47 protein-coding genes, 19 tRNA genes and 1 rRNA gene (1 of these 67 only partly in view) are annotated in these 53,445 nt (G+C 38.2%); 12 read left to right on the forward strand and 55 right to left on the reverse strand.

From position 1 onward, the window contains the following. The 6 genes from F1560_RS02205 to F1560_RS02230 all read right to left on the reverse strand — a co-directional run. Window positions 1-798, reverse strand: partial view of a phosphopentomutase gene (locus tag F1560_RS02205; protein WP_149473031.1) — the 5' portion only. It extends 411 nt beyond the left edge of the window; only the first 798 of its 1,209 coding nucleotides appear in the window; it begins with the start codon at window positions 796-798; the stop codon falls past the left edge of the window. 12 nt (window positions 799-810) lie between these two features. Next, window positions 811-1,920 (reverse strand): aminotransferase class V-fold PLP-dependent enzyme, encoded by a 1,110-nt coding sequence (locus tag F1560_RS02210; protein WP_187773604.1) that lies wholly within the window; start codon window positions 1,918-1,920, stop codon window positions 811-813. A 10-nt stretch (window positions 1,921-1,930) separates the two neighbouring features. Continuing rightward, entirely contained in the window at window positions 1,931-2,815 is an 885-nt protein-coding gene (locus tag F1560_RS02215) for a phosphotriesterase family protein (protein ID WP_246811899.1), read from the reverse strand. 63 nt (window positions 2,816-2,878) lie between these two features. Beyond that, the gene (gene yhfZ, locus F1560_RS02220) at window positions 2,879-3,805 is read right to left on the reverse strand and encodes a GntR family transcriptional regulator YhfZ (protein WP_149473033.1); all 927 of its coding nucleotides are present in this window, start codon (window positions 3,803-3,805) and stop codon (window positions 2,879-2,881) included. Between the two features lie 99 nt (window positions 3,806-3,904). Next, complete coding sequence (locus F1560_RS02225) at window positions 3,905-5,266, reverse strand: FAD-binding oxidoreductase (RefSeq protein WP_149473034.1); 1,362 nt, start codon at window positions 5,264-5,266, stop codon at window positions 3,905-3,907. Between the two features lie 399 nt (window positions 5,267-5,665). Beyond that, window positions 5,666-6,382 (reverse strand): HAD family hydrolase, encoded by a 717-nt coding sequence (locus F1560_RS02230; RefSeq protein WP_149473035.1) that lies wholly within the window; start codon window positions 6,380-6,382, stop codon window positions 5,666-5,668. A 160-nt stretch (window positions 6,383-6,542) separates the two neighbouring features. Here F1560_RS02230 and F1560_RS02235 point away from each other — a divergent pair, with 160 nt between their 5' ends. Further along, window positions 6,543-6,842 (forward strand): PepSY domain-containing protein, encoded by a 300-nt coding sequence (locus F1560_RS02235; RefSeq protein WP_149473036.1) that lies wholly within the window; start codon window positions 6,543-6,545, stop codon window positions 6,840-6,842. Between the two features lie 444 nt (window positions 6,843-7,286). Here the strand turns inward: F1560_RS02235 and F1560_RS02240 are convergent, their stop codons facing one another. The 9 genes from F1560_RS02240 to F1560_RS02280 all read right to left on the reverse strand — a co-directional run bounded on the left by F1560_RS02240 (window position 7,287) and on the right by F1560_RS02280 (window position 16,164). Then, window positions 7,287-8,336, reverse strand: coding sequence for an Ldh family oxidoreductase (locus tag F1560_RS02240; protein ID WP_149473037.1), 1,050 nt, complete (start codon window positions 8,334-8,336; stop codon window positions 7,287-7,289). Further along, entirely contained in the window at window positions 8,333-9,220 is an 888-nt protein-coding gene (locus F1560_RS02245; protein ID WP_149473038.1) for an NAD(P)-dependent oxidoreductase, read from the reverse strand. The genes F1560_RS02240 and F1560_RS02245 overlap by 4 nt, the downstream gene beginning before the upstream one ends. A 15-nt stretch (window positions 9,221-9,235) precedes the next feature. Further along, window positions 9,236-9,913, reverse strand: a complete 678-nt coding sequence (locus F1560_RS02250; RefSeq protein ID WP_149473039.1) for an RraA family protein — start codon at window positions 9,911-9,913, stop codon at window positions 9,236-9,238. A 12-nt stretch (window positions 9,914-9,925) separates the two neighbouring features. Then, a complete protein-coding gene (locus F1560_RS02255; RefSeq protein WP_149473040.1) occupies window positions 9,926-11,410 on the reverse strand; it encodes a tripartite tricarboxylate transporter permease in 1,485 nt (494 codons plus the stop codon). 37 nt (window positions 11,411-11,447) lie between these two features. Continuing rightward, window positions 11,448-11,888: a tripartite tricarboxylate transporter TctB family protein gene (locus F1560_RS02260; RefSeq protein ID WP_149473041.1), complete on the reverse strand. Its 441-nt coding sequence runs from the start codon at window positions 11,886-11,888 to the stop codon at window positions 11,448-11,450. A 24-nt stretch (window positions 11,889-11,912) separates the two neighbouring features. Further along, the gene (locus F1560_RS02265; RefSeq protein WP_149473042.1) at window positions 11,913-12,911 is read right to left on the reverse strand and encodes a Bug family tripartite tricarboxylate transporter substrate binding protein; all 999 of its coding nucleotides are present in this window, start codon (window positions 12,909-12,911) and stop codon (window positions 11,913-11,915) included. An 87-nt stretch (window positions 12,912-12,998) separates the two neighbouring features. Next, window positions 12,999-13,946 carry a hydroxymethylglutaryl-CoA lyase gene (locus tag F1560_RS02270; protein ID WP_149473043.1) on the reverse strand — a complete coding sequence of 316 codons (948 nt, stop codon included), beginning with the start codon at window positions 13,944-13,946 and terminating at the stop codon, window positions 12,999-13,001. Between the two features lie 3 nt (window positions 13,947-13,949). Further along, window positions 13,950-15,155 (reverse strand): CaiB/BaiF CoA transferase family protein, encoded by a 1,206-nt coding sequence (locus tag F1560_RS02275; RefSeq protein ID WP_149473044.1) that lies wholly within the window; start codon window positions 15,153-15,155, stop codon window positions 13,950-13,952. A gap of 265 nt (window positions 15,156-15,420) precedes the next feature. Then, window positions 15,421-16,164 (reverse strand): IclR family transcriptional regulator, encoded by a 744-nt coding sequence (locus tag F1560_RS02280; protein ID WP_149473045.1) that lies wholly within the window; start codon window positions 16,162-16,164, stop codon window positions 15,421-15,423. A 418-nt stretch (window positions 16,165-16,582) separates the two neighbouring features. On the opposite strand from F1560_RS02280, the gene F1560_RS02285 reads away from it, so the two are divergent. The 4 genes from F1560_RS02285 to F1560_RS02300 are packed head-to-tail and all read left to right on the forward strand — an operon-like array spanning window position 16,583 to window position 19,615. After that, complete coding sequence (locus tag F1560_RS02285; RefSeq protein WP_149473046.1) at window positions 16,583-17,362, forward strand: ABC transporter permease subunit; 780 nt, start codon at window positions 16,583-16,585, stop codon at window positions 17,360-17,362. A 27-nt stretch (window positions 17,363-17,389) separates the two neighbouring features. Then, on the forward strand, window positions 17,390-18,085 hold the full coding sequence (locus F1560_RS02290; protein ID WP_246811900.1) for an ABC transporter ATP-binding protein: 696 nt from the start codon (window positions 17,390-17,392) through the stop codon (window positions 18,083-18,085). Window positions 18,086-18,087: 2 nt separating this feature from the next. Beyond that, window positions 18,088-19,083, forward strand: a complete 996-nt coding sequence (locus F1560_RS02295; protein WP_149473048.1) for an aliphatic sulfonate ABC transporter substrate-binding protein — start codon at window positions 18,088-18,090, stop codon at window positions 19,081-19,083. 16 nt (window positions 19,084-19,099) lie between these two features. Next, window positions 19,100-19,615, forward strand: a complete 516-nt coding sequence (locus tag F1560_RS02300) for a thioredoxin domain-containing protein (RefSeq protein WP_149473049.1) — start codon at window positions 19,100-19,102, stop codon at window positions 19,613-19,615. A 283-nt stretch (window positions 19,616-19,898) separates the two neighbouring features. On the opposite strand, the gene F1560_RS02305 is transcribed toward F1560_RS02300, so the two are convergent. From F1560_RS02305 to F1560_RS02400, 20 genes are all read right to left on the reverse strand, one after another. Beyond that, a complete protein-coding gene (locus F1560_RS02305; RefSeq protein WP_149473050.1) occupies window positions 19,899-21,479 on the reverse strand; it encodes a hydantoinase/oxoprolinase N-terminal domain-containing protein in 1,581 nt (526 codons plus the stop codon). After that, window positions 21,479-22,573 (reverse strand): S-methyl thiohydantoin desulfurase family protein, encoded by a 1,095-nt coding sequence (locus F1560_RS02310; RefSeq protein ID WP_149473051.1) that lies wholly within the window; start codon window positions 22,571-22,573, stop codon window positions 21,479-21,481. Before F1560_RS02310 ends, F1560_RS02305 begins: the two co-directional genes overlap by 1 nt. A gap of 32 nt (window positions 22,574-22,605) precedes the next feature. Beyond that, a complete protein-coding gene (locus F1560_RS02315) occupies window positions 22,606-23,922 on the reverse strand; it encodes a purine-cytosine permease family protein (RefSeq protein ID WP_149473052.1) in 1,317 nt (438 codons plus the stop codon). A 167-nt stretch (window positions 23,923-24,089) separates the two neighbouring features. Beyond that, window positions 24,090-24,707: a TetR/AcrR family transcriptional regulator gene (locus F1560_RS02320; RefSeq protein ID WP_187773605.1), complete on the reverse strand. Its 618-nt coding sequence runs from the start codon at window positions 24,705-24,707 to the stop codon at window positions 24,090-24,092. A gap of 265 nt (window positions 24,708-24,972) precedes the next feature. Beyond that, window positions 24,973-25,974 carry a C-terminal binding protein gene (locus tag F1560_RS02325; RefSeq protein WP_187773606.1) on the reverse strand — a complete coding sequence of 334 codons (1,002 nt, stop codon included), beginning with the start codon at window positions 25,972-25,974 and terminating at the stop codon, window positions 24,973-24,975. Between the two features lie 39 nt (window positions 25,975-26,013). Beyond that, a complete protein-coding gene (gene hisC, locus F1560_RS02330) occupies window positions 26,014-27,123 on the reverse strand; it encodes a histidinol-phosphate transaminase (RefSeq protein WP_245347654.1) in 1,110 nt (369 codons plus the stop codon). Between the two features lie 31 nt (window positions 27,124-27,154). After that, window positions 27,155-28,672: a histidine ammonia-lyase gene (gene hutH / locus F1560_RS02335; RefSeq protein ID WP_149473056.1), complete on the reverse strand. Its 1,518-nt coding sequence runs from the start codon at window positions 28,670-28,672 to the stop codon at window positions 27,155-27,157. A 112-nt stretch (window positions 28,673-28,784) separates the two neighbouring features. Continuing rightward, window positions 28,785-29,222: a histidine utilization transcription antiterminator HutP gene (gene hutP / locus F1560_RS02340; RefSeq protein ID WP_149473057.1), complete on the reverse strand. Its 438-nt coding sequence runs from the start codon at window positions 29,220-29,222 to the stop codon at window positions 28,785-28,787. A 137-nt stretch (window positions 29,223-29,359) separates the two neighbouring features. Next, a complete protein-coding gene (locus tag F1560_RS02345; protein WP_149473058.1) occupies window positions 29,360-30,787 on the reverse strand; it encodes a sodium:solute symporter family protein in 1,428 nt (475 codons plus the stop codon). 114 nt (window positions 30,788-30,901) lie between these two features. After that, the gene (locus F1560_RS02350; RefSeq protein WP_149473059.1) at window positions 30,902-32,041 is read right to left on the reverse strand and encodes an acyl-CoA dehydrogenase family protein; all 1,140 of its coding nucleotides are present in this window, start codon (window positions 32,039-32,041) and stop codon (window positions 30,902-30,904) included. A gap of 15 nt (window positions 32,042-32,056) precedes the next feature. After that, window positions 32,057-33,202, reverse strand: a complete 1,146-nt coding sequence (locus F1560_RS02355) for a CaiB/BaiF CoA transferase family protein (protein ID WP_149473060.1) — start codon at window positions 33,200-33,202, stop codon at window positions 32,057-32,059. A 35-nt stretch (window positions 33,203-33,237) separates the two neighbouring features. Further along, complete coding sequence (locus F1560_RS02360; protein WP_149473061.1) at window positions 33,238-34,224, reverse strand: agmatinase family protein; 987 nt, start codon at window positions 34,222-34,224, stop codon at window positions 33,238-33,240. Further along, entirely contained in the window at window positions 34,187-35,494 is a 1,308-nt protein-coding gene (hutI, locus tag F1560_RS02365; protein WP_149473062.1) for an imidazolonepropionase, read from the reverse strand. The genes F1560_RS02360 and hutI overlap by 38 nt, the downstream gene beginning before the upstream one ends. A gap of 17 nt (window positions 35,495-35,511) precedes the next feature. Then, window positions 35,512-37,176 carry a urocanate hydratase gene (hutU, locus tag F1560_RS02370; protein ID WP_149473063.1) on the reverse strand — a complete coding sequence of 555 codons (1,665 nt, stop codon included), beginning with the start codon at window positions 37,174-37,176 and terminating at the stop codon, window positions 35,512-35,514. A gap of 175 nt (window positions 37,177-37,351) precedes the next feature. Further along, window positions 37,352-38,797 carry a helix-turn-helix domain-containing protein gene (locus tag F1560_RS02375; protein WP_149473064.1) on the reverse strand — a complete coding sequence of 482 codons (1,446 nt, stop codon included), beginning with the start codon at window positions 38,795-38,797 and terminating at the stop codon, window positions 37,352-37,354. 249 nt (window positions 38,798-39,046) lie between these two features. Next, entirely contained in the window at window positions 39,047-39,589 is a 543-nt protein-coding gene (ssuE, locus tag F1560_RS02380; RefSeq protein ID WP_245347653.1) for an NADPH-dependent FMN reductase, read from the reverse strand. 52 nt (window positions 39,590-39,641) lie between these two features. Next, window positions 39,642-39,899 (reverse strand): glutaredoxin family protein, encoded by a 258-nt coding sequence (locus F1560_RS02385; RefSeq protein ID WP_149473065.1) that lies wholly within the window; start codon window positions 39,897-39,899, stop codon window positions 39,642-39,644. 13 nt (window positions 39,900-39,912) lie between these two features. Then, the gene (locus tag F1560_RS02390) at window positions 39,913-41,241 is read right to left on the reverse strand and encodes an LLM class flavin-dependent oxidoreductase (RefSeq protein WP_149473066.1); all 1,329 of its coding nucleotides are present in this window, start codon (window positions 41,239-41,241) and stop codon (window positions 39,913-39,915) included. A 15-nt stretch (window positions 41,242-41,256) separates the two neighbouring features. After that, window positions 41,257-42,039 carry a transporter substrate-binding domain-containing protein gene (locus F1560_RS02395; protein WP_149473067.1) on the reverse strand — a complete coding sequence of 261 codons (783 nt, stop codon included), beginning with the start codon at window positions 42,037-42,039 and terminating at the stop codon, window positions 41,257-41,259. A gap of 148 nt (window positions 42,040-42,187) precedes the next feature. Next, window positions 42,188-43,192 (reverse strand): LLM class flavin-dependent oxidoreductase, encoded by a 1,005-nt coding sequence (locus tag F1560_RS02400; protein ID WP_149473068.1) that lies wholly within the window; start codon window positions 43,190-43,192, stop codon window positions 42,188-42,190. A gap of 838 nt (window positions 43,193-44,030) precedes the next feature. On the opposite strand from F1560_RS02400, the gene F1560_RS02405 reads away from it, so the two are divergent. The 7 genes from F1560_RS02405 (at window position 44,031) to F1560_RS02435 (ending at window position 50,820) form a co-directional block, all read left to right on the forward strand. Further along, window positions 44,031-44,723, forward strand: a complete 693-nt coding sequence (locus F1560_RS02405; RefSeq protein ID WP_149473069.1) for a Crp/Fnr family transcriptional regulator — start codon at window positions 44,031-44,033, stop codon at window positions 44,721-44,723. 26 nt (window positions 44,724-44,749) lie between these two features. Beyond that, the gene (locus F1560_RS02410) at window positions 44,750-45,676 is read left to right on the forward strand and encodes a nucleoside hydrolase (RefSeq protein WP_149473070.1); all 927 of its coding nucleotides are present in this window, start codon (window positions 44,750-44,752) and stop codon (window positions 45,674-45,676) included. Between the two features lie 75 nt (window positions 45,677-45,751). Then, on the forward strand, window positions 45,752-47,041 hold the full coding sequence (locus F1560_RS02415; protein WP_149473071.1) for an extracellular solute-binding protein: 1,290 nt from the start codon (window positions 45,752-45,754) through the stop codon (window positions 47,039-47,041). 91 nt (window positions 47,042-47,132) lie between these two features. Continuing rightward, on the forward strand, window positions 47,133-48,035 hold the full coding sequence (locus tag F1560_RS02420) for a carbohydrate ABC transporter permease (protein WP_149473072.1): 903 nt from the start codon (window positions 47,133-47,135) through the stop codon (window positions 48,033-48,035). Continuing rightward, the gene (locus F1560_RS02425; protein WP_149473073.1) at window positions 48,025-48,849 is read left to right on the forward strand and encodes a carbohydrate ABC transporter permease; all 825 of its coding nucleotides are present in this window, start codon (window positions 48,025-48,027) and stop codon (window positions 48,847-48,849) included. The genes F1560_RS02420 and F1560_RS02425 overlap by 11 nt, the downstream gene beginning before the upstream one ends. Window positions 48,850-48,873: 24 nt before the next feature. Then, window positions 48,874-49,959, forward strand: a complete 1,086-nt coding sequence (locus tag F1560_RS02430) for an ABC transporter ATP-binding protein (RefSeq protein ID WP_149473074.1) — start codon at window positions 48,874-48,876, stop codon at window positions 49,957-49,959. Window positions 49,960-50,013: 54 nt separating this feature from the next. Next, the gene (locus F1560_RS02435) at window positions 50,014-50,820 is read left to right on the forward strand and encodes a sugar phosphate isomerase/epimerase family protein (protein WP_149473075.1); all 807 of its coding nucleotides are present in this window, start codon (window positions 50,014-50,016) and stop codon (window positions 50,818-50,820) included. 355 nt (window positions 50,821-51,175) lie between these two features. On the opposite strand, the gene F1560_RS02440 is transcribed toward F1560_RS02435, so the two are convergent. The 20 genes from F1560_RS02440 to rrf all read right to left on the reverse strand — a co-directional run bounded on the left by F1560_RS02440 (window position 51,176) and on the right by rrf (window position 53,335). Beyond that, window positions 51,176-51,266, reverse strand: a tRNA-Ser gene (locus tag F1560_RS02440). A gap of 3 nt (window positions 51,267-51,269) precedes the next feature. Then, window positions 51,270-51,344, reverse strand: a tRNA-Asn gene (locus tag F1560_RS02445). Between the two features lie 10 nt (window positions 51,345-51,354). Beyond that, a tRNA-Arg gene (locus tag F1560_RS02450) sits at window positions 51,355-51,428 on the reverse strand. Between the two features lie 65 nt (window positions 51,429-51,493). Further along, window positions 51,494-51,567: transfer RNA gene (locus F1560_RS02455), tRNA-Ile, on the reverse strand. 15 nt (window positions 51,568-51,582) lie between these two features. Then, window positions 51,583-51,656 (reverse strand) — tRNA-Gly (locus F1560_RS02460). A gap of 16 nt (window positions 51,657-51,672) precedes the next feature. After that, window positions 51,673-51,758, reverse strand: a tRNA-Tyr gene (locus F1560_RS02465). A gap of 9 nt (window positions 51,759-51,767) precedes the next feature. After that, window positions 51,768-51,843 (reverse strand) — tRNA-Phe (locus F1560_RS02470). A 25-nt stretch (window positions 51,844-51,868) separates the two neighbouring features. Further along, window positions 51,869-51,961: transfer RNA gene (locus F1560_RS02475), tRNA-Ser, on the reverse strand. 22 nt (window positions 51,962-51,983) lie between these two features. Continuing rightward, window positions 51,984-52,057: transfer RNA gene (locus F1560_RS02480), tRNA-Ile, on the reverse strand. A 20-nt stretch (window positions 52,058-52,077) separates the two neighbouring features. After that, a tRNA-His gene (locus F1560_RS02485) sits at window positions 52,078-52,153 on the reverse strand. Window positions 52,154-52,178: 25 nt separating this feature from the next. Then, window positions 52,179-52,255: transfer RNA gene (locus F1560_RS02490), tRNA-Met, on the reverse strand. Window positions 52,256-52,265: 10 nt separating this feature from the next. Further along, window positions 52,266-52,338, reverse strand: a tRNA-Ala gene (locus tag F1560_RS02495). A gap of 82 nt (window positions 52,339-52,420) precedes the next feature. Next, window positions 52,421-52,494, reverse strand: a tRNA-Arg gene (locus tag F1560_RS02500). A 3-nt stretch (window positions 52,495-52,497) separates the two neighbouring features. Continuing rightward, window positions 52,498-52,573 (reverse strand) — tRNA-Lys (locus tag F1560_RS02505). 48 nt (window positions 52,574-52,621) lie between these two features. Then, window positions 52,622-52,697 (reverse strand) — tRNA-Thr (locus F1560_RS02510). 3 nt (window positions 52,698-52,700) lie between these two features. Beyond that, a tRNA-Asp gene (locus F1560_RS02515) sits at window positions 52,701-52,777 on the reverse strand. Between the two features lie 49 nt (window positions 52,778-52,826). Beyond that, window positions 52,827-52,903, reverse strand: a tRNA-Met gene (locus F1560_RS02520). 31 nt (window positions 52,904-52,934) lie between these two features. Beyond that, a tRNA-Val gene (locus F1560_RS02525) sits at window positions 52,935-53,010 on the reverse strand. A 4-nt stretch (window positions 53,011-53,014) separates the two neighbouring features. Continuing rightward, window positions 53,015-53,089 (reverse strand) — tRNA-Glu (locus F1560_RS02530). A 130-nt stretch (window positions 53,090-53,219) separates the two neighbouring features. Beyond that, a 5S ribosomal RNA gene (rrf, locus tag F1560_RS02535) occupies window positions 53,220-53,335 on the reverse strand. Between the last annotated feature and the right edge of the window lie 110 nt (window positions 53,336-53,445).

A 53,445-nucleotide genomic window follows, 5' to 3' on the forward strand; every position in this document is an offset into this window, starting at 1 on the left:
TAGTTTTGTAGCATCCTCACAATAAATGACATCCTGCATCTTCCCAACGAGCGATACATCCAGACCTGCTTTTTTTGCCAGAGTAGGTAACTGATATTCAGGTGATATACCATATCCTAAATGCCGTACCTGATACCCTTGTTTATAGACATTTGATTTTGGAGAGTTTACACCTACTAGGCCATCCTCTCTTCTTTCTACTGATTTTCGTAAATGCTGTGGTGTTACATTTTCTCCACCGAGTGCAATAACACGATTCACTTTCACCTGTTTACGTACACATTGACCAATTCTTAATACCTCTTCAAAGGCTATATAATCAAGCGGGGCTGTTACATTATAAATTTGACCAAAATCCGTTTCGATATTGTCCGCAACAATAACTAAATCATTTACTAGTAAATAGGCTAAATTAGCATCTGGAATTTTCACCTCATATCCTTCTTTTTCCAATGCAAGCTTTACCTCTTCCATATTGTCAATAAAGGGGGCTAAATATGTTTTCTTCGGTTTAGAGCCCATGATTTCATTATGACCTTCGAAGCTATCCGCTCCATTATGCATCAAATTTAGGCACCCATAGCTGGCAAAATGATTATCACTTGTTTTCAAGGCTGGATGATTCACAATCTTGTTAATCCCTAGTTTCTCTAGGGTAGGGATTTGAATGGATGGAACCGCATCCATAATATGATAGAATGTATTTGCTCCTATATCCTGTGGGTGGTAGTATTTGGCATCCTCCATATACCCAACGCCTAAGCTATCTAAGATGATTATCATAACTCTTTTTTTCAAGCTAATTCCTCCCTATTTACTTCGCTGCTTTGCTTGCTCAATGGATAAGGTAAGGATTCTAATAACGGTATCAACCCCGCTTCGTAAAGGATTTATACGAATCATTTTTTTCGCTAACGATGGATCAGAAGCTAAAAACGTACCAGACACCTTATAGAACATTGGTACAAATTCATATTTCGATTCTGCTCCTACGGGATTCGGTGCAGCCCCAAATTCATTAGCATGGAGGAGTACTTGTTCTGCAATTGGTTCATCGAACTCCACCAGTAGTACCTTTGATTGAGCATTCGCGAGAAAGGCGCTTTTCACACCAGACACAGCTCCATGGTTAAGCTGTTTGACTAATCGCTCATTTACTCCAGCTTGAATTGCTAACATGACAGGTGCATAAATAAGACCTCTTAATGCTTCTAATGCTTCATATCCTTGAACTTGACTCCCACCAGAATAGTTAAATGCTTCTATCTTTTCGATCAAATTTGCCTTCCCTGCGATCAGACCTACACCTTCTGGTCCTAATAACTTAAACAGAGAAAAGGTAGATAGATCAGCTCCGATTTGTGCTCCAATCTGATCCACTTTCATCGCAGCATAGTTATCATCCGTAATAATAGTCAGAGATGGTTCAACCGATTGAATGACTTCAATTATTTCGGCAAAATCATAATGATCGTTTATTTGTTGACGCGTATGTTGGATCAGTACTCCTTTTAAATCAGGGTGTGCAGCAATTACTGCTTTAACTTCCTCCTGATTATGAAAATCGACTGCAATTGGAATTATCCCCATTGATTCTATGGTTGTTTTACTAGTTGGATAGATAGGAGCGTCATGCACTAAAATCTTATCATTCGGTTTTAAGAAACTCATAAAACCGTAGCGTAATGCGCCGGTTCCAGCTCCACGAACTAATTTCGCCCGTTCAACACCAAAGAACGCTGCTAGTACTTCCTCTACCTTCTTTGTATAAATCGGTTTATTCAGTCCCTTTACAACACCCAAATCACCAAGTGAAAGAATCTCATCACCTCTAAAGTGCTTTGTAATCACATCGATTAATAAAAATTGTCTTTGCTGCGCTTCCTCTAAGGAAATACTCTTTAGTGGACTTGTTTGCATTAAAATCACCTTAGCCTTTCATAAACGTGATGGGATTTTTCACTAGTAATTTATCAATGGAAGCTCCTGTAATTCCAGAACGCTCCAGCATTGGGATAAACGTATCTATTAAATATGCATAGCCCAGCCCACCTTGATACTCTAAATGTGACTTTCTTGTTATATCCATTGATAAAACGACTTGATCCATGTAGCCTCTTTCTTGTATTTCCTTTAATATATCTGCTCGCACTTGATCTGGCATATAATTTTCTTTGCCGATTGTATCAAATTCAACATATGCCCCTTCTCGCAACATGTGGAGAATATAGTCTTTATCCCCGGTTAAATCAACATGTCCGATAATAACTCTGCTTAAATCAATTCCATTTTCTTTGAAAAATGCTACCTGTTCATGCCCGAGTGTTCCTAAAGTCGTATGCGTTGTAATCGGCTTTCCTGTTTCTTTATGTGCAATAACAACCGCTTCAAATACCTTTTTTTCTGTCTCAGTCCATTTATGATGGCTCGTGCCAATTTCCCCAATGATTTCAGCCTTTACAGACGTTCCTTTTATACCTTCATTTATGTCTTTAATCATTCTTTCCGCAAGCTCTTCCCTTGTTTCCCTGAATACTTGAATCGGATAAAATTTTTCCTGATAAAATCCAGTTGAACAAATAATATTCATACCACTTTCTTCAGCTACTTTTTGGACATAGGGAATATTTCTCCCCATTCCAAAGTTAGTTACATCAATAATATTACGAACACCTTTATCATATAACTTTTTATATTCTCGAACTGTTTCCGAAAATACATCCAGCTGACAATCTTCATTATTCTTAATTTCCGATAAATCAATCGTTGTATGCTCGTGCATATAGGTTATTCCATCTACTAACAACTGTATCACTCTCCCTTAAGTGGGGCAGGAGATAGAATTCCTGATTTCTCTGTTCCTGTATGCTGTATATTGTTAATACCGTGGAATTTTATCCCCTGACTCAACTTGCCTTTGAATTTCTAAAATGCTTTTTATTTCAACAGTCCCCCACTTTTCAGCGATTTCTTGCTCTCTATCACCATCAATTATAATAACTGCTTCTGACGTTTCTTCTGCGATTTTCTTGGCTTCCGGCAGCTGGAAATCAATTGCTTTAAAAGATTTTGTTATTCGTTTGTCATCTATACTCCAGATAGCAGCATCTAATTGCTTGGAATCTAGCATATCTAAAAGTTGCATATAATTAATATGCACATACTCTACGTCCAGCCCCTTGAATTCGCTGAACGTTAATTCTTTTTGGTCAGGTGAATCCATATCGACTCCTACTCGCATTCCATTTCGAATCGAATTTTCCTGTTGATCAGCCAGAAAGATTTTATGTGCTGATACATAGCTATTAATGCCAAATTCCTTCATGATTTTTAAGTTGGGATAATTCGATAAACTATTAACTGCTGTCATCTTCGAAACAATTGAAAAATCACTTCGCTTTGTACGGATAGATTCAATCCGGTTTAAACCTCCACGCATGTAGGATAAATTAATTCTTTTGCCAGATAATTCAAAGGCTTCAACCATGCCAGTGGCGAGTCCTTCATATTTTCTTGAATATGGCAGTGGCATGGAGCCAATCAATGGTGCTATACCAGCAATTTCCTGCAGTAGCTCAATATCTTTATCTACTAAATAGGTTCCTAGATGCCCTCTTGCCTCCAGTCGAATTGCTTTTAATTCTTCTAATAAACCCAGCGCAATTTGTACGGTTCCTCTACCAATGGATAACTTTACACTATAGTCAGTAACTCTAGGAATCTTATTACCAATCTCTACGTCTAATAATTCTTTTGCAATATTTTTGGCTGTTAACCCATTTTTTGAATATAATTTTTCCCACATATCATTACCTCAAATCAATATACTGTTTTTTGTATATTATAAGTATAAGCGTTTACAACAGGTAAATCAATGGGTTTATTGAATCAAAAACTTCCTATATTAAAATAACTTCCCCGGATTTAATCGGGTATCTGGATCAATCGCATTTTTAATTTTACGCATCAAATCCAATTCCACAGGATTACACATTTTTTCTAAATAAGGTTTCTTTATAATACCTATTCCATGTTCAGCTGAGGGTAATCCACCCAATTCATTAACTTTTTTATAAAGATCATCTAATAAAGCTTGTCTTCTTACCTGCCAAGTTGCTTCATCTAAACCTTCCTTCATTAAAACAGTATGGATATTTCCATCCCCCGCATGCCCAAAATTGATTACTTTCAAGCCATGCTTTGTTTGTAATTCTTTTGTGTAATCAATCATCTCACTAAATTTATTAATCGGCACAACTTCATCTAGCATTTCATATTCTGTAAACTGCATAAGCGCAACCAATATATTATCCCGAAGTAACCAAGCCTTTTCCTCTTCTTCTTGGGTAAATAAAGGAATAATTTCTACTGCTTGACCTTTTAAAATACTTTCCACAGTATCAATCTTACGTGTTACTGTCTCCTCTTCATTACTATCGATTGTCATTAAGACATATGCTTCGCCCTTTTGACTTTGTAATAAAACCTTTGTATATTTTTCACTATATTCTATCGTGCCTCTTTCAAATAATTCTAATGCTGTTGGCTCGATGCCATTTTGAAGAATAGCTAATACACCATTGGTCGCATCTTTTAATGTATGAAAAGCCAATAGAACCGATTGTTTATATTTTGGCAGCGGCAACACTTTTAATTTAATTTTCGTTGTTATCCCTAATGTCCCCTCTGAACCTATAAATAGGTTCTTCAAATCGTATCCAGAACTGCTTTTTATGTTTAAACTTCCCAGTGTAACCTTTTCTCCTTCTGGCAAGACGACTTCCAACTCACGAACGTAGTCTCTCGTTGTACCATATTTAACTGCACGCATACCGCCTGCGTTTGTAGCAATATTACCTCCAATAGTAGAGTTTTTTGAACCCGGATCTGGTGGGTAAAAATATCCTTTACTTTCAACAAATACCTGAATTTCATTTAACTTAACCCCTGGTTCTACAGTTAATGTCATCGTCTCTTCATCTAATGCTAGAATGCGATTCATTTGATGAACATCAATAATTAATTCTCCCCCGCTTATTGGAACTTGAGAGCCTGCTACACCCGTACCAGCTCCACGAGCAATTATTGGGATGTTTTCTTTATTAGCAAACTTGACTAAGTCGATTACTTCTTGTGTTGTATTGGGGAGCGCAACCGCATGTACAGTAGCAACTTCTTTATAAGAGAAATCCGTTTTGTATACTTCAGGTACGTCTTTTTCTAGAAAAAGACGTTCTTTATCAGTTATGATATCTCGCAATTGCATTTAAATCCTCCTCTTCAATCTATAGACTTCTAGATTAATTTCTCAGATTACAATATACTAAATTTCGTATATTTATAGTGTAAACGTTTTAATTTTGTTTTGCAAGTGCAAAGGGCTTTAATTACATCCATTAAGAAATGGACAGAGTTATGGTAAATTCCTCAACATATTTTAGTTGAACAATCGGAAAAGGAAATAGCTTAAAACAAACACAGCTGGAACAAAAAACTATTCAGTTAAACTAATAAGCGTGGTCCTTTCACCATAAATTGATGAAAGGACCACGCTTATTTTTGTATTCTCTATTTTAATTATGCTTAACAAAAAAAGGCTCCCTTTTCCACTAGATTTAGAATTAGGAAGCGTTTATAGGATTTAGCATTTCAAAAAAGATTCATGCTATTTAACAACAAGCAATTCATCTGAAAACAAGTCTAATAATTCTTTTGCGCTATATACTACCTTGTCCGGTTGAACACTATTTTCAGGCATGTCTCGCTTTCGATGGTTCATCCACACAGCATGCCAGCCCGCTTGCTTTGCACCAACAATATCATTTGCAAATGAATCCCCAATATAAATCGTTTTACTCTTTTCCAAACCAAGTTTATTCTCAAGAACAGTGAACGCTTCTTTGGATGGCTTCGCATGGCCAATTGCACCTGAGATAAACAAATTATCTTCTGGGAACCATCTATCTAGCTTTAATTGGTTAATTTTCATAGATTGATGCCCCTCTGCCCCATTTGTTAAGACAGCAAGTTGCTTATTATTTGCTACAAGGAGATCCAACAGCTCGATAACTTCATCAAATAAAGCGATCTTTTGCTGTTCAGCAACATAGGCTTCTTGAAAATCTATTGCTTGTTGTTCCGTCATTGCAATACCAATCTCCGTACATGCATCCTTAATACGGCGGATATGCATTTCCTGAACAGTTATTTTCCCTGCTACTTGATCGTCGAATAACGCATCGCTGTGTTTGCGGCTTATGATATAAAAATTATTTAATTCCTCATCGGTAAAAGGTACATCAATCATTTTCTTACATGTATTTTTAAATGATGCTGCTTGATCGTACAATGTATCATCCACATCAAAAATAATCGTATCCATCCTATCACCCTCCTCTTCTATCATACTATACTTTATGAAACAGGAGAAGCACTGGAAAGGTTCTAATATAGGCTTCTTCATTATTTTAATGGGACACTAACACAGAGTCAGGACATATGCATAAAATGTGACTGAATGAATTCAAAAGGGAGAATGATATATGTATCGCAACTGGAATTATCCGAATCCATATAGCCAATCACAACCACAATGGCAAAATCAAGGATGGAACGATCAAGTAAATTACAATCAAGAGCCACAGTATCATCGACAAATCACAATTCAGGAAGCAATAGATATTGCACTTGCACAAGTACCTGGCCAGGCTGTAAAGGCAGAATTAGACACAAAACAAGGCATAAGAGTATACGAGGTGGATATTGTAACAGCACAAGGTGTGAAATATGAAGTAGCAGTAAATATGAACACTGGAGAAATAGTAGATATAGAAATAGATTAATCGGTGGTGAATGAGGAATAGAGGTGTGCTCTTTTCCTCATTTTATAAAACAGCAATGAGTGATCAACTTTTTCTTATAAACACCCAACACAACGTTCTTCTTAAAAATCACTTTGATTTAAACTTCAAGTATTAAATCTTATTGCATTCATATCAAATTACATAAGACAAAAGCCAGGGTATGGAAGTAATTCGTCTATTAGGCGCTATTTTACTGTCAAGGTTAACCCTTTTATTACCCTCTATGAAACACCCACATTTTGTATTAAAAAACTGACTCTATCCAGCAATTACTGTCTAGAGTCAGTTTTAATAAAGTATATTTTACGTTTATAATCTTATGATTCCAATTCTATATTGGACACTAAAGGAATATCTTCAAAAATAACCAGTAATAAATAATACGTTTCATCACTCAAAATCAGCATATAAATCTACTAATCCTTATACGAAACTTGGTATTATCCCGTATAAACTTGCAACCTCTTCAAGTTCGTCTACAACTGCCGCTGAAAGGGGAATGCCTTCCTTTTCTCTTTTCTCCTTCTGTATAAATTCGAGCTCTCCCGGTAAGTAAATACGTTCAATTCCTTCAATGCGAGGATTTGCTTTTACCTCTTCTATCATCTGTGACATTCTTGTTTTGAATGTATCCATGTCTGTAAAAAGATCAGCTTTGAAGACAAGAAAATACTGTCCAACATCTTGCTGCTCATTTAAATATAAACTACCGAGATGCGGACCGAAGCTTGCACCTGTCAGAATGCTAGATAGTACCTCTACAAAAAACGCCAGACCATACCCTTTTGGTCCTCCGACTGGTAAAACAGTTCCACCGTCTAAAGCAACATTTGGGTCATCGGTCGGTTCTCCATCTTTTGACACAGCCCACCCAATTGGGATTTTCATATTATTTTTCTGCGCTAGACGAATTTTCCCTCGAGCAACAACACTTGTTGCCATATCGAAAACAATCGGATATTCTTCGCGAGTAGGAATTCCATATGCAAACGGGTTGGTCCCAAAAAATGCTTCTTTCCCTCCCCAAGGTGCTATACTAGATGGGGAATTTGTTACCGCCAGAGCAACACAATCATGATCCGCAGCATATTTTACATAATCAGCCAGCATACCGCAATGATTTGATTGACGGATACCAACCATACCTATTCCTGTCTTTTCTGCTTTTTCAACAGCAATTCGAATTCCTTCAGTCGCAAGTAGAATTCCCATATGATTTTTACCATCTAGTAGACAACTAGAAGCATACTCATTATGAACGGTATAATGATTACCTACATTAATCATCCCCGTTCGAACCCTGTCCATATATGTTTTCATACGACTAACACCGTGAGAGTCAATTCCTCTTAGATTTGCTAAGACAAGATGATCAGCAAGCGTTTTTGAATCTTCTTCCTCGAACCCTGCATTCAAAAAGATGTTATGAATTAGACGTTGCAGAACGTCATGTTGAACTCGTACAGCAGTCATCTTATCACCCTCTTTTTTTCTTCCATCTTATCAACAACAATTTGCCAGTTTTTTGGACGTTCACTATTAAATGCTTCACGTAGACCAAAATTAGTAATGTAATTCAACTTTTCCTTCGTTACAGTTGCCATTTTTGCATCTAGACCAAGATTTTCTAATAACTGAACAGATCCTTCGATTTCAAATGCACGTCGCTCAGAATGAATGGACGTTCCGGTTACTAATTGATCGACTGTTTTATCAAATGGAGTAGATTCAATCGTTTCTTTTAAAGATTCAATTACTTCGTCTTCTACTCGAAGTGCACGTGCAGCTTCTAATACTTCTACAAGCAATGATGCTGTTCCCTTCATATAAATACTTCTTAATAGTTTAATAGCTGAAGCATCCCCTGCCTGCTCGCCTACCAGTTTAATATTCATGTTCAAAGGATCGTATCCCTCTTTAAAACGATATGCACCACTTCCACTGGCAAGCATAAGCACTTTATGTCCGTGTACCGTTAAAGGTCCTAGCATAGCAGCATCAACAAATTGTCCACCCATTGAGGTAACGATTTCATCTACTTTCTTTTTTATATCTGGACGCGCAGCAGACACATCAATATACAAATGAGCTTCGTTCAAATTACTACGAACACCGTCGCAAACATCCAATGTATATTGGGCAGGTACAGCAACAAAAACTGTATCTACTTTTCGCAAGACTTCACTTGGGGTGTCAACAATTTGCACTTCTGCTTCCTCCGCACGATTCTTAATTTGTTTACTAAGTGTTGAATCATGCAGCATAGGATCAAACGCAACTATTCCACTAACTCCTTCTTCCGTTAAACCTTTGGCTAATTCAAAACCAGCTTCTCCAAATCCAATAAAACCTAACATCTAAAAACCCCTATCTCATAATGCCTTTATTTTTTCAGCTAACCAAGCAGGTTCAATTCCTTTTCCATTATCATTGTCTCCTTCTTTATAAGCAGCAATCTCCTGCAATCGTAATTGCTCATATGCGTGTTTTTCTTCCGCCTTTTCAAATACGGATTCTATTTCATGCCTTGGAACAACTACCACCCCGTCTGCATCGCCAACAACTAGATCCCCAGGCTGAACCGATATACCACCACATGACACTGGAATATTATAATTACCTGGACCATCTTTATATGGGCCATTTGGGACGAACCCCTTAGAATAAATTGGAAAGTCAAGTTTTTCGAGATCAATTCGGTCTCTAACCAATCCATCTATCACAATCCCTTCGAGCCCAATAGCTTTTGCTGCCCCTGCCATTAACTCTCCAAGATAAGCATTTTTCGTATGTCCTTTACCATCAGCAATCAATACGTACCCTGGTTGCCCTTGGTAAATAGCTTGATGTAAATATAAATTATCTCCTGGTTTCATAGATACCGTCACAGCAGTACCTACCATTATTAAGTCCTTGTTTACCGGTTGAATTTCATACGACATCGTATTGGCACCATTCATTGCATCGGCTAACAAGGAACTATTTAATTTCTTTGCACGTTCCGTAATTTCTGTTGACAATAATTGTGGAGTTTCTCTCCATTGAGTCATATCATCCACTCCTTATATTTTTTTCTTAACTCTTCTTAAATTCGGCAGTACAATAGATAGAAGCGATAACAGTAGTAAAGCAAGAACAACTGGATTCCCCAAAAACACCATCCAACTTCCATTGGAAATCGTTAATGCCATACGAAAGTTCTCTTCTAATAAATTTCCTAGGACAAATGCGAGTATAAAAGGTGCCGCTGGGAATCGTAAGCTCTTCATCACATAACCAAGAACACCAAAAAACAGTAATAAATAAAGGTCAAATGTACTGAAACTAATAACGTAAACACCCATCATACATAAAGTTAAAACAAGTGAGATAAGAAGAGGCCGTGGGATCTTCAACACCTTAGCAATATAGGGTATAAGTGGAAGATTTAATATAAGCAACATAATATTCCCTATATACATACTTGCAATAACACCCCAGAATAATGAGGGTTCTTCAGATACAAGCAATGGACCTGGTTGAACCCCTAGCACTAGTAATGCACCTAACAAAACTGCAGTAGTTCCTGATCCTGGAATTCCCAAACTTAACAACGGAACAAAAGAACCTGTAGAGGCTGCATTAGTTGATGTTTCAGGAGCTGCTAACCCTTTTAAAGATCCCTTACCGAACTCCTCGGGATTTTTAGATAAACGTTTCTCTGTTACATAACTCATAAAGGAAGCAATTGTTGCACCAGCACCAGGAAGAATTCCAATGATGAAACCTAGAACGGAATGACGTGACATTGGTCCGCTAATTTCCTTAAAGTCTTTTTTCGAAAGACGAATCGATCCAATATTCGATATTTTTTCAAAAGAACGATCTCTACGGTTTATAATTAAGTACGTTACTTCTGCAAGTGCGAATAATCCAAGAGCAATTACGAGGAAGTCGATCCCCTCTAGAAAATTTACATTGCCAAATGTAAATCTACTTGTTCCTGTTTGGGAATCAATCCCAATTGTAACAGCCATAAAGCCAAGTACCGCCGAAATAAAAGCTCTTATCGATGACCCTTCAGACAAACTTGAAATCGCTGTCATTCCAAGCAACATCAATGCAAAATATTCAGCGGGACCAAATGAAACCGCTAGCCCCGCGAGAATTGGAGCAAAAAGCATGAGGAAAATTGCAGCAACTGTTCCCCCCACAAAAGATGCAATGGCCGCAATAGCTAATGCTTTCCCAGCTTCTCCCCGTTGTGCTAACGGATAGCCATCAAATGTAGTTGCCACAGTACTTGCAGCTCCTGGGGTATTTAATAAAATCGAAGAAGTAGAGCTTCCAAAAATAGAACCATAATAAACCCCCGCCATCATAACCAATGCAAACGTTGCATCCATTCCATATGTGATTGGTATCATAACTGCAATCGCTGTAATTGGACCGAGCCCAGGCATAATCCCAATTACTGTACCAATTAAAACCCCAATAGCAACAAACAGCATACCTTCTAAACTAAAAGCCACTTGAAATCCCTCTATTATTCCATTAAAACTATTCACTTTTTTGCACCTCCATCATCTGTTATTTATGAATTCATTAGAAAGGCAGTACACCTGCTGGTAGAGAAATCATTAGATAGCGTGTAAATAAGAGATAAAAAGTAATCGGAAATAACAATGATACGATACTATTAACTATGTTATTTCGATAACCAAGCAGAAACGAACAAATAAAAATAAACAAAGCAGTTGAAATCACAAATCCCAATGGCTCTAAAAATACAATATATAATAAGATTAGAGCAACAACGATTCCTATAATTTTTAAATCCTCTCTTGCAATAAATACTCGGGCGTCTTCTTCTTCCTTGTTAAAAAATAAAAGTACTGAAAGAACAAGTAAAAAACCACCGAGTATGAGCGGAAACCCATCCGCATCTATTAAAATATAATCGTATTTTGGTAAAAGGATACTTGCGATGATATAAGCAACCGCTAAAAGAAATAATGGGATACTTATCTTTTGATTTATAGTCATACAAATTTCCCCTTTTTTGTTAAATTAATTTAGAAGCCCGAGCTCTTCCATGATTTTACTGTTTGACTCCACTTCCTGACGAATGAACTCTGTATACTCCTCGCTGCCCATAAACATCTCTTCCCAACCGAATTGATCTCGAATTGCTGCAAATTGATCTGATTCACTCACTTGTCGCATTACATCTTCATAATAAGCCACTTGCGCTTCCGTCATTCCTCCCGGTCCATATACACCTCGCCAATTAATAAAAACTGTGTCATATCCTTGCTCGACAGCAGTTGGAAATTGAGAAACAGAATCTGCTTCAAGCCGCTCTTCCGATAGCACTGCGAGAATTTTAATTTCTCCGGCTCGATACTGCTCGACAACTCCACTACCAAGTTTAGAAGATAACACGTCTACTGTTCCATTTAGCAAGATCGGCAACCCACCACTTGATTGATCGGTCACATAACTAATGTCCTCTAGTTGTATCCCAGCTTCCATAGCAAGTGAGATAAACTGCACATGATCAAATCCGCCTGGTGTGTTTCCACCAGCTACCGTGAATTTTTCTGGATTCTCCTTAAAATCGTCCATTAATTCTGTTAAACTATCCCATGGTGCATCTTCTCTTACCGCGATAATTCCATAATCAGCAGCTAAGTTAGCAATCGGAGTCATATCATCCCAACTGTACTGCGAATTTCCAGCTAACATGGAAAAAACCATTGTTGTCGAGGTCGTGAAAATAGTATGAGGATCTTGGATTTTCTGAATATACGCCCATCCAACTGCTCCAGTTCCTCCAGGCTTATTAATAACACCAATACTTTGTTCCATAAACTCCTGTTCCATAATGACATTCGAAATAACTCGAGCAAAGGTATCCCAACCTCCTCCAGCTCTCGCTGGGGCGACCATTTCAATCGGGCGTTTTGGCTTCCATTCCTTATCTTCATTAGATACTGTTGATGCTGTTTGACTACATGCTGTTAACAGAATAAACATTGAAACTATTAATATAAAAATTTTTCTCATAGATTCAATCTCCTATCTCTTCAAATTATTTAAGGAGGAAATTAATAACACACTTTTATAAAACGCTTACACAACAAACGAAATGAGTTATCCTAACTTTTCTTGCCCTTTTGGTTTTTGATGAAGATCCTTATTCTGACCCGCCTTTAGAACAAAACTTCCACCATCATGTCCAATTGTCTCTACGACTCCCCTAGCTACTTTTAGTAATTCATCTACATTGATACCCGTTTTAATATCCATTTCATGTAGTCCATGTACCAAATCTTCTGTTGCAATATTCCCTGCAGCATTTGGCGCATAAGGGCAGCCTCCCAAACCTGCTACTGAACTATCTAATGAAAGTACTCCTTCTGATAACCCCGCAATAGCATTCGCGAACGCCATCCCTCGCGTATTGTGGAGATGCAAAGAGAATTCGAACTTCGGGAAAGCTGCCCTTAAATTCCGGAGAACTTTCGAGACTTGTAATGGATTACCCATTCCTGTCGTATCCGCAAGTGATACTTTGCGAATTCCCATTTCCTGATAACGCTCGATTAAGGCGTTCAGTCGCTCAAGCGAAACCTCTCCCTCATATGGGCAGCCAAATGCAACCGTTAAAGAACCACTGTATTCTACATGATGTTTTTCCGCTAGATCAATAATCGGAAGTAACTTCTCCTGTGCTTCTGCTACAGTACAATTTGAATTATTTAAAGAATGCGAGTCTGTTGAAGAAAGCAGAAGTTTTAAATCTTGAATTCCAGCTTCAATGGCACGTTCTGCACCTTTCACATTCGGAACCAATGCTCGAAACGATACTTCACCTAAATCCATGACTCCCTTTACCACTTTCTCTGCGTCTTTTAATTGAGGTATTGCCTTAGGATGAACAAACGCCGTTGCTTCAATGTGCTTAATACCTGTTTGAGCAAGACCATGAATGATGCGAACCTTTTCTTCAGTAGGAATCCATTTCTTTTCCATTTGGAAACCATCTCGAGGTAAAACCTCCCAAATCGTCACTTGTGCCGGTAAGCTTCGTTCTCCCATAAATTAAATAACTCCTTTCTTTATCAAACGAGTTATTTCCTCATCTGATATACCTAGTTGTTCTCGATAAATATAGTCATTTTGCTCCCCTAAGTCTGGAGCACGATGCCTGATTCTCCCTGGTGTTTTCGAGAATTTCGGTACAACACCTGGGATTTTTATCGAACCCAAGCGGGGATGATCAATATCAACAATGTTCTCTCTTGCGGCATAATGAGCATCATTGAAGATATCCTTGATGCTAAAAATAGGTGAAATAGGTACCCCATATTGATCAAGAAGCTCGACAAGCTCTTCTTTTTCTTTTCCTCTGAAGAACGCCGTTACGATTTCTTGAAGATGATGATCATTTTCCATCCGTTCAACATTTGTTAAAAAACGAGGGTCTTCAATCATTTCCTCGTGGCCTATCGCTTGTGCAAGTCGCTCCCATGTTCTTTGTGTGCTACATACCATCACAACCCAATGATCATCTTTAGTTCGATATGTCCCAGCAGGACTCGAATGTCCATGTAACATTGGAGAACGTTCACGTACCTTTCCAAGTTGATCATATTCAGCAACAAGGAATTCCATCATACGAAAGACTGCTTCATATAATCCCATCTCCACAACTTGCCCTTCTGAATCTTCGTTTGTTGCACGCTCATAGAGTGCACTTACCGTACCAAAAGCCATAAAAATTCCAGAAATATAGTCCATCAAAGAAAAAGAAGGGCTTACTGGATGACGGTCTTCAAACCCCTGAAGATAGGTATATCCAGAGAAAGCGGTTGCAGGAGTGCCGAAACCAGCTTTAGTAGCATATGGACCAGTTTGGCCATATCCGGATTGCCTTGTCATTACCAATCGCGGGTTCACTTCCTTTAAAATTTCATAACTAAGACCCCACTTCTCCATTGTTCCAGGTCTAAAATTTTCAATCAAAATATCTGCATCTTTGACTAGACTTTTAAATATTTCTTGCCCCTCTTGCTGTCGAATATCTAAAGTCACTGATTGCTTGTTCCGTGACATTCCTGGCCATCGCAAAGGTTCTCTCTCTTTATAAGGTCCCAACCCTCGTAACGGGTCCCCTTTTACCGGAAGTTCAACTTTGATAACTTCTGCCCCTAAATCTCCCAACAAGCTAGCTGCAAACGGGGCTGCTAATACCGTAGAAGCATCGATGACTCGAATTCCAGACAATGGTCCGTTTGAATTTTTCATAGAATCCCCCTTTTGTTCCTTTTAGTGGTTTTGAATACCGTTTATCGGAACTTTTTTTCTTATATTAACACAGATATAAAAAGAAATCAAAAAAAAGTGAATCGATTGACGATTCACTTTCCGATGAGATAACAATGTATTATAAATAGCAATATGTATTTTTCCACTCTAAAACGGCAAAATTCCACGTACAGCTAAAATTTCAGGTTCCTCCTATATGGCACTACTTTAAATGATTCCACGCTTATTTTCCGTTCCATTTAATTTATTTTCGAAACCCAATTTCTTCTGATAGTTGTTTTGCATCTTGCCATAATCTTTCTTGCCACGATTCTATCACTTCATTAACAAAACGATTGCTCGGTCCAGATACCCCTAATGAATAACGTACTTCCCCAGACATGTTAAAAACAGCTGAAGATATTGCGTTTACGCCTATATTACGCTCGTCAAAACTGATTGATTGATTCGTTTTTCTTATATTTTCAAGATCTTTTAATAGCTTTTCTTTATTTCCTGTTCCGGCTACAATTTGATCAATGAATGTTGGTTCTTGAAATGCAAGTAAAGCCTTTCCTGTTGCTCCAATCATCAAATCAAGTCTAGTTCCAACACTTACATTATGTGTAACCAGCTGTGGACTAACGAAACGTTTGATGCAAACTCGTTTATTCTGCTCAATTTTATATAACGTAATTGATTCTTGCGTGTCCTCTTGCAACTTTTTCATAATTGGAGTTGCAACCTGAATAATGTCCGTGCCCTGTTCAGCAACCTGTCCAAGTATATAGACATTATGTCCTAACTTATAGTTAAAATTATATTCATTTCGCTCAACCATCCCTGTATTCACAAGTGTTTCTATCAACCTGGCAGTAGTCGATTTTGGAAGGTCACTTTTTCTCATTAATTCCGTTAATGATAGTTCCGGTTCCTCAATAGTAAAACAATTTAACAAGCGTATAGCACGATGAACCGTTTGCAATCCTTTCACGGACTCTTTAGACATCTTACACACCCCATTTTATGTAACAATCTACTCTATAGTATAGCAAAAATAACTTGCATTCACACTTTCAGCCTTGTACCTGAATTGTAGTATTCCATATCGCTTCCTAGCATACAAGTAAAACTTTGACATCATTCATTGCTACAATCACTACTATTCTCTCAATTTTGTTCCAATTAATGTACCTTAGGAGTAACTTTCTAATACGATTGTTGTGGCAATATCATAAATAACAAAATTCCAAGCGCTGTTCTTAACACCTTAATACTGTAAAGAAGAAGTTGGACAAGTCTTGTTTCTATATTATTAATGAAAATAATCTGAAATAATAGTATTCTAATCTTTACAAAACCGATAGGGATTAATATAATTAAATTATCCTAATATAAATTTTTATTTTTTCGAAGTGGGTGACAAGTTGAATAGGAACACAGGGTGGTATAACAATCGGTTCTTTCCGTGGGTGTTACCAATTGTTTTTGTTGTGCTTTGGCAAGTGCTCGGCCAATACAATATTATTACTTCCACATTACTACCTACTCCATTGGAAGTTGTACAAGCAGCAATTCGATTATTTAACACAGAGGAATTACAGGAACATGTTTTCATTAGTACACAACGCGCGTTAATCGGGTTTTTCATCGGGGGAATAATTGGCTTTGTTCTCGGACTTTTTAACGGCACCATTTTATTTTCCGAAAAATTGACGGATACGACCATTCAAATGGTGCGTACGATTCCCCATTTGGCGTTAATTCCTCTCGTAATTTTATGGTTCGGAATTGGCGAAAGTGCAAAAGTATTTCTAGTTGCAGTAGGGGTAATGTTTCCGATTTACATAAATACATTTAATGGTATTAAAAATGTTGATCGCAAGTTAATTGAGATGGGTTCTGTTTATGGTTTGTCAAGATGGAGGTTATTTACGAACATTATCCTTCCGGGATCCTTACCTTCAATTTTGGTCGGTATTCGCTATGCGCTTGGAGTAATGTGGATGTCGCTGATCGTCGCAGAAACAATTGGCGCAGATTCAGGGATTGGTTTTATGGCAACTAGCGCTCGTGAATTCATGCAAATGGACATCGTCGTTCTAACGATTGTACTTTACGCAATCTTAGGTAAGTTATCCGATGTTATTGCGAAGTTGTTTGAACAACGTTTATTAAAATGGAACGCTGCCTTCAACAAAAAGTAGCAATCGGAATTAGATTGAGGTGATATGATGTTTAATATTGAACTAAAGGATGTAGGGAAAAGCTATGGCGATAATGAAGTATTACGTGGCATCGACTTGTCGATTGAACAAGGTAGTTTTACCGCTATCGTCGGGCGCAGTGGTTGTGGAAAAAGTACCCTTTTACGCATTATCGCCAAATTAGAGGAGGTCTCAAAAGGGACGTTATTGTTTACTGGTGAGGAAACGAAAGAGCCAAAAATTCGTATTATGTTCCAAGATGATCGCCTCCTTCCGTGGAAAAATAATTTAAATAATATTGCTCTTGGATCGGTTAATCAAATGTTAGCAAAAGAATCACTTGAAAAAGTAGGACTGATTGATAAGCAAAGTGATTGGCCAGATCAATTATCAGGCGGACAAAAACAACGTATTGCTCTTGCCCGTGCGTTAGCAAGTAATCCCGATATTTTATTATTTGACGAACCGCTCGGTGCACTTGATGCGCTTACGCGTATGGAAATGCAGAAGTTAATAGAAGGACTATGGGAACAGCAGCAATTCACTTCCCTTCTTGTTACCCATGACGTAACGGAAGCAGTACATTTAGCCGATCGTGTCATTGTCATTGACAAAGGGGTTATCCAATTAGATGAAGAAATCGATTTGCCAAGACCCCGTGTTCGTAATGAAAAATTTACCTACTATGAGAAAAAAATACTAAATCAAATTTTAGGGGGATAAATATGAAAAAGTTAATATCACTTCTAGTAACAGCACTATTTGTATTAGCTGCCTGTGGTAGTGGCAGTGACTCAAGTGCTGACGCAACAAATAGCGATACAAGTGAAAATGAAGTCATTACAATCGGCTATCAAAAAGGTAACACAATAAATATTTTAAAAGAGCATGGTAATTTAGATGAAGCATTAAATGAAGCTGGTTATACGATTGAATGGAAAGTATTTACTACTGGTACCGTTTTATTAGAAGCCTTAAACACAAATAATATTGACTTTGGTCATGCATCAGATGGTAACGCAGTATTCATGCAATCTGGCGGTCATCAGTTAAACTATCTCGCTTCTGAAGCACCTTATCCAGAAGGTGTTGCATTGGTTACTAAAGTAGATTCAGATATTGAAACTGTAGAGGATTTTAAAGGCAAAAAAATCGGGGTAACTAGAGGTGGTAACCAACACTATTTATTATTAGTAGCATTAGAAGAAGCGGGTATTTCCTTAGATGAAGTAGATATTAAGTTTTATAAAGATGCTGCAGAAGGTTTAGCAGCATTTACGAAAGACGAGTTTGATGTTTACGGTACATGGGATCCATACTTGGCGATTGTAGAGAACACAGTTGAAACACGTACAATTCTGAATGGTACAGATCTGACTGAAAACCGTACATTCTATTTCGGGACAGAAGAATTATTATCAAAAAAACCAGAAGTTGTGAAAATAATTTTGGAAGAGTTACAAAATGCTGACCGATGGGCCAATGAAAATAAAACAGAGGTTGCTGAAATTTTGGCCGCTGAATTAGGTCTAGACATAGCTCCACTCCAACAAGCAAACGATCGTCGTACGTTCGGCGTTGAAAAAATCGATGAGGAAATTATTGCTAGTCAACAACAATTAGCAGATACGTTCCTTGCAGCAGAACTACTTGAAACTGAAATCAGTATTGAAGAAGCCGTTAACATCGATGAAGCACTTATTCCAAGTAACTTAGAATAATATTGGGGGAATTCACATGACAAAAGTGGTTGAAAATGCATTCCTAAGTTATGGTAATGCAGACGCACCTGTAAAAGTAGAAGTATTTTTAAATCTAGCATGTCCTTACTGTGCAACATTTTTTGAAGCAGCAGACCAAAGTTTAGCACCTTATATTAAAAATGACCAAGTACAATATGTTATAAAACATTATGATAAGCCTCGGGAAATGTTGTTATACGGTACGTTGGTAAATCTATTTTTTGACTATAATGATCCACAGCGTATTTATGAAATAATGAAGGAACTATTCGAAACCCAAAGCCAATGGAGTGAGTCAGATAGTGACTCCATCAAAAAAATGCTAACGGAACAGTATGGATTAAAAGAAGAGCCTGATACGATTGACTTAAGTTTAAAAATTACAGCCGAAGCAATAAAACGGCAAGTGAAGATGGTACCTACTGTTTTCATTAACGACAAAGAATTTCAATACCCTATTGAGATTGATGCTCAGCAATTAATAGATGAAGTTGATAAAGCATTAGCTTAAATTCACAGGGTTTATCATAAGGACACTTCCGATAATTATGATGTCAGAAGGTATCCTTTTAGTTCATTAAAAATAAGCGTGGTACCTTTACCTTCATCAATTCATGATGGGGAGACCACGCTTACTTTTTACTTATTAGGTTTTTGTCACAGCCTCGATATTACAGCAGTTCTTAACCATAAAACATATTGAAGATTTGGATACACAATTTACCATTTGAATCCACTATTCGACTACCAAACAAAGGAATCCCCTAAAAAGGAGATCCTTCCCTACTTCTTATTCATCCTACCGCATTTTCAACTTTCCGATCTAATTCACCAGCTGCTTTCACCCGCACTCTTGTAGCATTTCCTGGTAAATAGGCAAGTGGAACATCTTCAATATCAACAATTACAAGACTATTAGGATCTGCCCCTGCATTGATCGCTTCAGCTTTAGCTTCGGACTTTGCCGACTCTAACGCCTTTTCTCTGCCAATTTCATCTAATAGGTAAATTTTTTCTATCTGCCCACTAACTTGAGAGATTGCCGATCCAATAGCATTTGCAACACCTGAATGTTCAGGACGAATTACCTTTGAGGCACCTTTTAATTCTGTTGGCAATAAAATGCTCCCCCCACCAACCAGAATTACAGGTATAGGATCTGCACTGGTTTTCATTTTATCAATTGCTTCTTCAACGAGTTCCACTATTTTTAAATAGACGCTATTTAATAATTCCTTGTCAAGATGAGCAACTTTTGATGAATCTCCAAGCTCTATCTTTCCTAGAGCTACAGCGACATCTGTCGTCGTTAAAGTATCTCCACCAAAAATCATCGCCTTTTCTGGTAAACGATATCCTACACTATCTGGTCCAATTGTGAAGTCTCCATTTTCTTGTATTCGAACAATAGTACCTCCACCTAGACCAATCGAAATTAGATCAGGCATTCGGAAATTAGTTCGTGCTCCGCCAATTTCAACTTCTAAAGATGATTCCCGTGGAAATGAATTAATTAGTACCCCCACATCAGAGGTTGTACCACCTACATCAACGACAATCGCATCTGATAAGTCTCCTAAATAAGAAGCTCCGCGTAATGAATTCGTTGGACCGCATGCAACCGTGAAGATAGGATACCTAACAGCATATTCTACAGACATTAAGGTGCCATCGTTTTGTCCGAAAAATACGTTGGCTTCAATTCCTTCATCTTTTAATGCATTGATAAAACCATCTGCTGCAGTTTTTGCAACATTCACGACGGAGGCATTAAGAATAGTAGCATTCTCTCTTTCAAGTAATCCGACAGAACCAATTTCAGAAGATAAGGAGATGGCAACCGCTTCACCTAATACTTCTTTAAATATATCTCTTGCTCGTTCTTCGTGATCCCTTGATACTGGTGAAAAAACAGAAGTGACCGCAATAGAATCTACTTTCCCTTTCACTTCCTCAGCAATTTTATAAAGATGCTCTTCATCTAATGAAACAATCTCTCGTCCGTCAAATTCATGACCACCACGCACAAGATATACATATTTTCCAAGTGTTTCGCGAAGTTCTTCTGGTACGCCAATAAGTGGCTTCACCGCTAAAGTAGCTGGAGCACCAATTCGAACAACAGCAATTTTATTCAATCCTTTTCTCTCCACAATGGCATTCGTACAATGTGTAGTTCCAAGCATCGCATAATGAATATCTTCCCGAGAAACTTTAGCACTCGTAATAATCTCATTCATCGCCTTATAAATACCTGTTGCAACATCCTCTGTTGTAGATGATTTTGTTTCGGAAATGACCTTATTATTCTCATCTAACAAGACTGCATCTGTGTGAGTTCCACCAACATCAATCCCAATACGATACGTACCCATTACTTTGTCACCTCTTTATGAACTAGTTCTTCAACTGGAATATAATCAACGTCATAGCCAAAATACTTGGGACCGACCGTTTCAATTCCCTTTTCTGTCCGCCACTTTGGATGACATGGTATGCCAATAACTACACATCTCGAACCATATCTGATTCCTTCCGTTGTAATCGGAAGCCCCGTTTCTGCATCAAGAACAGCAATGAGATCAGGTGTTACACAGAGCAGACGCTTTTCTGTTTGTGCAAGTAAATGTTCATTTTGGAAGCGAAGCTGTAGTGTTTCGTTTTTATACTCGCCAACCCCTTCAAATGTTGCTACCCCTCTTGCAAATCCTGTTTCTGTTTTTCGATTAATATCTGTAACTTTTCCACGGAATAATTCGAAGCCACCAACGGTTTTTAATACTTCTTGTATTGCATTCACATTATTAGCTTTGGCAAGTCGAATCGTTCTGCCAATTTCCTCTTCTAGCTTTAATATATTGCGAATGCCACTTTCTTTTAGGTTTTTACCGGTCATGGAATACATGGCATTCATTACAGAACCACCCATTTGAATCGTTGCCGCACGAGCAATCCTTTCCGTCCAAACATTATCTATAGTAGATAACACCGCTGTATTCCCTTTTTCATCTGCAATAACAGCCGGTGTTGCTGAGATACCATCTAAATAAAAGGTAACCATTTGCAATTCAGGAAAAGCTCTACCCATGCCATCTGCATCAATAACAGGTAACCCTAATCTTGCCGCAAGAGCAAAAGGCAACATTGAATTTACTCCTCCAGCTTCAATCGGAAACGTTGCATAGATTTTTTTCCCTAAATATTCTTCCAATTTTTGAAAAGCCTCTATAGCCTCTTCTCCACTTGGAATCTTTTCCAACATGACAGTTGGTGCCCCCATCATAGATGAAGGAACGACCAAAGCATCGTCAGGAACTTCATCCAAATCTAACACTGTTACCGGACCGTGTTCCTCAATTGCTTGTAATGCCATGAGTTTCCCAATATATGGATCACCACCACCGCCAGTCCCAAGTAATGCTGCACCAACAGCTATATCTTCTATTTCTTGTTTTCCAATCTCTCTCATTTTTATAGAACCTCCACTATTCGTAAATTAACTTATGCAATTTTTCCGTTTATCTCTTTTTTGTTTTTACCCTTCTTTATCATTAGCGCGCCAAGATAATAGACCACACCACTAACTAGAAGGGAGTTGATTGAAGGGATACCGACTGTGATCATATAACCAGCTGCAAATCCGGATGCCCATGCAATAATTGTAATTGGGTGCATTTTTTCAACATTCGATGGCAATGTTCCATTTTTCCTAGTTTCATCCAATATTTTTCTATTTGTTTTTAAGATGAAATATTCTACTACGATAATTCCAGCAATTGGCGGAACGAGTACTCCTAGGAATACGAGAAAACTAACAAAGTGGTCAAGAATACCAAGAACTGAAAGTACCGTCCCAATAATACCTATAACGAGTGTGACCATTCCGCGATTTAATTTAATTTTAAAGACGGAGTCAAAAATGTTCGTAAATCCAAGTGAAGAAGAATATAAGTTCAAGTTATTAATTTTTACCGTTGACAGTACAACTACAAGTGCTCCTAGCCAACCAGAGGTTTGTACCATAATACTTACTACATCATTTGTTCTAGCTGCAAGTGCCATTAATACTGCAATCATGTTAATTCCAAGTTCTCCAATGAGCACCCCAATGGTTGACATCCAAAATACATCTTTACCACTTTTAGCAAATCGACTAAAATCTGGTGTAATAACTGCTCCTATAATAAACCCACCAGCGACCATTGTAGCAGCAGCCCCCATCGTTAATGCTTCACCTGCAGGAGCAGTAGAGATCAAATCTGGAATCGAATGACCACTTAATAAGTTATAGATCCCAAAGCTAACCGCCAATAGAAAAGCTGGTACTGCGATTGTAGCGGTTATACTTAATAGTTTAAAACCAAAGATTACGAGTACTGTTATACTCAATCCAGTAAGTGTTGCAGCGACGGGAAGCGATAATTTCCCTCCTGTTGCCTGTACTAATCCCTCGGCAAAAACAGAATTTTGAACCCCAAACCATCCAATACAGGATACTGCAATTACTCCCCCTATAATACTTGATCCATATCGACCAAAGCCTGTCCACCTTGATAATAGACTTGTAGAAAGTCCCTCACGTGCACCTGCATAACCTAGGAGAAAACTGATAACCTGTAAAATAATACTTCCAAACATTGTTGCCCAAAAAGCTTGCCAAAATGTCATTCCATATCCCAAGGAAGCACCTAATATAAATTGCGAAATTGTCGCTAAAGCCCCCACCCGTACAATAGTGATACTCCATAATGACTGTCGCGCTGACATTGGCACTCTTGATAGTGAGTAATCATCTCCGATTTTTGTTTTACTCCCCATTTCCCTTACCTCCTATGTTCTTGTTGTTATTCTTTCATATGGGGAATTAGTAAACACCCACTAAAATTGAAACATTTCGTTTATTTTGTATAGTTTAATTTCAATACATATTATTTCAAAAATATACTTAGATTGGTTTATCAGTCCTATTAAAACAGATAGTTCTGTTAATTCACGCGATTGTTTGGTGCTTCGACGTTCAAGTATTTCTTGTTTAATTTATCAAATAATGAATGGATGATATCGTCTGCTAGTACTACCTGTTCTTCAAAATCGTCATCATGATATAACTTAATACCCCAAAAGACACCATTACCAATGAGTACAAATTGCTTGATGACACGGGCAGTTTCATCCTGCGTCATCATCGGGTAACTATTTTTCAATATAGAGCCCAGTGAATGACCAAGCCAATCATTATATCGCATCATATGGTCATTTAGATACTTTGTAATTTCTGGAATTGGTGATGTAACAAGCGAAATATATGCATCTGTACCTTGAATATCTCCTTTATGATGCGAAACAATCCCTTGAATCATAGCAGAGAAAATTTGTTCAACGGGCTTGTCTCTATTTTCGTCTAAAATGCTTTCCATTTTCCTGAAGTGATTATCCAACAGCTGTTTAAATGCAGCAATAAATAATTCTTCCTTATTTTGATAAAAAAAGTAGATGGATGCTGGCTTTATCCCAACTTCTGTTGCAATCTTTCTCATTGTTGCTCCATGGTATCCATGTAAAGCGTATTGATGTAATGCTGCATCGATTAATTTTTTCTGCAATATATCACCACCTAACGATTGTTAGGTTCCATTATATTCGTGAATGAAAGTTAGGTCAATAAGTTTTTTGATAATTTAAGTAAAATGCAATCTTTCCCTAATTGCGAGAAAGCGAAACCATGGTTGATTTGTTGCGACTAATTGGCCCTTGAAATTTTTCTATTACTTAAAAAATTACCTTGCGTATAGATTTTTAATCTATACGCAAGGTAATCCTCCTAAATCTTTTTCAATTTTTTCAAGTAATGAAGTTTGATTTTACCTACTATCTCTCTACCTTTTCTTTAATCTTATTTCCATTTAATGATTTTGTTAGTCCTCCAGTTTTAATTCCTTCAATAACTATATCGCATGTACGGTTTCGCAACGTTTGCAATGATTCGATTGAGTTATATGCTGAATGAGGTGTTATCAATACTTCATCCATATGAATTAATGGGTGGTCAAAGTTAGGTGGCTCCTCTGCTAAAACATCCAATGCAGCTCCACCAATATGTCCAGATTTTATTGCGTTCTCCAAATCTGTTTCATTAATAATGCCACCTCGGCAAGTGTTTACGATAAACGCATTTTTAGGTAACTTCTTGAAACTCTCCTCATTCAAAATATTTTCGGTTTCAGCTGTTAGTGGGACATGTAGACTTAAAAACTCGGATTCATGTAATAGCTTATCAAGCGATACAGCCTCGACACCATATTCTTTGAAGACTGAATCATCTACATATGCATCGTGTGCAATAACTTGTGCACCGAATACTTGTATTTTTTCAGCTACTTTACGTGCTATTCGTCCAAATCCTAAAAGGCCAACCGTCACATCACGAATCCTTCTAATATCCGTTATACACAACGGATCCCAACTTCTATTTTTTTGAACTTCTTTTTGGAACTGAGGTAATCGACGCATCCAATATAACAACATCGCTATTGTATGATCAGATACTTCGTCCATACAATAATCGGGTACATTTGAAACATATATCCCACGTTCAGCTGCTGCTTCTAGATCAACATGGTTGAAGCCTACACCAGACACAGCGATTACTTTACAATTTTCTAATTGGCTTATAATTTCTTCCCCACATGGAAAACCTACCTGCGCTACAACACCATCAGCAATTGGACCATATGTTAATAAATCATCTTTTAACTCATGGATTCGTGTAACCTTTGTTTCGTATCCCGCTTCTTTATATCTTTTTAACTCCAATTCATGCTGCTCCCATTCATCGTCTAATATCCACACAAAAGGTTTTTCATTATACATGATTTGTTCCTCCATTTTTTATCATATTAAATTCAATGATTAATAAGTAGATGTTTCAGCTCGAATAGAGCTTAATAGTTCAACCAATAATTGATTTTGTTCTCTTGTTCCTATTGTAATTCGGGCGTGATTAGGATAACCCCAAGGTGTGGCTGGTCTAATAATGATTCCATGAGGTAGTAATCCTTTAAATAAAGATACGGAATCCATGTTCAAGTAAACAAATAAAAAGTTAGTATGGGACTCAATAACTTCATAGCCAAGCGCTTTCAATTCTTTACATAAATATACTTTCTCTCTTTTATTCTCCAGCAAATGACTTTTTGCAAATGCTTGATCGTTTATTGCAGCAATAGCAGCATGAATAGCTGTACGATTCGTTGCAAATGGTTCGCGAATACGCAATACCGGTTCTAGTTTTTCCTTAGGTGCAACAGCATAACCAACTCGTAATCCAGCAAGCCCATAATATTTAGAGAATGTTCGGACAGTAATAATTGGATATGATTTTTTAAATAAATCAATCCCATTCATGTAGTCATTATCTTCAACATATTCTATATACGCTTCATCCAAAACTACTTGTACATGATCCGGTACTTTATCTAAAAATGCTAGCAATTGTTCAGTAGAGACAATCGTTCCCGTTGGATTATTTGGATTACAGATAAAAATCATTTTGGTGTCAAGCGTGATTTGTTCATATATTGTATCTAGATTGAAGCACCAATCTGCAGTCAAATCTACTTCAATTGGCACACCGCCCATTAATAGTGTTGTAGAACGATAAGTCGGGAATGTTGGTGTACAGTATATAACCTCATCCCCTTCATTGACATATGCACTAATTAACAATGTCAATATATTATCAGCTCCGTTGGCTGTTATAATTTCATCTGAAGAAACATGATAAAAATGCGCTAATCCTTCACGGAGCTCCTTCGCAGTCGTTTCTGGATAATACTGGATGTCTTCAATTGATTGTCTTGCTGCCTCCATTGCCTTTGGAGAAGCTCCTCGTGGATTTTCATTTGAAGCGAGACGTAATACGCGTTCTAAATGATACTCCTTCTTTACATCCTCAATCGATTTTCCTGGAATATATGGGTCAATATTCGTAATCTCATTCCTCCATGTTGGCTTACTCAATATCATCATCCTTTAACTATATTCATAGATTTTAAGAGTGTAAAAAAACGGATCTGTTCTTTCTTTTATTCCTCGGGTTTAAAACCTCATTCACGGTCTCGATGTCGTTAGAGAAAATCCGATCTTTCGTTATGCTTGGTACTATTTCTCGCATTTCTTCCCATTTTGTACGTAATTTAGGTGAGAGTTTTTCGACTCCACGATATTCTGCTGCTTGTAAAGCACAAATACATTCAACCGCTAAAACACGACGAGTATTTTGCACAATCATACTTGCGTGTCTTGCTGCAATTGTTCCCATGCTAACATGGTCCTCTTGATTTGCAGACGATGGAATAGAATCGACACTTGCAGGATGAGCTAAGGTTTTATTTTCAGATACCAGTGATGCAGCAGCGTATTGCATAATCATTGCGCCTGATTGCAATCCAGGTTGCGGGCTTAAAAATGCTGGTAAATCACTTAACTGTGGATTTACTAAACGTTCAATACGTCGTTCTGATATATTTGCCAATTCGGCTACAGCGATTTTCATAAAGTCCATCGCTAAAGCAATTGGTTGCCCATGGAAATTCCCACCTGATATAACAAGCTCTCCCTCATTGAATATTAATGGATTATCTGTCGCTGCATTTGCTTCAATCTCCAATTTTTCTTTCACATAATCCAAAGCCTGCCATGTAGCACCATGTACTTGTGGAATACATCGGATGGAATATGCATCCTGTACCCTTTTTTCTCCCTGATGCGTGATTAACTTGCTGTCCTCCAACCATTCCCGCATTCGTTCTGCAACAGCAACTTGCTGTGGGTACCCTCTTGCTTCATGAACATTAGGATGGAATGCATCAATAATTCCTTCCAAACCTTCTACTGTGAGAGCAGCAATCCATTCACTATCATACGCAAGTTTTTCCGCTTCGAAATAATTCACCACTCCCATAGCTACCATTGCCTGTGTTCCATTAATAAGCGCTAACCCTTCCTTTGCTTGCAACGTAATTGGTTGGATGCCCTTTTGGCTCAAAATAGGCTCAGCATCCACCAATTGGCCATCTTTTTCATGAACTTTTCCCTCTCCTATTAACACGAGTGCTAAATGGGATAATGGTGCTAAGTCTCCGGATGCCCCTAATGAACCTTGCTGTGGAATGACGGGATGTACATGATGATTAATCAGTTTAGCTAATAGTTCGACTAATTCGGATCGGACTCCTGAAAACCCTTTCAATAAAGCGTTTAAGCGTAAAACCATCATTGCCCTTGAAACTACTTCTGGAAATGGATCTCCAATCCCACATGCATGAGAACGAATCAAATTCAATTGCAATTCTTCTACATCCTCTTCCTTAATTATAACATCACTGAATTTTCCAAACCCAGTATTTATACCATAAACCGTTTTTTTGTCTGCAACGATTCGTTCGACTGCCTTTCTACTTTCCATAACGTTTTGCATAGACGATTTAGAAATGGTTATTTCTTCATAATCAAGACAGATTTTTTTCAGCTGTTCAATCGTTAGTGAATAACCTGTTAATTCAATCATTTTTTCACTTCCTCCCTAACCTTTAAACATAGAAAGAGGCGATAATGGCATGGGAAATAAGCCATCATCACCTCCTAACAACTCGTTACTATAGGTCATGATTATTTATTATTTAAATGTGATTAATGCCTAAGCCAATTGCTTCATGTTCCAAACCCTTAACTGGAGCACCAATCGTTCCGTAGAAAGCTACAGCGATCCACTCGCCTTCTTTTTTCTCTTGATAAGGATTTCCCCTTACAACCGCAAACCGAAGTCCAACAGTCCGCATCATATCGCCAATAGCTAATTGTCCTCTCGTTACACCTTCAAGCGCTTCCAAAATCGCATGATACAATGCATGCGTCTCTCGATAAACACCTTCTTCAATTAGACCCGTTCGCTTTACAGCGGTTTCAACTGCTGAAATTACTTTCTGCATGTTCATGGACCCAACTTTACCTTCACAGACTATCACTTCATCCATGATAGATTCAAAAGGACTGCGTTCATCGTCATCTAGCATTGCAAGCAATGTAGCTAATTTTCCAATATGAAGTCTCTGTGTCATGTATGCTTCCCCTAATCAGCGAAATTTTCTAATAGCTATTATCTAATAACATTATATGCTTTCACCAAAACATTAGTCAATAAATTTAGGAAAATTTCGTAAATTAATAGTAGATGGTTTAAATGGAAGAACTTCATTTATTCTACTACTTTTTCAAATTCCTCTTCTTTACTAACTGGCGGTTGATAAGTTAGTAGTGAAACGACAAAATATAGAATTAATGCGACCAATACAGATAGTACTTCTATAGGAAATTCACCAACAGTGAAACCGGAAATCCCTAAAATGGCCACTAGTAATCCCCCAATGAAAGATGAATATGCGCCTTGGACCGTCCCCTTTTTCCATAACAGGCCTACGACAACTGGAGTAAAAACACCTGATGTGTATAGCGTGTATGAAATAAGTAGACCGTCGACAATCGAAGGCAGAATCGTTGCAACTAATATTGCTACCCCACCAAGAATTAGTGTCCAAATACGTGACAAACCTAATAAACGGCGATCTTCTTTTTCACTTTTTTCTTTTGCAGCTGTCGTTGTACCCTTTAAATACAAATCATTTATAATATGGGACGTTCCAGCTGTCAAAATAGAGTTTGCTGTCGACATAATGGCTGCCATTACAGCCGCTAAAACAATTCCCGCGACAAAATCTGGTAGTAGTTGATTAATAACTGTCGGTAAAGCTAAACGTGAATCTGTTAGTTCTGGAAATAAAGCACGTGCTCCCATCCCGATTATTACAGGAAATATTGTAATAACTGTTAGCATAATTCCCGCGATCCACGCTGCTCTTTTTGCAACCTTTCCGTCTTTTGTTGCGAATAAACGCTGATAAACATCTTGCCCGATCATATTATATAAAATTAGTGGCAATGCTAACCAAATCATAAAGCTAATATCCCAATTCGCTGTAAGGCTTAGGAATTCACCTTTTTCTACTGAAGACATACCTGCACCTAGGCCGCTAAAACCTCCAGCTTTCACTAATACAATTACACTTGCAGTTATCGTTCCAGCTACAGCAACAATAATATGAATAAAATCCGTTATCGTTGCGCCCCATAACCCACCTACTGCAGTATAAATAATAAACACAACTGAAACAATAATTGCTCCGGTCATTGACCCTACACCAAACATTTCCAATACACTACTTGCAGCAGCAACTTGTGAGGCTAAAATTCCAAGTAGGGCAACTAATGAAAGCAAACAACACATGACTCTTAAACTATTACTTTTATAACGCTCCATAATAAAGTCAGGAACGGTAAACAATGCGAGTTTTCGCATTCGAAAAATGATAAGACTGATTAAGACAAAACCAATCCCACCGCCTATCCCATTCCACCAGGATACTAAGCCCACATCAAAGCCTTTTTCCGATAATCCAACAACCTTACCGCCGCCATATAGCGTTGCTACTAAAGCGAAGGACCCTAACCATACTCCTAACCGTCTTCCAGCTAACAAATAATCGGTTACCCCGTTATTATATTTATTTGCCCAAACACCTACCAGAAAGATAATCAGTAGGTAAAGCACTAAAATTGTTAAAACCATATGTTTCACTCCTTTATCCAATAGTCGAAGTGGTGCAATTGAACCGATTTAAAGTCGCTGTATTATAACGGTTTCAAAGTATATATCGCATATTGCAGATATACCTCATAATGTTTACTTTAGTAAGTGATGTGAAATAACCATTTTTTGAACCTGAGATGTTCCCTCAAAAATCTCCAGTATTCGTTGATCACGGTAAAAGCGTTCAACTGGGTACTCTTTCATATATCCATACCCACCATGAATTTGTACTGCCTTATGGATGATCCGATTGGATGCTTCGGAAGTAAATAACTTTGCAATCGATGCTTCATTCGACAAACGATACCCTTCTTTGTCTTTTAAACTGGCGGCGAAGTACGTATATAATCGTCCGATTTCTAGCTCTGCAGCCATTTCTGCCATCATCCACTGAAGCCCTTGGAAATTAGAAATTGTCTCGTTAAAAGCAATTCGTTCTTTCGAATAGGCAAGGCTTTCGTCTAGAGCTGCTTGCGCGAGTCCTACTGCCATCGCAGCTATACCAATACGTCCTCGGTCGACTACTGTCATCGCAATTTTAAAACCTTCTCCTTCTTGACCAACCAAATTCTCTTTTGGTATACGGCAATTTTCAAAGATAATCTCGTATGTTCTAGCTCCTCTAATCCCCATTTTGTCATCGCCAGCTCCATAGGATAATCCAGGTGTTCCCTTGTCCACAATAAAAGCACTAATACCCTTGCTCCCTTTTGTTGTTTCTGTTTTTGCATAGACAACTAATGTATCCGCATAGGCACCATTTGTTATAAAAATTTTCGATCCATTAAGGACATATTCGTCACCTTCAAGCTTTGCGGTTGTTTTCATGGAAGATACATCTGTTCCACCATTTGGTTCTGTTAAACAAAAGGCGAATAACTTTTCTCCCGTACATCCAGGAACTAAATATGCTTGTCTTTGTTCTTCATTTGAAGCAAGAAACAGTCCGTCAATTCCTAAATAGTGTGCGGTTAAAATGGAACCCGTCGCAGCACATCCACGTGTTATTTCTTCAACCGCAATTGCTTCTGTTATTGCATCTGCACCTACACCTCCATCTTTTTCTGGATAGGCGATCCCCATTAGCCCAAGTTCTGCTAACCTCGGTATATGTTCCGTTGGAAATCGATTTTCTTCGTCCAATTCTGCAGCTTTTGGTTTTAATACTTCATTACTAAAGTCACGCACCATTTTTCGAATGGTCAATTGTTCATCGGTAAAATCAAAATTCAATGTAACTACCTCCCTTTATCTATTTTTTTGATAGGTAATATACGTTTCATTATGTTCTCCAAGTCTAGGACTAGGTTTTTTGATAACAGATGGTGTTTTCGACAATTTAACTGGGTTTCCTGGGATCATTGTTTTCCCTGCTATAGGATGCTCTATTTCAACGAGCATTTCTCGTGTCTTCGTATGCTCACTTTCACAAATCTCATCGATATTTAAAATGGGTGAGCTAGGAATTCCACCGTCATTTAAATAGTCAACCGCTTCATCAACTGTATAGTGCTCCAACCATGTCTCAATAATTACCTTTAATGCAGCTTCATTTTTCTCACGTTCAACATCCGTATAGAATCTTGGATCTTTCGTTAATTCGGCTTTATCCATGACAGAACACAGACGTTCAAATAGCGGATCATTTGCTACAGCAATAACAATATAGCCATCCTTCACTTTATACGTATCAAACGGCGCACTAATTGGATGACGGTTTCCCATTCTTTCGGGTGCAATTTTATCTACGGTATAGCGCATTACATTGCTCTCTAATAAAGAGAAGATTGTATCAACCATCGCAACATCAACATATTGTCCCTCACCTGTTCGTTCACGATGAAATAAGGCAACCATAATTCCATATGCAGTATACAGAGCGGCGCCCATATCCCCTAGAGAAGCACCTGCTTTTGTTGGTGGTCGATCAGGATAACCCGTAATACTAGTTAAGCCCCCCATCGCCTGGGCAACTATATCATACGCCGGTCTTTGACTATACGGCCCGTTTTGACCAAACCCAGATATGGAAGCGTATACAATTTCTGGATTTATTGCCTTCAAGCTTTCATAATCAAGACCTAGCTTTTTCATCACACCGGGGCGGAAATTTTCAACAACCACATCCGACTCTTTAACAAGCTGATTAATAACTTCAAACGATTCCGGTTGTTTCAGATCAAGTGCGATGCTTTTTTTCCCACGATTCAGATACATAAAATAACCGCTCTCATCCTTTTGGAACGGTCCAAAGCCTCTTGTATCATCACCGGTTTCGGGCCGCTCAATTTTAATTACTTCTGCTCCCATATCCGCTAGCAGCATCGTACAGTATGGACCAGCTAATACTCTGCTGAAGTCTAGTACTTTAATATTATCCAAAGCTTGTTGCATTGCGTTCCCTCCTTATGTTGTAAACTAGCAATTCATCACCTTTTACAAAAGCCAATCAAGAATGACAACATCGTATATACCGCATTTTTCACAGTAATTTGACCAATATCCTTTCTCGGATCCAAACATACAATATCCACCGCTTTCACTTTTGGAAATTCACCGGCTGTTTGAACCGCTTCAAATAGTTCCGCAGAGTACATTCCTCCCGGTGCTGCAGCTGGAGTAGCTGGTCCATGAATAATATCGAGAACATCCATATCGACAGTCAAATAAATGGTATCCACTTGTTTGTTTAACTGGTCGAGTGCTTCTTGAATCGTAACAGCAATTCCTTTTTTCCGAGCTTGTTTCAATGTTGTATAATGTAAGCCAACTGCATCCGCGTAATCTTTCAGCTCTCTTGCATTAAAAAAACCTTGAAGTCCTATATTATGAACATGTTTTCCTTCAACTGTTCCACTTTCGATTAGGTTACGAATCGGTGTACCATTAGCAGGTCCTAGATCATCTAAACTTCGCAAATCAAAATGTGTATCTAGTTGTAAGATCCCAATTGTTTCATCGGGATGTACTTCTTTCCATCCCTTTACTAATTCCGCAGTAATGGAATGATCTCCTCCCATTGTAATCGGCAATGTATGCGGATGATGGCTGCGCATGGCAGCCATCGCCTCTCTTATTTTTTGCTGCGAGTATGCAATATCGGTTACATGTTGTCTCACATTGCCAAGATCAATTGCTTTTAATTGGGTTAGATCGATATCCTCATCCAAATTGTAGGTTCCAAAATACTTCCACGCGTCTCTCATCGCATCTGGATTTTCACTAGCAGCTGATGTACTAATAGACGATTTTGAAAGTGGTGCACCAAGTATGGTTACATCATACTGCGAAAAGTCTGGCGCGGAATCAACTGCTGTTTCAATCCATTCATGAACTTTGATATCTGATGTTCGATTGGTATCACGTGTCCAGATAAAATTAGGCTTTTGCAGCATAGGATAAGGATAGTTTTTCATCTAGTTGACCCCCTACGACTAGCTTTTCGCCTGCTTTAATAACTGTATCAACATGATTCATTCCGTACTGATAAGACAATGTTAAATAATTCGGCACTTTCCAAATCGTAACATCTGCTTTTTTACCAACTTCCAAGCTTCCGATTTCATCTGCACGTCCGATAGCATGTGCAGCATTAATCGTTGTCGCTGTTAATACTTCTTCTGGTGTCATCCCCATATTCAAGCATCCTAAATTCATGATGAAAGGCATAGATATGGTAGGTGACGATCCTGGATTTGCATCAGTGGAAAGTGCAATTGGTACACCTGCATCAATCATCTTTCTTGCCTCTGCATATGCGGCCATTAAGAAGAATGCTGTACCTGGCAGTAGAACACCAATCACACCAGCTTCCGCCATCTTTTTGATTCCCTCATCTGAAGCTCTAAGTAAGTGTTCAGCCGAAATCGCATCCACTTCTGCTGCGAGTTCTGCCCCGCCATAAGGCTCAATTTCATCTGCATGAATTTTAGGGATAAGGCCGTACTCTTTTCCAGCTTCCAGAATACGTTTCGATTGTTCCGGTGTAAACACACCACGTTCGCAAAATACATCATTAAATGTAGCTAGTTTTCTGCGAGCAACTTCTGGGATCATTTCATTAATGACACGGTCGACAAATTTATCCGGATTATCTTTTTCATCTAGTGGTACTGCATGTGCCCCCATAAACGTTGAAACAAGGTCAATTGGGTGATCCTTTTGAAGCTTCTCTGTTACCTCAAGCTGCTTCAATTCAGATTCTAATGTCAACCCATAGCCACTTTTTGCTTCAACTGTCGTCACACCATGCTGTAAAAATTGATTTAAACGATTTTTGGATTGTTCATACAGCTCCTCTCGACTGGCTTGCTGGGTTGCGCGTGTTGTAGCATGGATGCCCCCACCGCTATTCATAATTTCCATATATGTTTTACCTTTTAATCGCATTGCATATTCGTTTTCTCTGGTTCCGGCATGTACAAGATGTGTGTGGGGATCGACAAGTCCTGGCGTCACAATTTTACCTGTTGCATCAATATATTCAGCTTCATGTATACGATCGTGGTATTTGGCGCGAATATTTTCATCTGTATCAACAGCTGCTATTTTGCCATCTTCAATCCATACACTTCCATTTTTGATTACATTAATTTCAGACATCGCTTCTTTTATCGCTGGTTTATCTGTATGTCCCTCCAACGTAATAACTTCAACAGCATTTGAAATATACATCGTTCGTGTCATTTAGTTTAATCCCCCTGTCATTTATCTAGCATTGGAATATTAACGCCCTTTTCTCGTGCAGTTTGTTCCGCAATTTCATAACCAGCATCAACATGACGGACAATTCCCATTCCAGGATCTGTAGTCAACACACGCTCCAGACGTTTTTCCGCATCCTTTGTACCGTCTGCTACAATAACCATTCCTGCATGTAAGGAATAGCCCATGCCAACGCCACCACCATGATGGACACTCACCCAGCTTGCTCCACCAACACTATTTATTAATGCGTTTAGGATCGGCCAATCGGCTACCGCATCACTGCCATCTTTCATCGACTCCGTCTCACGATTCGGTGATGCAACCGAACCTGAGTCAAGGTGATCACGTCCAATCACAATTGGTGCCTTCAGCTCACCACTTGCTACCATATCGTTAATAATTTTTCCAAATCGAGCACGTTCTCCATATCCAAACCAGCAGATTCGGGATGGAAGCCCTTGGAATGCAATTTTTTCTTTAGCCATTCGAATCCAATTACAAAGATGCTCGTTATCACGGAACTCTTTCAAAATAACTTCGTCTAGTTTATAAATATCTTCTGGATCTCCAGATAGCGCTACCCAGCGGAAAGGCCCTTTTCCTTCACAGAATTGTGGACGAATATACGCAGGAACAAATCCCGGAAAATCAAATGCATTTTCAACGCCTTCATCTTTGGCCACTTGCCGAATATTATTACCATAATCAAATGTCACTGCACCCTTTTCCATCATCTCAAGCATTGCTCTCACATGCTTTGCCATAGAAGCTTTGGCTAACTTCACATAAGCATCTGAATCAGACGTACGAAGGTTAGCAGCTTCGTCTAAAGACATGTTTGAGGGGATATACCCATTCAATGGATCATGTGCCGATGTTTGATCGGTTAGTACATCCGGTATGAAATTACGCGCTATCATTTCAGGCAAAATATCTGATGCGTTACCTAGCAAACCAATCGATAATGCTTTCCCTTCTACCTTCGCCTCTTCCGCTAAACGAATGGCTTCATCAAGTGAATCCGTTTTCAAATCTGTGTAGCGCGTTTCTATCCTGCGATCGATTCTTGATTCATCGACCTCAATAGCAATACATACTCCTCCAGCCATTGTTACAGCAAGCGGTTGTGCCCCACCCATACCACCAAGGCCAGCTGTTACTGTGATTGTGTTTTTAAGCGAACCATTGTAATGCTGCCTTGCAAGTTCAGCAAAACTTTCATATGTCCCTTGAACAATTCCTTGAGAGCCAATATAAATCCAACTCCCTGCCGTCATTTGTCCGTACATCATTAACCCTTTTCGATCTAATTCATGGAAGTGCTCCCAATTAGCCCAAGCAGGTACAAGGTTGGAATTTGCTATTAACACTTTCGGTGCATCTTTATGGGATTTAAATACAGCTACCGGTTTTCCAGACTGGATTAAAAGTGTTTCATCTTCTTCAAGCTCTTTTAATGATGCAACAATCGCATCATAGCACTCCCAATTACGAGCTGCCTTTCCGATTCCACCGTATACAACTAAATCATCTGGATTTTCTGCAACATCTGGATGTAAATTATTATTTATCATCCGTAGTGCAGCTTCTTGAATCCACCCTTTTGTATTTAATTCTGTTCCTCTATATTGTTCAACTCTGTTTTCTGTTGTTTTAGACATCATTTCCACTCCTTCTTCATTGTTAATTTATTAATTAAATTCTAACAATTAGAAGGTTAAGAATATAGATAACATTTTTTCGAAAAACTATAAAATTATTATGAATGATAATTTTATGTCTGTTAATCAGCGCAATTTATAGCATTATCTTTATGTTTTAGTATAATTATTCGTTCTATCTCATTCTCCACTCTCGAGGTGTTTGCTTTGTATAATTTTTAAAAACTCTACTAAAATAATTTGGATTCTTAAACCCAACAGATACTGCTATATTCTGAATTGCATTATCTGTTGATTCCAGTAATTCCTTTGCTTTTTCAATTCGAATATACAAGAGGATGTCACTGAATGATTGTTTATATCTTTTCGTTAATAAATGACTCAAATAAGAAGGGCTACGGTCTACATGTTCAGCTACTTCGGATAGCGTGAGGTTACTATCGACATAATGTGTTTCCACATAAGCAATAGTTGCTTCAATAATATCAACCTTTATATGTTGATTATCAATCATTTGAAACAAATCACTTAGAAATAAAATAATATCTTGCACAATTCGGTAAAGTACCGGTCCGTGTAAGATACTATGAAAAACCTTTTTATAAGCATCCTCACTATTACGAATTCCTTTACGAATCATAAATCGTCGAACTTGTGCTAAAATACTTGTTAACCTAGTACTGAGTAATCCTGGTTCCGGATACGGAGCTTCCAAATCAAAAAAGTCCGCATACATCCACTTTTTAATCGCTTCCACTTTTCCTTCATCTAACATATAAACCCAATTTCGTTGTTCCTCCATCGTCAAAAAGGGATCCATATCCCTCCAACCATGAGAATTTCTTGCGTTTAAAACTTGCTTATACCCAGTAAAAAAGGTTGTCTCCATTACCCTACGTAACTTTTGATAGATTTGATTTAGTGATTCCATTTCATTTTCTTCATGTACAACAATTGCCAAGGGACTTACAGAAACGTTTTCCCATTCTCTTAATAATCGCCGTGCTTGCTTCATCGGACTTGGAAGCGATTGATTAAAAACCAGTACAATCTGATCACTCGTAGAAAATACAACAGGTTCGTAGTAAAAATCAAATTGCTTAATAAATTCTCTTAAATGAACTAAATCATCCTTATACTCTGTTTCTAGTAAATAAACCGGATAAGGAAAGGGGATTTGGTCATCAATGAAAAGGACTTCATATCCAGATCCATGCTTTATTTCAGTATCGCTTACCTGTTTCGTGATGGTTGCCAAATTCCGAACTGCCTGTTGTAATGCATTTTTCACAGCTTGTGGAGATAACGGCTTTACCCATAGATCAACCGCTTTAACTGATAACGCTTGAATGGCTCGTTCAAAGGTTGACTCAGCAGTAATTGCAATCACTTGCCCAGCATATTGATGTATGTATGATTTCACCATTTCCCACCTATCTTCTGGTATCATATCAAGTTCAATACACAAAATATCGGGAATTTCATTCTCCAATTCGTTAATTACTTCCGCAACTTGCTCAGCTAATTTAATGGTAGTAATCGGGAAGGAATATTTGGAAATAAGCCATTGTATACCAAGTAACTCCTGTTTATCACGATCAGCAATTAGTAGCTTGTACATAGAAACACTCCCTTTGTGTATCCGTCATTTTCCTACAACTACTGTATAGTTAACTTTGTTTTATTTCAATTTTAAAAAAACGATAATTAAATAATATCATACTTTAAAAACTTAGCTAGGCATTACAAACTTTTAGAATAAATACAACGGCAATTAAAGTCACTCGAAGTAGCTGTTTCTAGCAATAGCATCCAAATTTTATAGTTTCCTCCATTAAAAAAAGATCTACCTCAGTAGACCTCCCTCTAACTAAACATGTTCTTTCCGCTTTACTTTCCCTAAAAAATAATCGAGCTGTTTTTTCGTTCTAACCAACATATCCTCATCTAGTATTGGATTATCTCTTGTTTTATCTATCTCGCTATCCTGAAAATAGAGGCCTTTTAAGTTTTGCCCTTTTACAGTAGCTAGCAGTGGTTTCAAAGCATATTCCATTGCTAATAAATGAGATGGGCTTCCGCCTGTCATCACTGGAAGTACGACAGTATCTTGTAAAACATCTTGCGGCATGAGATCGAATAGTGCTTTTAAAACACCGGAATACGAAGCTTTGTATACTGGGGATCCAACAATTACACCATCTGCTTTTTCCAAATCATTGGCGATTTCCTTTATTTTAGAGCTGTTAAAGTTCCCAAAAAGTAAGTCCTCTGCATCCACATCTTTTACAGAAATATGCTTAACAGAAAATCCTTCTTGTTCAGCAAGCTCACCTAAATAGTAGAGTATGCGCTCTGATCTCGACAGCGAAGAAGGACTCCCCGAAACAATTACAATATTACCCACAATCATTCCCCTCTCCTTTTTATAAACGGTAGCCCTTTAGCAATTAGGGCCAACTTGTTTAATCGTTCGCTAATACTTTTTCCAAATGCTGGATGCCAACTTCTGTTACTGCCTCATATGCGTTGCCTTGACCAATTTCCACAACAGGAACATGGCGTACCCCATATTTTGCTTCTAAAATATCTCTTCGATCATCATTCTCTGTAACATCGATCGTTTGATAAGATAACCCTTTTTCCTCTAAATATGTTTTTACCTCATTACAATAGCTGCATCCTTGTTTAGACCATACTACGATTGATTGATTTTCTGCCACGTTTATCCCTCACTTAATGTTTGATTTGTTCTTTTTTATAACGATTTTCTATATAAGGTAATCCCAAATGCCCTCGTAATGTGTCACTATCATAGTCGCGATTATAGTAGCCTTTTTCCTCTAAAATGGGAACGACATGCTCAATAAAATCATCATATTGCTTTCCTAATACATACATGCTTATCACAAAACCATCTGCAGCTTCCTGATCAACCCACTCCATCATTTTGTTCGCTACTTGCTCATACGTACCGAAAAATTCAGTTTTAGGAGTTGCTACACGTAACGCTACTTCTCTTAACGTCAAGTTTTCTTCTTTTGCCATTTGCTTAATCTCATCTGTTGTCGATTGAAAACTATTTTTCCCAACATCTCCAATATATGGGAAGGCCTCATCTAGCGGAAATTGACTGAAATCAAAATGATCAAAGTAACGTCCTAAATAATTTAAGGCTTCCTCGATACTAATTAGGTTTTTTATTTCATTATATTTCTCTTCAGCTTCTTCCTCGGTCGCACCAATAATTGGTGACAATGCTGGTAAAATAGCAATAGCCTCTCGCTGTCTACCGTTTTCAACCGCTTGATTTTTTAACGTGCGATAGTAGTCTTGCGCGCTTTCCAACGGAGCTTTATTCGTAAAAATAGCTTCCCCGTGTTTGGCAGCAAATGCGATTCCAGTTTTTGATGATCCTGCTTGGAAAATAACTGGCTGCCCTTGTTTGGAGCGTTCAATATTTAATGGACCTTGTGCGGTAAAAAATTCACCTGTATGATTCAAACGATGCACTTTATCTGGGTCAAAGAATTCCCCTGATTCTCGATTTCTAGTAAATGCATCATCTTCCCAAGAATCCCATAAACCTTTGGTAACTTCTAAATACTCATCCGCCATTTGATAACGTAACTGATGTTCTGGATGATTTCCTTTATTAAAGTTCGTTGCAGTTCCTTCCAGTGGAGAGGTTACAACATTCCAGCCAGCACGGCCGCCTGAAATTTTATCTAATGAAGCAAACTGACGCGCGATATTAAATGGTTCACTATACGTTGTCGAAACTGTCCCAACTAAACCTATATTTTTTGTTACCGCAGCAAGTGTCGATAACAATGTCAATGGTTCAAAGCGATTTAAAAAATGAGGAATAGATTTTTCATTAATGTGTAAGCCATCCGCTATAAACACGAAGTCAAACCCAGTTTGCTCGGCTTTTTGCGTTACAGCTATATAATGGTCCAAATTAATACTTCCATCAGCAGGTACTTCCTCTGATTTCCATGAATTCATATGGCCCCCTGGACCTTGGATTAATATTCCGAGTTTCATATTTTTGCTAGCCATCTTTCCACTTCCTTTTTATTCTTCTAGTAAATCGATATCAAACCATTTTAAAGATATCTCGGAAAATGTCCCATTATCTTTCAGTTTCTCGATTGTTTGATTAATCTCTGCAATCAAAGCATCATTTTCTTCCGTTTTTTGAAATGGTAAAGCAACTGGTTGGTCACCAAATGGGTCATCTACAATTTGTAACGGAATGTCTCTTTCATTAATTTGTGCCATCAATTGCTCTCTGCCGTAGATAAACCCATCTGCTTTTCCTGTAGCAACATCTGTATAAACTACATCAACGGATTCATAAATGACCAGCTCATAATCTTCTTCTGGGTAAGTTTCTTTTAAGACATTTTCAAAGTTTGTTCCCATAATACTAGCTAATTTTTTTCCTTCTAAATCATCTAATGACTGAACTCTAGCGTCATCTTTTGCTGTCACAACTACTGCCTTCGAGCTGTAATAAGGATCTGTGAAATTATATGTTTTTGCTCTTTCTTCTGTTGCAGCAAAGTTAATCGCTGTGTCAACTTTTCCTGATTGCAAATTAGCAAGAACACCATTCCAATCAGTGACAACCCAATCCACTTCATAACCCATATCTTCAAAAATAGCATGGAACACATCTACAACGAAGCCTTTTAGCTCTCCATCTTCTTTAAACGTATGCGGATAACCATCTGGTACAGCGCCAACTGTGATAACTTTATCCTCAGCAGTTGAACCTTCATTACTGGAACTTTCTCCACAACCTGCAGCAAAAAACAGGAACACAGCTGACAATAATATCGCAAATTTATTCATTTATGCTTTCTCCCCCTCGATCATGAATCACTTAAAACTTGGTACATCACTATACCAACCTTATAACTGAACTTCCTACCATTAAATATGTTGACAGCCTAATAAAACGCAATCCCTGCCCCTATCAATACAATTTTTCAAATTACATTTAGCTTTTATTTAATACAGGAACCGTCAACTGACTTAATAATTCAAATGACTTCAACCGTTTTTCTTCATTTTGAATAGGTGTATGCAGGATAAATTCATCGATCACATGAGTAGCTGCTAATTGATCTAGCTCCTCTTTTACAAATTCCGGACTTCCTGCAATCATATCCACTTCTTGCTCTTTAATTTCAAAGGATTCCGTCGTCTGTTCGCGAAATAATTCCACTTGTTCAAGCGACTGAACAGATAGGGAACGACCACTTTCAAGGTGAATTTTATAAATTTTGTAGTGTCGTGCTTCTTCCTCTGCTTCTCTTTGTGTTGCCGCAGCAAAAGAAGCAACTGCAACAATAAATTTCCCACCTGGATAAATCTTTCGATACTCCTGTACTGCTTCTTGAAGGATGTCATTATTCCCATTTAAGAATCGTGCAAATACGAAGTTCGCTTTCTGCTCTGCAGCCAGTCTTGCACTGTTTGCACTCGCGCCTAAAAGAAAGACAGGAACTTTCTCCTTTGGTTTTGGCAATGCTTTCGCACCATATAGCGTATGATCTTCAGGTAATGCGTCATGGATGAATTGATTAAGGGTCGTAAACCGTTCTTCAAAATCAATATCATTACCCGCTGCCCCATATCGCAATGCCTTTGTCGATAAAGAAAATCCACCCGGTGCTTTCCCTACGCCTAGCTCCACCCTTCCAGGAGTAAGTGATGATAAAAGTTGAAAGTTTTCTACTACTTTATAAGGACTATAATGCTGTAACATCACTCCACCTGAGCCAATTTTGATGGAAGTAGTTTTTGCTAATAAATGGGATATAAGCACTTCAGGTGAAGTCCCTGCAAGATCAAGTACCTGATGATGCTCCGAAACCCAGAAACGCTCATATCCCCATTCTTCTGCTTTTTGCACTAATTGAATCGTGCTTTTTAATGCATCTTCTGCCGATTCCCCTGAAAAAATCGGACTTTGATCAAGTATTCCAAGTTTATATAACATTGCTTTCTCTCCCATGTTCTTGATTTCTATTACAAAGCCATTTCGTGTAGAGCTATTCAGCTCAATAAGCCATTCTTATTCATTCCTATATTTCTATGAACATCCTTTCCTTTAAAAAGGGCTTCGTTCATTGGATCATTGGATATTTACTCTGTTACTCTGTGCAGCTTTCCAATTTCCTTCAAACAAATCGTTATCAAAAACGCTTCCATATATTAGATATTTAAATCACTAGCTTTCACATTTTCTTAGTTATAACTCAAATATTAGTATACCAAGCAATTTACAAGGATTAATAAATTGAATTAAGTATAGCATTTTCTTATAAATGCTACAACAGACGGAATTATAGATATTTTTTTGTTTGGTTATAGAGACACTCTATATAGAAAGTCCTTTCCTCGAAAAAATAAAAAGATTCCAATCATTATTTATTAAAACCTTCAATCTAGCAAATACATAATATCCTCAAACACTTTAAAATCAACGCTTCATTACATTCAATTAACCCTATCTTAATAGATTCTTTACAATCGTTTGGTATATTCAGTTAACAGGCTCTATACATACACCTGAACTTTTATCAAGACAGTCCTTTTCCTACTGTTCCTATATATGTAAATAAACATTTACAACCAAACTGTACATACTGAGGTTAGTTACTACCACAGCAACGTTTTTCTAATTTAAAAATACTATTTAGGTGGTGCTGTTATGTTAACAATACGTAAATTGTCATGTACCCGACAGAATAAACAAATTCTAAATTTTATACTAAAGGTGCAATCATCGATGATAGAAAGTTTGCTATGTTGCATTTGCTTAGGAGGTTTACAAAATGAGCTTTAACAAAAATACCAACTCCTCCAACACATGTAGTTCCAACGATAGCCTTTCGATTGCACAGTTATTCCGTACGTACGGCCGTCTGAAGAATTTCGAAAAACATGCATTTATTTATCAAAAAAATGACATTTCAAAAGCAGCATACTTTATTGAAGAAGGTTTGGTAAAAATTTGTCAATTCACGGATGAAGGTAAGGACGTAACATTTTTTATTAGAAAGCCAAATGAAGCTTTCGGTCTAGCAGAAATAGTATTAGATACGCCTCACCCATGCTATGCACAATGTCTTCGTAACAGTAAAATTTGGGTGCTTGATTCACATGTGTTTCACGATGTACTGGAATCAGATCCAATCATAATGAAAGAGGTTCTCTATACACTGACAAATCGCCTAATTCATCATCAGCTCAATTTGGAATTAATCGTTGCAAAATCTGCATCCTGGCGCTTAGCATCATTGCTCAATCAGCTTAGCATAACAAATGCGCAAGGAGAAAAAGTAGTTGAATTAATGCTCACACAAGAAGAGCTTTCAAATGTAGTTGGGTGTTCTCGACAGACAATATCTGAACTGCTTAGTAAATGGCGATCAGATGGAATCATTGAGCATGATCGAAAAAAGAATAAAAAAGTATTAAAACTCGTTAAAATTGATGAAATTTTAATGAAGAACTATGGAGTCTAGATATGTAACGAAGAAGGTGAATTACTTTGACAAGAATTATAATCGACACAGATATTGGTACAAATCCGGATGATGCGATTGCGATAACGTTAGCTTTACAATCACCAGAAATTACAATAGAAGGAATAACAACAGTATATGGGAATGTAGACATCCGCTCTCCAATTGCGAATCACCTCCTAACGCTCTCAGGCAAAGAGGAGATTCATGTTTATCCAGGAATTAGCGATACATTGCTTGGGAATAGGGAAATTTTCTGGACAGGACTTGAAGAGCAACATATTACTGAAATGACAATGGAAAGTACTGCGAGTCAGCATGCTGTTGATTTTATCATTCAATCCATTATGAACCATCCTGGTGAAATTACCCTTGTTCCAATAGGTCCACTAACCAATATTGCAGTAGCTATGATCAAGGAACCCCAAATTATAAACAATGTAAAAGAAATTATCATGATGGGTGGCGTCACACGACTTGGTACAAATGGAAAGCACTTAGCTTTCATGGAGCATAATGTTAAAAGTGATCCCGAAGCTGCTTCCATTGTTTTTAGAAGTAATGCCCCAATCACTATGATAGGCTTGGATGTTACGCGCTCCATTCAATTATCAAGGACAGATTTAATTCCATTGTCAACGGAGAAAACATTGACACAAACACTGAATAAAATGATTCGCTCCCATATGGAATATATGAATCGGGACTTTTCCTATCTATGTGATCCATTAGCAATTGCTGCAATTATCGATAGGAGTCTAATTGAAACCGAGCGAATGTCTATCCATGTTGACTATCACCCGCAATACGAATCTGGTCAGACAATCGGTGAATTAAATGAAAAAGGAAATATACAGGTCGCACTCGAGGTAGATAACGAGCGATTCCTGAACTTATTTAAATCGAGAATTACTGGACTCATTAAAAATGAGCGAAGCAAAATTCATTCATAAGAAGGATACAGGATGAACAAACCACTAAAAGGTAAGTTTTAAAATCTAAAAAATACGATATTAGGAGAATACAAAATGAAAGCATCTATGAAACTAGTAAGCTTATTGTTATTAATACTACTATTAGCCGCTTGTGGAAATTCAGAAGCAAGCTCTGATGATACACAGAATGGAGAAAAAACGGTTGTAGATTATTGGCACGTAAATGCAGAGACCCAAGGTGGACAAACGGTTGAAGAACTTGTAAAGGAGTTTAACGAATCACAGGATGAAATTATTGTAGAACCTCGTTACAACTCTGGAATGTATCAAGGATTAATGCAAAATCTGCAGGCAGAGGCTGCAGCTGGTAATGCACCAGCACTTGTACAGATTGGCTGGTCTTACCGTGAATACTTTTCAAATAACTTCCATTTTATAGAGCCACAGGAAATCATTAAAAACATATCAGAGGACGAAGGATATTTAGAAGAAAAATTCCTACCGAATGTACTTGCATTAGCAGAAAACAATGATGGTTCCCAGGTTGGGCTTCCGTACTCCTTAAGTACACCAATCCTTTACTTGAATATGGATATTCTAAACGAAGCAGGCGTTTCACCTGAAGATTTAACTAGCTGGGAAGCAGTAAAAGAAGCTGCTAAAACAATTAGCGAGAGTACAGATAACTATGGTCTATACATTGCAGAAGCAGCAGATAACTGGAATGTACAGCAATTAATAGAAAGTAATGATGCAGCAATAATCAATGATGGCAAAGCTGCATTTGCAAACGAACAAGGATTTGAAGCATACCAATTGTATGCAGATATGATCACAGAAGATAAAAGTGCCTTGCATATTGGATCAGATGAAGGAACTCAAGCATTTGTAACTGGAGATGTAGGTATTGCACATCTGACAATCGCTCAACGAAAAAACATTTCAGATAATGCTGCATTTGAGGTAAGTGGAGTTCCATCACCAGCATTTGATGGAGAACAATTAAAGGTTCCAGCAGGTGGATCGTTGTTAGCTATCACTACTGATGATGAGGAGAAACAGCAAGCAGCATGGGAATTTACAAAATTCTTGTATGAAGCTGATTCTATCGCTGCATGGACTGAGGGAACTGGGTATCTCCCGCCTACAGTAGATGCTGTTGATAATAACGACGAATTAAAAGCACTAATGGATGAAGATACGATGATGCTTTCTGCTTATCATCAACTCGAAAACTTAGTTCCGTGGGCTCCATTCCCTGGAGGTTCCGGATTACAGGCTGAACAATTATTAATCGATATGAGAGATAAAATTCTAGCAGGTGCACCTATTGAGGAAACCATGAAAGCAACACAAGAAGAAATTAATAATCTATTACAATAATTCATTGCATGAGGGAGAACGATTTATTACTTAGAATGGACAATTCTCCCTCCCCATTCAACTTATTGTTACATTCTCATCGGAGGATTCTATGAATAAAAATAACACATTACACCTAAATAAGATAAACATGAAACCTTGGCTGTTTCTAACTCCAGTTTTTATTATGTTCAGTCTCTTTGTTTTCTGGCCATTACTTTATACGTTCTACTTAAGCTTTTTTGATTGGAATATGGTTAGCCCTACGAAAACCTTTGTTGGTATCGACAATTATATATCTGTTCTGACAAACCCAACAACATACAAGATATTCCTGAACACCCTGTTTTTCATTGGTATTTTATTATTGATCAACCTTGTAGTTCCTTATATTTTTGCTTTTGTATTACATCTTATCTTAAACCGATTGAAAGGTTTTTATAAAACGGCGATATTTTTGCCCGCCTTTATTTCTCTTGTTGTTGGCTCTATCCTATTCACATGGATTCTGAACCCTATTTCAGGTCCAATTGCAGAAATTGCAGGCTGGTTTGGAATACAATTGCCGATATGGAGTCAAACGGAAGGTTTGGTAATCGTTGTAATCAGTTTAATTACATCTTGGAAGGTTTTTGGATATAACTTTATTATGCTGTACGCTTCTATAAGTGGAATTTCAGAGGAAATTATTGAAGCAGCTAGACTGGATGGAGTTCCCCTCCACCGGATATTCCTTGATATTATTCTCCCAGTGAGTAGTTCCGCTGGAGTATATATTTTGATTATGACAATCGTGCAAGGCTTACAATTTGTCTACACACCGATTAGTGTCATCACACAAGGTGGACCGAATTATGCAAGTTCCAATTTAATCTATCAATCTTATAATGAAGGATTTATCTTATACAGAACCGGTCACTCAGCTGCCCTATCCATTATGACATTACTTGTATTTGCAATTCTGTTATTAATAGAATTCAAGTTTGTGGAAAGAGGTGTGCATTATGAGAACTAATTCATTCCTAGGCATCCTTTGGCACACAATTTTTATACTAACTGTATTCATACTCATATTTCCTATTATATTTGCACTTGGAACATCATTTAAACCGCTCCAGGAAGTATATAATAATGTGTTAAATATTATTCCAATTGCACCAACATTTGATAATTATATCGGTTTATTTGAGCGATTGCCGATGATCCAAATAACCATGAATACATTCACGATTGCAACGGTTGTAACAATCATGAAAATGCTTATCTCATTTTTAGCAGCCTATGCGTTTGTCTACTTTGATTTCAAAGGAAAGAAATTCATATACTTTATCTTCATTGCATCCATTTTTATCCCGTTTACGGTAACGATGATTCCAAACTACTTAATCATGTCATCGTGGGGGTTAGCTGATAGTATATTTGGGGTAATTCTTCCGCAAATTTCGGATGCAATCGGAATTCTATTAATTAATCAAACGATGCGTTCGATTCCGTTTTCCTTAATTGAATCTGCAAGAATCGATAATATCAGTCACTCAAGAATTATGATCGATATCATCCTGCCTCTTATTCGACCACAATTAATGTCAACGGGAATCTGGTTCTTTGTAAATTCCTGGAATGAATTCGTATGGCCATCCTTAATGCTGAAATCTGTTGATAGTTATACACTTCCTTTAGCATTGCAAATGTTTATCAGTGCTGAAGGTGGAACAGATTTATCCGTAGCCATGGCAGTCTCGATTGTAACGATGATTATTCCATTACTACTCTATCTCGTATTCCAAAAATATATCATTGGAACATTTACTGCATCTGGTATTAAATAAACCGATTGTTTTTAGGAGGATATTATGAAAGGCATTGAATTTAAGAACGTAAAGAAGGCATATGGTGATACTACGATCATCGAAAATTTAAATTTAAAAATTCATGAAGGAGAACGATTAATCCTACTCGGGCCATCCGGTTGCGGGAAATCTACAATGCTTCGGATGATTGCCGGATTTGAGAAAATTACAGATGGCGATCTATATATGAATGCAAATATGGTAAACGAAGTACCGAGTGGCAAACGCAATGTTGCGATGGTATTCCAAAACTATGCACTATATCCACATATGACAGCTGAAGAGAATATCACATACGGTCTTCGCAGGAATAAAGTAAACAAGCAGGAAATAAAACGTAGACTTGATTCCGTTGTCGAAACACTATTACTTGAGCCTTATTTAAAGCGAAAACCAAAAGATTTATCTGGTGGTCAAAGACAGCGAGTAGCATTAGCAAGGGCAGTAGTTAAGGAAAGTAATTTCTTCCTGCTTGATGAACCGCTATCCAATCTAGACGCTCAATTAAGGGTATCTGCTAGAAAAGAATTAATGAATATTCATCATACGTTTAAGCAAACGATGGTCTACGTAACACATGATCAAATTGAAGCCATGACATTCGGAGAACGAATCGCTTTAATGAATAAGGGCGAATTACAAATGCTTGATACACCTGAAAATGTATATAACCGCCCAGTCAATATATTTACAGCAAAATTCATTGGTTCTCCTCCAACTAATATAATGGATATGGTTTATGACAATGGCAAGGCAATTATTGGGAACCAATCCTTTACATTTGATACCAAGTGGGTAAAACATATTGAAGCTAGTAACGCAACTGATTTTGTCTTTGGAATTCGTCCAGAGCATCTACAAATCTCAAAATCACCACTAGAAAACGCACTAAAAGGGAAAGTGAAATATGTTGAAAATCAAGGGGATCAATATGCTGTATTTATTGATATGGCAAACAGTGAAGTTATTGCAATGAGTAATTCAAAAGACTGGAATACGGACGAGGTAATCTTCGTGCAACCAATGGCAGATCACATACACATTTTTGATAAAGCAACAACTAACTCCATTGGTTACCCAGGAGTATAAGGGAAGTATCCTTGTCTGAAAGCTAATAAATAATAATGAGAGAGGTAGATAACAATGACATTTGAAATTTGTTATTCTGAAAATACGCGTTTAACGAAGGATGTAAAAGAAAATGTACTGCATTTAATTGAACACGGCGCAGAAACAGTGGAATTATTTATAGATGGTTCAAAATGGGAACTAACGGAGTCACAGTTTGAAGAAATGGCAGCAATGTTAAAGGAACTACCTGTCCAATATACCGTTCACCCCCCTGCTTTTGATATCAATTTAACAAGTGAGAACAAAGCGGTAAGAGAAACAGCATTCTCTGAGTATAAAAAATCTATCCAATTTGCGGGTATGATAGATGCAAGTCACGTTGTCATTCATCCAGGGTTCTGCTTCTCATCCGTATTTGATAAGCAAGTAGCCCAAGAACGCGCCATCGTGTACATAAAGCAATTAAGTGCCATCGCGAAAGAAAATCATGTTAAACTTGCCATCGAAAACGTTGGATATAATGGTTCTTCTATTTTCACACAAGAAGAATTTACAGTGTTTCTTGATAAAAATTTTGAACACGATGAATCTGTCGGTTATTTAATTGATGTTGGTCATGCTTTATTAAACCAGTGGGATATCCCTAAACTGATAGCAGATACGAAACATCGTCTATTAGCTCTTCATCTGCATGATAACAATGGCACTAGTGATGACCATTTGCCAATCTACGAAGGTAAAATGGAATGGGAAGCGATATTTAATACAATCCGTGAAGAAGAAATTAATTGTGAATTCATTTTAGAATATGACCAGAACATCCCTTTAGAGAAGCTTCGTGAAGGGAAGGAAATTATTCGGAGGGAGATTTTTGGTTGAGCGGGCTATAGTGTAGTTGTATTATATGACCTGAGATACTTTCTACACCATTCTGAAGTCATAAAAGTCAAAACCCACAGCACGTACGCTGTGGGTTTTATTTCCTTGTATAAATTGTAAGCAACCATTCTCGGCCCTTATTACCGAGTCCTCAATAAACAAAAAATATAATATTTTAATTGAACATTCAAAAAATGAAGCTTGCAAAAACAGCACTCATTCTATTGAATGGGTGCTGTTTTTTTATCATTATCCATAATTTTTTTCTATTTATAATTGTTAATTAATCAGCTGGTCCACTAGGATTCACAGGATTCAAAACCCGATGCCTCAACACGAAGCTATAGTCCAAGACTGGCGGAGAAGGAGGGATTTGAACCCTCGCGCCGCTTACACGACCTACACCCTTAGCAGGGGCGCCTCTTCAGCCTCTTGAGTACTTCCCCAAATGGCTCCACAGGTAGGATTCGAACCTACGACCGATCGGTTAACAGCCGATTGCTCTACCACTGAGCTACTGTGGAATAGTTTATACGCGCCCTAGAGGATTCGAACCTCTGACCCACAGCTTAGAAGGCTGTTGCTCTATCCTACTGAGCTAAGGGCGCAAATGTAAAATTATATAATAACATACAATTGTATGGAATTTAATCCAATGTAAGAATTATAGGAATGGGCCTGAGTGGACTCGAACCACCGACCTCACGCTTATCAGGCGTGCGCTCTAACCAGCTGAGCTACAGGCCCAAAGAAAAGGGTAATTGGAGCGGGTGAAGGGAATCGAACCCTCATCATCAGCTTGGAAGGCTGAGGTTTTACCACTAAACTACACCCGCATTGTATGATATAAAATGGTGGAGGGAGTAGGACTCGAACCTACGAACCCGATGGGAGCGGATTTACAGTCCGCCGCGTTTGGCCAACTTCGCTATCCCTCCAATTTAAAGTGGTGGCTCGGGACGGAATCGAACCGCCGACACACGGATTTTCAGTCCGTTGCTCTACCGACTGAGCTACCGAGCCAATTATTTAATTAACTATTTATAGATGGAGGAGGTAGAGGGATTCGAACCCCCGCGCGGTTTGACCCGCCTGTCGGTTTTCAAGACCGATCCCTTCAGCCAGACTTGGGTATACCTCCAAAATAATGACAAACCTATAAATGGACCCTGCAGGACTCGAACCTGCGACCGATCGGTTATGAGCCGATAGCTCTAACCAACTGAGCTAAGGGTCCATGAGTTTTTTTAAAATTAATGGGGCGACCGGTGGGGATTGAACCCACGTATGCCGGAGCCACAATCCGGTGCGTTAACCACTTCGCCACGACCGCCATTATGCATTTATTTATTTTTTTATGGTAGCGGCGGAGGGGATCGAACCCACGACCTCACGGGTATGAACCGTACGCTCTCGCCAGCTGAGCTACGCCGCCAATATTCAAATGGAGCCTAGCGGGATCGAACCGCTGACCTCCTGCGTGCAAGGCAGGCGCTCTCCCAGCTGAGCTAAGGCCCCATGTAGAAAAAATAGGTTTCAAAATGCTATCATTTAGTTCAAAACTTAGCACTCCATCAAGCAAGTCTACTTCCCGGAATTACGCGCCCGAGAGGAGTCGAACCCCTAACCTCTTGATCCGTAGTCAAACGCTCTATCCAATTGAGCTACGGGCGCATATGGTGAGCCATGAAGGATTCGAACCTTCGACCCTTTGATTAAAAGTCAAATGCTCTACCGACTGAGCTAATGGCTCATAATATATAACACATCATGATAAACGAATATTTATTAGAACGGAAAATGGTGCCGGCCAGAGGACTTGAACCCCCAACCTACTGATTACAAGTCAGTTGCTCTACCAATTGAGCTAGGCCGGCATCTGGCGGTCCGGACGGGACTCGAACCCGCGACCTCCTGCGTGACAGGCAGGCATTCTAACCAACTGAACTACCGGACCAATAATTATATGTTGAAAATCTAACGTGTATATTTATTTTAAAGTATTTTGGTTGCGGGGGCAGGATTTGAACCTACGACCTTTGGGTTATGAGCCCAACGAGCTACCAGACTGCTCCACCCCGCGATATAATAATATATTTCATCTGAAAGAAAAATGGTGGAGGATGCAGGGCTCGAACCTGCGACCCCCTGCTTGTAAGGCAGGTGCTCTCCCAGCTGAGCTAATCCTCCACATTGGTGACCCGTACGGGATTCGAACCCGTGATACCGCCGTGAAAGGGCGGTGTCTTAACCGCTTGACCAACGGGCCAGGTAATTTTTCCCAAGTATAAACAAAGAAATAATTTCACAGGTAGATTTCAAAAAGTTAAACTTCGAATCTACGATCGAACAACGAATAGTCGTTGTGCTACCATTAAGGTACTGTGAAATAATCTTTTGCCTGGCGGCGTCCTACTCTTGCAGGGACAAAGTCCCAACTACCATCGGCGCTGAAGAGCTTAACTTCTGTGTTCGGGATGGGAACAGGTGTGACCTCTTCGCTATTGCTACCAGACCTATATTTTTTTCAGGTTTGCACCTTCAAAACTAAATAAGAGTAAACAAGACATCAAAATAAAGAAGTTAGTTAAGTCCTCGATCGATTAGTATCCGTAAGCTTCACGT

Source organism: Oceanobacillus polygoni (assembly GCF_008304605.1).
Taxonomy (GTDB): domain Bacteria; phylum Bacillota; class Bacilli; order Bacillales; family Amphibacillaceae; genus Oceanobacillus; species Oceanobacillus polygoni.

Excerpts from the sequence above, each read along its gene's own strand:
- F1560_RS02240 (WP_149473037.1), bottom strand. The coding sequence starts at position 8,336 with ATGACTGCTGTACGAGTTCAACATGACGTTCTGCAACGTCTAATTCAT.
- F1560_RS02355 (WP_149473060.1), bottom strand. The coding sequence starts at position 33,202 with ATGCAACAAGCTTTGGATAATATTAAAGTACTAGACTTCAGCAGAGTA.
- hutU (WP_149473063.1), bottom strand. The coding sequence starts at position 37,176 with ATGTCTAAAACAACAGAAAACAGAGTTGAACAATATAGAGGAACAGAA.
- F1560_RS02390 (WP_149473066.1), bottom strand. The coding sequence starts at position 41,241 with ATGGCTAGCAAAAATATGAAACTCGGAATATTAATCCAAGGTCCAGGG.
- ssuE (WP_245347653.1), bottom strand. The coding sequence starts at position 39,589 with ATGATTGTGGGTAATATTGTAATTGTTTCGGGGAGTCCTTCTTCGCTG.
- F1560_RS02230 (WP_149473035.1), bottom strand. The coding sequence starts at position 6,382 with ATGGATACGATTATTTTTGATGTGGATGATACATTGTACGATCAAGCA.
- F1560_RS02395 (WP_149473067.1), bottom strand. The coding sequence starts at position 42,039 with ATGAATAAATTTGCGATATTATTGTCAGCTGTGTTCCTGTTTTTTGCT.
- F1560_RS02345 (WP_149473058.1), bottom strand. The coding sequence starts at position 30,787 with ATGGTTTTAACAATTTTAGTGCTTTACCTACTGATTATCTTTCTGGTA.
- F1560_RS02415 (WP_149473071.1), top strand. The coding sequence starts at position 45,752 with ATGAAAGCATCTATGAAACTAGTAAGCTTATTGTTATTAATACTACTA.
- F1560_RS02235 (WP_149473036.1), top strand. The coding sequence starts at position 6,543 with ATGTATCGCAACTGGAATTATCCGAATCCATATAGCCAATCACAACCA.
- hutI (WP_149473062.1), bottom strand. The coding sequence starts at position 35,494 with ATGACACGAACGATGTATATTTCAAATGCTGTTGAAGTTATTACGTTG.
- F1560_RS02260 (WP_149473041.1), bottom strand. The coding sequence starts at position 11,888 with ATGACTATAAATCAAAAGATAAGTATCCCATTATTTCTTTTAGCGGTT.
- F1560_RS02295 (WP_149473048.1), top strand. The coding sequence starts at position 18,088 with ATGAAAAAGTTAATATCACTTCTAGTAACAGCACTATTTGTATTAGCT.
- F1560_RS02305 (WP_149473050.1), bottom strand. The coding sequence starts at position 21,479 with ATGGGTACGTATCGTATTGGGATTGATGTTGGTGGAACTCACACAGAT.
- F1560_RS02210 (WP_187773604.1), bottom strand. The coding sequence starts at position 1,920 with ATGCAAACAAGTCCACTAAAGAGTATTTCCTTAGAGGAAGCGCAGCAA.
- F1560_RS02435 (WP_149473075.1), top strand. The coding sequence starts at position 50,014 with ATGACATTTGAAATTTGTTATTCTGAAAATACGCGTTTAACGAAGGAT.
- F1560_RS02280 (WP_149473045.1), bottom strand. The coding sequence starts at position 16,164 with ATGTCTAAAGAGTCCGTGAAAGGATTGCAAACGGTTCATCGTGCTATA.
- hutP (WP_149473057.1), bottom strand. The coding sequence starts at position 29,222 with ATGACACAGAGACTTCATATTGGAAAATTAGCTACATTGCTTGCAATG.
- F1560_RS02275 (WP_149473044.1), bottom strand. The coding sequence starts at position 15,155 with ATGAAAAATTCAAACGGACCATTGTCTGGAATTCGAGTCATCGATGCT.
- F1560_RS02360 (WP_149473061.1), bottom strand. The coding sequence starts at position 34,224 with ATGAAAAACTATCCTTATCCTATGCTGCAAAAGCCTAATTTTATCTGG.
- hutH (WP_149473056.1), bottom strand. The coding sequence starts at position 28,672 with ATGATTGAATTAACAGGTTATTCACTAACGATTGAACAGCTGAAAAAA.
- F1560_RS02315 (WP_149473052.1), bottom strand. The coding sequence starts at position 23,922 with ATGGGGAGTAAAACAAAAATCGGAGATGATTACTCACTATCAAGAGTG.
- F1560_RS02290 (WP_246811900.1), top strand. The coding sequence starts at position 17,390 with ATGTTTAATATTGAACTAAAGGATGTAGGGAAAAGCTATGGCGATAAT.
- F1560_RS02310 (WP_149473051.1), bottom strand. The coding sequence starts at position 22,573 with ATGAGAGAGATTGGAAAACAAGAAATAGAAGATATAGCTGTTGGTGCA.
- F1560_RS02425 (WP_149473073.1), top strand. The coding sequence starts at position 48,025 with ATGAGAACTAATTCATTCCTAGGCATCCTTTGGCACACAATTTTTATA.
- F1560_RS02250 (WP_149473039.1), bottom strand. The coding sequence starts at position 9,913 with ATGACTCAATGGAGAGAAACTCCACAATTATTGTCAACAGAAATTACG.
- F1560_RS02405 (WP_149473069.1), top strand. The coding sequence starts at position 44,031 with ATGAGCTTTAACAAAAATACCAACTCCTCCAACACATGTAGTTCCAAC.
- F1560_RS02245 (WP_149473038.1), bottom strand. The coding sequence starts at position 9,220 with ATGTTAGGTTTTATTGGATTTGGAGAAGCTGGTTTTGAATTAGCCAAA.
- yhfZ (WP_149473033.1), bottom strand. The coding sequence starts at position 3,805 with ATGTGGGAAAAATTATATTCAAAAAATGGGTTAACAGCCAAAAATATT.
- F1560_RS02400 (WP_149473068.1), bottom strand. The coding sequence starts at position 43,192 with ATGTTATATAAACTTGGAATACTTGATCAAAGTCCGATTTTTTCAGGG.
- F1560_RS02420 (WP_149473072.1), top strand. The coding sequence starts at position 47,133 with ATGAATAAAAATAACACATTACACCTAAATAAGATAAACATGAAACCT.
- F1560_RS02270 (WP_149473043.1), bottom strand. The coding sequence starts at position 13,946 with ATGGGAGAACGAAGCTTACCGGCACAAGTGACGATTTGGGAGGTTTTA.
- F1560_RS02430 (WP_149473074.1), top strand. The coding sequence starts at position 48,874 with ATGAAAGGCATTGAATTTAAGAACGTAAAGAAGGCATATGGTGATACT.
- F1560_RS02325 (WP_187773606.1), bottom strand. The coding sequence starts at position 25,974 with ATGTATAATGAAAAACCTTTTGTGTGGATATTAGACGATGAATGGGAG.
- F1560_RS02300 (WP_149473049.1), top strand. The coding sequence starts at position 19,100 with ATGACAAAAGTGGTTGAAAATGCATTCCTAAGTTATGGTAATGCAGAC.
- F1560_RS02265 (WP_149473042.1), bottom strand. The coding sequence starts at position 12,911 with ATGAGAAAAATTTTTATATTAATAGTTTCAATGTTTATTCTGTTAACA.
- F1560_RS02225 (WP_149473034.1), bottom strand. The coding sequence starts at position 5,266 with ATGCAATTGCGAGATATCATAACTGATAAAGAACGTCTTTTTCTAGAA.
- F1560_RS02375 (WP_149473064.1), bottom strand. The coding sequence starts at position 38,797 with ATGTACAAGCTACTAATTGCTGATCGTGATAAACAGGAGTTACTTGGT.